The organism is Flavobacterium sp. Sd200 (assembly GCF_009826935.1).
Classification (GTDB): domain Bacteria; phylum Bacteroidota; class Bacteroidia; order Flavobacteriales; family Flavobacteriaceae; genus Flavobacterium.
On sequence record NZ_WUMN01000005.1, the window covers coordinates 1 to 57,671 of the forward strand.

Annotated in this window: 30 protein-coding genes and 1 tRNA gene (1 of these 31 running past the window's edge); 18 read left to right on the forward strand and 13 right to left on the reverse strand. The window is 37.1% G+C overall.

What is annotated here, in order from left to right:
- Together GR160_RS13800 and GR160_RS13805 are read left to right on the forward strand one after the other, a co-directional pair.
- The coding region (locus tag GR160_RS13800; protein WP_160750475.1) for a T9SS sorting signal type C domain-containing protein at nt 1–571 on the forward strand (571 nt) is incomplete at its 5' end.
- Between the two features lie 321 nt (nt 572–892).
- Nucleotides 893–1,834 carry a T9SS type A sorting domain-containing protein gene (locus GR160_RS13805; RefSeq protein WP_160750476.1) on the forward strand — a complete coding sequence of 314 codons (942 nt, stop codon included), beginning with the start codon at nt 893–895 and terminating at the stop codon, nt 1,832–1,834.
- Between the two features lie 68 nt (nt 1,835–1,902).
- Here the strand turns inward: GR160_RS13805 and GR160_RS13810 are convergent, their stop codons facing one another.
- The gene (locus GR160_RS13810; RefSeq protein WP_160750477.1) at nt 1,903–5,172 is read right to left on the reverse strand and encodes a S41 family peptidase; all 3,270 of its coding nucleotides are present in this window, start codon (nt 5,170–5,172) and stop codon (nt 1,903–1,905) included.
- Between the two features lie 143 nt (nt 5,173–5,315).
- Between GR160_RS13810 and GR160_RS13815 the strand changes: the two genes are divergently transcribed.
- Nucleotides 5,316–6,152 (forward strand): GIN domain-containing protein, encoded by an 837-nt coding sequence (locus GR160_RS13815; RefSeq protein ID WP_160750478.1) that lies wholly within the window; start codon nt 5,316–5,318, stop codon nt 6,150–6,152.
- 77 nt (nt 6,153–6,229) lie between these two features.
- On the opposite strand, the gene trxB is transcribed toward GR160_RS13815, so the two are convergent.
- The gene (gene trxB, locus GR160_RS13820) at nt 6,230–7,183 is read right to left on the reverse strand and encodes a thioredoxin-disulfide reductase (RefSeq protein ID WP_160750479.1); all 954 of its coding nucleotides are present in this window, start codon (nt 7,181–7,183) and stop codon (nt 6,230–6,232) included.
- Nucleotides 7,184–7,342: 159 nt separating this feature from the next.
- On the opposite strand from trxB, the gene GR160_RS13825 reads away from it, so the two are divergent.
- Nucleotides 7,343–7,420, forward strand: a tRNA-Pro gene (locus tag GR160_RS13825).
- A 567-nt stretch (nt 7,421–7,987) separates the two neighbouring features.
- Here GR160_RS13825 and GR160_RS13835 read toward each other — a convergent pair.
- Together GR160_RS13835 and GR160_RS19590 are read right to left on the reverse strand one after the other, a co-directional pair.
- On the reverse strand, nt 7,988–8,905 hold the full coding sequence (locus GR160_RS13835) for a bestrophin family protein (RefSeq protein ID WP_160750480.1): 918 nt from the start codon (nt 8,903–8,905) through the stop codon (nt 7,988–7,990).
- A gap of 270 nt (nt 8,906–9,175) precedes the next feature.
- Complete coding sequence (locus GR160_RS19590; protein WP_370519226.1) at nt 9,176–9,382, reverse strand: DUF5712 family protein; 207 nt, start codon at nt 9,380–9,382, stop codon at nt 9,176–9,178.
- A 460-nt stretch (nt 9,383–9,842) separates the two neighbouring features.
- Between GR160_RS19590 and GR160_RS13840 the strand changes: the two genes are divergently transcribed.
- The 13 genes from GR160_RS13840 (at nt 9,843) to GR160_RS13900 (ending at nt 40,487) form a co-directional block, all read left to right on the forward strand.
- Nucleotides 9,843–11,195 carry a toll/interleukin-1 receptor domain-containing protein gene (locus GR160_RS13840; RefSeq protein ID WP_160750481.1) on the forward strand — a complete coding sequence of 451 codons (1,353 nt, stop codon included), beginning with the start codon at nt 9,843–9,845 and terminating at the stop codon, nt 11,193–11,195.
- Between the two features lie 11 nt (nt 11,196–11,206).
- On the forward strand, nt 11,207–12,904 hold the full coding sequence (locus tag GR160_RS13845) for a hypothetical protein (protein WP_160750482.1): 1,698 nt from the start codon (nt 11,207–11,209) through the stop codon (nt 12,902–12,904).
- A complete protein-coding gene (locus tag GR160_RS13850; protein ID WP_160750483.1) occupies nt 12,877–16,080 on the forward strand; it encodes a lipopolysaccharide assembly protein LapB in 3,204 nt (1,067 codons plus the stop codon). Before GR160_RS13845 ends, GR160_RS13850 begins: the two co-directional genes overlap by 28 nt.
- 25 nt (nt 16,081–16,105) lie before the next feature.
- Nucleotides 16,106–17,269, forward strand: a complete 1,164-nt coding sequence (locus tag GR160_RS13855) for a patatin-like phospholipase family protein (protein WP_160750484.1) — start codon at nt 16,106–16,108, stop codon at nt 17,267–17,269.
- On the forward strand, nt 17,259–17,810 hold the full coding sequence (locus GR160_RS13860) for a hypothetical protein (RefSeq protein WP_160750485.1): 552 nt from the start codon (nt 17,259–17,261) through the stop codon (nt 17,808–17,810). The genes GR160_RS13855 and GR160_RS13860 overlap by 11 nt, the downstream gene beginning before the upstream one ends.
- Before the next feature lie 186 nt (nt 17,811–17,996).
- The gene (locus tag GR160_RS13865) at nt 17,997–18,644 is read left to right on the forward strand and encodes a response regulator (RefSeq protein ID WP_160750486.1); all 648 of its coding nucleotides are present in this window, start codon (nt 17,997–17,999) and stop codon (nt 18,642–18,644) included.
- Between the two features lie 136 nt (nt 18,645–18,780).
- Nucleotides 18,781–20,904 (forward strand): hypothetical protein, encoded by a 2,124-nt coding sequence (locus GR160_RS13870; RefSeq protein ID WP_160750487.1) that lies wholly within the window; start codon nt 18,781–18,783, stop codon nt 20,902–20,904.
- Nucleotides 20,904–24,224, forward strand: coding sequence for a hypothetical protein (locus GR160_RS13875; protein ID WP_160750488.1), 3,321 nt, complete (start codon nt 20,904–20,906; stop codon nt 24,222–24,224). The genes GR160_RS13870 and GR160_RS13875 overlap by 1 nt, the downstream gene beginning before the upstream one ends.
- Nucleotides 24,225–24,231: 7 nt before the next feature.
- Entirely contained in the window at nt 24,232–24,696 is a 465-nt protein-coding gene (locus tag GR160_RS13880; protein WP_160750489.1) for a hypothetical protein, read from the forward strand.
- Nucleotides 24,697–24,705: 9 nt separating this feature from the next.
- The gene (locus tag GR160_RS13885; protein WP_160750490.1) at nt 24,706–33,228 is read left to right on the forward strand and encodes a hypothetical protein; all 8,523 of its coding nucleotides are present in this window, start codon (nt 24,706–24,708) and stop codon (nt 33,226–33,228) included.
- Between the two features lie 17 nt (nt 33,229–33,245).
- A complete protein-coding gene (locus GR160_RS13890) occupies nt 33,246–39,137 on the forward strand; it encodes a hypothetical protein (RefSeq protein WP_160750491.1) in 5,892 nt (1,963 codons plus the stop codon).
- A 26-nt stretch (nt 39,138–39,163) separates the two neighbouring features.
- Complete coding sequence (locus tag GR160_RS13895) at nt 39,164–39,886, forward strand: hypothetical protein (RefSeq protein ID WP_160750492.1); 723 nt, start codon at nt 39,164–39,166, stop codon at nt 39,884–39,886.
- A 4-nt stretch (nt 39,887–39,890) separates the two neighbouring features.
- Entirely contained in the window at nt 39,891–40,487 is a 597-nt protein-coding gene (locus GR160_RS13900; RefSeq protein ID WP_160750493.1) for an N-acetylmuramoyl-L-alanine amidase, read from the forward strand.
- A gap of 511 nt (nt 40,488–40,998) precedes the next feature.
- Here GR160_RS13900 and GR160_RS13905 read toward each other — a convergent pair.
- The 3 genes from GR160_RS13905 to GR160_RS13915 form a co-directional block, all read right to left on the reverse strand.
- Nucleotides 40,999–44,157 carry a T9SS type B sorting domain-containing protein gene (locus GR160_RS13905; RefSeq protein ID WP_160750494.1) on the reverse strand — a complete coding sequence of 1,053 codons (3,159 nt, stop codon included), beginning with the start codon at nt 44,155–44,157 and terminating at the stop codon, nt 40,999–41,001.
- Complete coding sequence (locus tag GR160_RS13910; protein WP_160750495.1) at nt 44,157–47,057, reverse strand: gliding motility-associated C-terminal domain-containing protein; 2,901 nt, start codon at nt 47,055–47,057, stop codon at nt 44,157–44,159. The genes GR160_RS13905 and GR160_RS13910 overlap by 1 nt, the downstream gene beginning before the upstream one ends.
- A gap of 73 nt (nt 47,058–47,130) precedes the next feature.
- Nucleotides 47,131–49,086 (reverse strand): GEVED domain-containing protein, encoded by a 1,956-nt coding sequence (locus GR160_RS13915; RefSeq protein WP_160750496.1) that lies wholly within the window; start codon nt 49,084–49,086, stop codon nt 47,131–47,133.
- Nucleotides 49,087–49,281: 195 nt separating this feature from the next.
- Here GR160_RS13915 and GR160_RS13920 point away from each other — a divergent pair, with 195 nt between their 5' ends.
- Entirely contained in the window at nt 49,282–50,265 is a 984-nt protein-coding gene (locus tag GR160_RS13920) for an AraC family transcriptional regulator (protein ID WP_160750497.1), read from the forward strand.
- Between the two features lie 524 nt (nt 50,266–50,789).
- On the opposite strand, the gene GR160_RS13925 is transcribed toward GR160_RS13920, so the two are convergent.
- The 6 genes from GR160_RS13925 to GR160_RS13950 form a co-directional block, all read right to left on the reverse strand.
- On the reverse strand, nt 50,790–51,776 hold the full coding sequence (locus tag GR160_RS13925) for a pectinesterase family protein (protein ID WP_160750498.1): 987 nt from the start codon (nt 51,774–51,776) through the stop codon (nt 50,790–50,792).
- A gap of 39 nt (nt 51,777–51,815) precedes the next feature.
- A complete protein-coding gene (locus tag GR160_RS13930; RefSeq protein WP_160750499.1) occupies nt 51,816–52,829 on the reverse strand; it encodes a pectinesterase family protein in 1,014 nt (337 codons plus the stop codon).
- Between the two features lie 17 nt (nt 52,830–52,846).
- A complete protein-coding gene (locus GR160_RS13935) occupies nt 52,847–53,752 on the reverse strand; it encodes an alpha/beta hydrolase (RefSeq protein WP_160750500.1) in 906 nt (301 codons plus the stop codon).
- Nucleotide 53,753: 1 nt separating this feature from the next.
- Nucleotides 53,754–55,445 (reverse strand): glycoside hydrolase family 28 protein, encoded by a 1,692-nt coding sequence (locus GR160_RS13940; RefSeq protein ID WP_160750501.1) that lies wholly within the window; start codon nt 55,443–55,445, stop codon nt 53,754–53,756.
- 2 nt (nt 55,446–55,447) lie between these two features.
- A complete protein-coding gene (locus GR160_RS13945; protein ID WP_160750502.1) occupies nt 55,448–57,082 on the reverse strand; it encodes a glycoside hydrolase 43 family protein in 1,635 nt (544 codons plus the stop codon).
- Nucleotides 57,083–57,180: 98 nt separating this feature from the next.
- Nucleotides 57,181–57,671, reverse strand: partial view of a glycoside hydrolase family 105 protein gene (locus tag GR160_RS13950; RefSeq protein WP_160750503.1) — the 3' portion only. Its footprint extends 754 nt past the window's final position; only the last 491 of its 1,245 coding nucleotides appear in the window; its start codon lies beyond the right edge, outside the window; it ends in the stop codon at nt 57,181–57,183.

Here is a 57,671-nt window from a genome sequence, read left to right on the forward strand (position 1 = left end):
CTATGATGGTAAGATGCTGAACGATGGCGGCAGGGTAGCCTTATACTCTGTAGCTGAAGCTACCAACCTTAGCATACAGGCAAGGAGTGCATTTGTAGCAACCGATGTTGTTCCTATGGGCTTTACAGCCTTGGCAGCAGGGCAGTACACTATTGTCATAGACCGCAAAGACGGCCTGTTTGACGAAGGCCAGGAAATCTACCTAAAAGACAACCTTCTGGGTACGGTAACCAGCCTTGAAGAGGCTTACACCTTTACCAGCGAAGCCGGTACGTTTAACGGCAGGTTTGAGGTGGTATATGCAGCCAGCCCATCATTGGGAGACGACGACCATAGCTTAAATGTCAACAGTGTTATGGTATTCAAGCAAGGCAATGGCATAGCCATCAACACAGGCTCAGCTTCAATGAACAGCGTAACGATCTACGACATACGCGGGCGTCAGCTATATACCAAATCAGGCATCAATGCAACAGAGACTGTTGTAAGCGGCCTACAGGTAGAACAGCAGGTACTTATTGTAGAGGTTGACACTGTAAAAGGAAAAGTCAGCAAACGCATAATTTTCTAATCCCCCGGTTGCTTTAAACAAGCACTTAAATTAAGGAGGCTGTCCAAAATAATTTTTGGACAGCCTTTTTATTAAAATAGAAATATGATATTTATTTAAAAAACACATAAAAACTTGACTACCAATAAAATTACGTTACACGAAGAGGCTTTTTCATTATGAAAAAAAATACTATGAATTAGATCTGTGTTAATAAAATCACATACAAATCTTATTTTTTCTTACACATAATGTAACAAATAACACAAACTACCGTCTTATTTAAAAGCATTATAACATAATTAATAACTTAATATTTATATTTTTGCAAAAAAATAAACCATGAAAAAAACTTTACTTTCTGTTGCACTTATAGTAGGTGCTTATTTTAGTGCCAATGCACAACAAAACATTTCATTTGAAACAGCTGAAGGCTATAACACCGGAGCACTATTTGGACAAAATGCGTGGGTAGTTATGGATGATGAAGAAGGCGGGCCGGGCGAAACTGCTGTGGTAGTATCTAATGAAAGGTACACTGAAGGTGCACAATCTTTAAAATTTGTTGCCGACGAAGAAGATAACTTCCTGTATTATGATGTATTAAAATCTTTTGATGCAGAAGGTACAACATTTTCAATAAGCCAGGATATATATGTTGACGGCATTGATACTGAATGGGGCTCTGACCTTGATCTTATTACAGGTTATATAGATAGCGAGAGTGCTACTTTAACTTCTCTTGTATATTTTTCTTATGATGGTACAATTAACATCCACACAGGATATGATGAAGAAGGATATCCGGTAGTTGAGGAGTTCTTTACCTTTTCAGAAAATGGATGGTTTAATATTAAAGTAAGTTTTGACACAACTGCAGGTACAGTTACTTATTATGTAAATAACGAACAGGTGCATACCACAAATTTAACACCGGGCTTTGCTGTAAATACTTTGGGCTATACATTTGGTTCTTACACTACATCTTATTATGCCGATAATTTAACGATAACAAGCGGAACTACCGGAGTAAAACAGCAATTAGCTTCTAAATTCTCTGTATCGCCTAACCCGGCTACAAATAGTATTAGCATTGCCAACACTGCAAGCGCTTTAATTAACAATGCTACTTTAACCGACGTTAACGGACGTACCGTTAAAACTGCTAAGTTTGCAGGTGTTAGTACAGCACAAATGAACATAGCCGATCTTGCCTCGGGTGTTTATATGCTTAACATATCTTCAGATAGAGGAACTGCTACCAAAAAGATCGTTAAAAACTAAAAATATCTTTATATAAAAATAGATCAGGCCGCTTTTCAGCGGCCTGATTGTTTTATAAAAACTTCTTTTTACTTCTTTAAAAGCTCTTTTACAGCAGTTTCGAGTTGTTGATCCTGTCCGGTATTTGTTTTGCCCGGTTCGTTTTTAACCTTAACATCCGGCTCCAACTGAAAGTTTTCCATCAGCCTGTCTTCTTTAACTGTACGCATACCTATTTGCGGTATCCCGAAAATTGTTTTACCGTCTATCATTTTCTCCCACCATACAGCAGTACCCGTACCCGGAACCGGCATACCTATAAGCTTACCTATGCCAAGGGCTTTATATGTATAAGGAAACATGTGTGCATCGCTGTAATTGCCCTCGCTTATTAACACCGTCGAGGGCTTTTGCCATTTAAACAACGGCTCGCTACCCATTTTTTGGCCTCTCGGCTCAAACGTCATGTAAGGTTTGCCGCTTAAAAAAGTAGCAAGATCATCATGCAGCCATCCGCCTCCATTAAAGCGTGTATCTACAATAAGTGCCTGTGCGTCGTTATACTTGCCAAGGGCTTTTTCAAAAACTTCTCTAAAACTCTCAGAATTCATACCTCTAACATGCACGTAGCCGAGTTTACCTCCCGATAAACGCTCAACATCTTTCTCTCTGTTCTTAACCCAACGATCGTAAGCAAGGTTACTCTCCTGTGTAAGCGTAATAGGCTCAATAATTTCGTTCCAGCGTTTGTTAGTAGCAGGATCATAAAAACCAACAAGTACTTTTTTATTAGCTTTACGATTAAGCAATGCATAATAATTTTCGGTTGGGGTAATTTTTGTGCCATCTATTGCTTCAACAATAAAACCCGGTTTAATTTTTTGCTTGGCTTTAAACAGCGGACTGCGTTCCAGTACTTCAACAATCCTTACGCCATTTCCTGTATAAGCATTATCTGTAAAAATGCCTAAAGATGCAGTTGCATCGTCGCCCGGATTAAGCTCAGGACGATAGCGACCTCCCGTATGCGATGCATTAGCCTCGCCAAGCATTTCACCAAGCAAATCAGCAAAATCTGCCGAGTTGTTTATGTAAGGCAAAAACTTAGCATACTCATTTTTATAAAAATCCCAGTCTACACCATGCAGGTCCTGCAGATAGAATTTCTTTTTAAATTGCCTCCATGCATGCTCAAACATATAAGCACGCTCGGCAGTCTCGTTCAGGTTCATTTCGGCCGAGAAGTTTACCGGCTCTTTTTTCCCTTCTTTAGTGCTTATTTTTACTATCTTTCCTCCTTTGTCTATAAGATACAGGTATTCATCTTTTTTATCTAAAACCAACCTGCTGTCTTCGGCATTTAGATTAGTAAAAAGCTTGGTCTCTTTTTCCCTGAATTTTGTACGCCAAAGGTTGGTCCCTTCTTCAAAACGGGTAAGATAATACAGGTTTTCGGCATCTTTATCTATCACAAAATCAGACAGCCTCGACGAATGTATAGTAAGCTTTTGCTTGCGGTCCTGCAATCCTTCAAAATCTATTATTAAAGGTTTAACAGCTTCTTTTTCATCTGCCTTATCCTTTGCCTTCTTATCTTTCTTGTCTTTGTTTCCTTCTTTTTCTTTATCCTTTTTAGCATCTTCAAGCTCTTTCCATAAAGCATATTCGGGCTTGCTCAGTTCAAATTTTTTCTGTGCATTTTCGGTAAGGAAAATAGCATACACATCGCTTTCAGAACCCCAGCTTCCGTGAGAACGGTAACCTTCTTTGTCGGATGCCCAATACACCATTTCGCCCCCCATTCCAAACTTTGGCTGTCCGTTGTTATAGCCGCTTTGACTAAGATTTATTGGCATTTTACCGTCGTTAACGTTCAAGAGGCCAATATCAGTATTCCAGCGGCTGTAAGCCATATACGTTACAAGCATCCATTTGCTGTCCGGGCTCCAGGTATAATACTGGTCGCCATCGCTATAAGAATAATTATATTTTCCGTCAAGAACCGTGCGCACAGCACCGGTGGCTTTATTTTTTATCCTTATGGTGGTACGCTCTTCTAAAAAAGCAATCTCCTTGCCATCTGGCGAATATTGTGGCTGGAACGATTCTTTACCAGAATTTACCACAGCCGTTTCTTTAAACTGAGAAGCATCAAAAAAATACTTTTCGTCTTTATTTACAAGGCTGGTTTCATAAATATTCCAGCAACCGCCACGCTCCCCGGCATATAACAGGTTTCGGCCATCGGGACTGAATTCTATATTACGCTCCTGCTCCGGAGTATCTGTAATGCGCTTTGTAATACCAAACTCTGTACTCACTACAAATACTTCGCCATGGCTAATAAAAGCAGCCTCTTTACCATTTGGGGATATAGCAAATTCATCAGCACTACCTTTAATATTCTCAATCACTTTTTCGTTGTAGCGTTCATCACTCTGTAGCTGTATGGATACTTTTTTTGGTTGTCCACCATCAGTTTGCGTATAAATCTCACCATCCCAAGTGTAGCATAGCACCCCATTGTTAGAACGGCTAAGAAAACGCACCGGGTGTTTTGTAAAGTTAGTTACCTGCTGGGCACCATTTTCTTTATTAGCATTGAGCGAGGCTTTCCATACATTGAAAGTCCCTCCCCTTTCGCTTAAAAAAAAGTAATTATTCCCGTCTGCAAATACGGGGTTGCGTTCTTCGGTATTGGTTTCGGTAACCGGAAAATAAGCATTCGCCTTAACATCATATATCCATAAGTCGCGGGTAACAGATGATGTCTGGTGTTTTCTCCACGGGTCTTCATATCCCTTACGGTCATGGTAGAATATACGATTGCCATCGGCACTAAAAACGGCATTCTCCGCCGGGGTTGCTATAATGCGTTTCTCCTGGCCTCCGGCAGTTTTAACTTCATATAATTCTGGCAAATGTGGCGATGGAAATATAGATGAAGTTGCATCATCGAGCCTTGACGTGGTAAAAATGATTCTGTCTCCTGTAGGGTTGAAAGCCGTAGGAATATCATCTGCCGAATGGTAAGTAAGCCTCTTAGCCACTCCCCCATTTGCCGGTATTACAAAAACATCTTTATTACCATAACGAGCCGACGAAAAAGCTATCTGGCTGCCGTCCTGGCTCCAAACAGGGTCGGCATCATAAGCTTCATGGAGTGTTAGCCTTACTGCCTGACCTCCGGTAGTAGCAACTTTAAAAATATCGCCCTGATAAGAAAACGCAATTTCCTGTCCGTTTGGCGAAATTGCTGCATTGCGCAGCCATTTTGGTGTAGAATTTGGCGCGGGAGCAACCTGCGCAAACAGCCCCATGCCTACAAGCATGAATGCATAATTAAAGTATCTCTTCATTTTTTGATTGATTAGTAATAACAAATATATTGTTTTCGTTTTATACAGCAATCTGTGCGCAATTTATACATAGCATTATTGCAGACGGGCTCATGTGTTTTTTATATATTTGCTTGAATCAATAATTGCCTTTACTAAAAAAAATGAAGAAATTTAGCCTTATGCTGCTTGCACTGCTTTTTACTACAGTTGCATTTGCCCAAAAAAGAGAAAAAATAAAAGGGTCTAAAAATGTTACTATTACCCAAAAGGAACTCCCTGTTTTTGAAACCGTTGAAATTGAAGATAATATTGAAGTTTACTTTATAAAAGGCTCGTCTCAACGTCTTGAAATCGAAGCCGACGACAACCTGCACGATGCCATTAAGACCGAAGTTACAGCCACAACCCTACGCATATATTGCAGCAAAGAAATTAGTGGTGCAAAAAAAATGGTAATACGCATTACATATATTGACAGCCTTAAAAACATTACTGCAAAACATGAAGCTACTATATATGCAGTAAATGAATTGGAACTGGATAGCATTACGGTAAAAAATCTTGATTTTTCCAAATCATTCCTTAATGTACGATCAAAAAATTTTGGGCTTATTATGAATGACAAAACTAAAGCCGAAGTTAACATTAAGGCCGACAATACCACTATTGAGCTTAGTAAAAATGCTGACCTGAAAGCACTTATTGCTAGTCCTTCGGTTAAATGCGATATGTATCAAAAAACTACGGCTGCCATTGAGGGCGATGCAGAAAATGTTCAGTTAAGAATTGATAACAATGCCGTCTTTACAGGTAAAAAGTTTACAGCTAAAAATATGGAACTTACTGCCGAAAGTTATACAAAATGCAGTATTTTAATTACTGACATATTAACCCTTTCTGCATCGGGTAAAACCGAAGTTGGCCTGTATGGGACACCAGCTACAGTTACCATGAAAAAATTTGCAAATAACGCAGTAATAGCTAAAAAAGAAGATTAGAATATCTACCCACAATTAATAAAAATGAGCACTATATGGTGCTCATTTTTATATTATCAAATAATCCGTTAAATGAATTAATGGCTTCCCAGTTCGCCAAGGTAACGCTCCGCATCAAGTGCTGCCATACAGCCGCTACCCGCAGCGGTAATAGCCTGACGGTAGTCTTTATCCTGAACATCGCCCGCAGCAAATACACCCGGAAGATTTGTTTTTGTAGTTTTTGGCTGAGTTATAAGATAACCCGTTTCATCCATCTCTAACTGGTCTTTAAAAATATCTGTATTAGGTTTATGCCCTATGGCAACAAATAAACCTGTAACTGCTATTTCCTGTTTATCTCCTGTTTGGTTATTAACTACACGCAGTCCTTCCACTACCTGATCACCTAATACCTCATCAACTTCTGTGTTGTAAAGTACTGTAAGGTTTGGTGTATTTTGTACACGGTGTTGCATGGCTTTACTTGCACGCATATGATCTTTACGTACCAGCATGGTTACATTTTTACAAATATTAGCAAGGTATGTAGCTTCCTCAGCGGCTGTATCGCCAGCACCAACAATGGCTACATCCTGACCGCGGTAAAAGAACCCATCGCACACAGCACATGCCGAAACACCACCACCTCTAAGACGCTGCTCGCTAGGCAAACCAAGATATTTGGCCGTTGCTCCGGTAGAGATTATTATTGTATGAGCTAAAACTTCTTTACTGCCATCGATAGTTACTTTATGCCATCCGCCAACTTCTTTACTAAAGTCTACTGCCGTTGCCATACCAATGCGCACCTGAGTACCAAAACGCTCAGCCTGTTTTTGCAGTTGCATCATCATAGTAGGACCGTCTACCCCATCAGGATAGCCAGGAAAGTTATCCACTTCAGTAGTTGTAGTTAGTTGCCCTCCCGGTTCAAGGCCGGTATATAAAACAGGGTTCATATCTGCCCTTGCAGCATAAATAGCAGCTGTGTAGCCCGCAGGACCTGAACCAATAATAAGGCATTTAATTTTTTCTATAGTATCAGACATGATATTTATTTGCTATTGATTTTTGTAGCACAAAGGTAAGTTTTTAATAAAGATTTTGGCAAGCAATAGCATTAGTTTTAGCTATACGAAAATAAAATTTAGCTATATTCTTTGTCATAATAAATATTGTAGTATATTTGCACCCTCTTACAAGAGAAACGGGGTGTAGCGTAGCCCGGTCATCGCGCCTGGTTTGGGACCAGGAGGTCGCAGGTTCGAATCCTGCCACCCCGACCAGTACAGAACTAAAATGTACTAAAAGTCGTAAATATCAAGTATTTACGACTTTTTTATTTTGTGTTACATACCAAAATAATCCATATCAAATAAATATAAATGTGAGTCATTAGGTGAGTACTTTTTGGTTTTCAAAAAACCATTCACAAAAACGGGTTTAAAAATCTGTAATACAATATATTACAACTATTTTTTAACATTTGCAGCCAAACTGTGCCTTATTGTGCCACTTTTTAATGACCATCTGAATTCTTGCAGTACTTAATGTCTAATTTTAAAACATTTGGTATGAAAAGCAAGAACACATTTGGTATCCAGTTCGTTATCAGGATGCCTAAACAGCAAAAAAATAAAAAAAACGACCGTGTATGCCCGCATAACGGTAAATGGAAGAAGGTCTGAAATCTCCCTTAAGCAAAAAGTATAGCCTAAAGATTGGGATGATGTAAAGGGGCGTGAAAAGGTAATCGTGGAGTTTCATAAGTATAGCTGTTTATTAAAGCTGATAAAATACTGAAAATTAATATTATGGTAAATATTAAACTGGCATGTTAAGCTTTAAAAGATTTACGTAACATAATAATTATTTGCAGTTTTATGCTGTGATAGTTTCTTCCCATCAAGCTCCAACAGGGTTTCCTCTATGGTTCTTGCCATTGTATCCAATGCAAGGTCATTGGGTTGCGTACCAAAAGGATCTTCGAGTTCATCAGCGATGGCTTCAAGGGCCAGGAACGTATAAGCTACAAACACTATGATGAATGGCGTAAGCCAGCCCAAAATATCAACAAAACCAAACGGCAACATAAAACAATAAATGTACACCGTACGATGCAGCAATACTGAATAGGAAAACGGTATGGGCGTATTGGCAATACGTTCACAGCCGCCAATGATGTCCGACAGCTTGTTCAGGTTTTCTTCAAAAGCCAGTTGGGATAGCGGCGCTATGTTTCCCTGTTGTTTGTTGACTTGTACCCAGTCACCCAAGGATTTCAGAAGTAGTACTGGCTTAAAACGAATGGGGTCAAGTTCCTTTACCAATGCTTCCGGCAGTAGCCTTTTCATATCTTCATTCGGACTGGTATGTCGCAATTGGTGCTTAAGGGCATAGACCAATGCGATGAGTTGGTTCACGAAGTACGAGATTTCCTCTTTAGATTCTTTATTTTCAGAAAGGTTGTGAGCTTGGCGCACTAACGAGCGTGTATCGTTTAGCAAAGCACCCCACAATTTACGCCCCTCCCAAAAACGGTCATAACTTACATTGTTGCGGAAACCTAAAAAGATGGCCAGGGCGATGCCAAAAAGGGTAAAAATGGCTGGGTTAATGTGCAGATGGTGCACTATTAAAACATCCTGGAAATATACTAAAACACTTGAGTAGACAAAAATCAGCAGCAGCCTGGGTAAGAGTTGGGATAGCACCGAACCTTGCCATTCAAATAGCATCTTAAACCAGTGCGTTTTTTTCTTGATAATCATTCTGCTGTGAAAAGTAAATACTACATCAAAGCTATGGATAAATATTTAGAGGGACATCAGAAAACCGAATTAAACTTGTGCAGAGGTCGTCATTAAATCACTTGTTAACTCGTTAAAATTCGAAGTCAGGATAATCTCCGTACTCAATTTGTGATATTTCGCAATTGACAAGTCCTAAAATTAACGATACAGGATTAATAATAGTAAAAAATACATTTTTTAAGACAGAAGTAACTTTGTGGTTGCTTCAGTATTTTGTTTTATAAGTTTTCATTTTGATACTGTTTTGCTGATGCATGAGATTTGGATGTATATCTGTTCCCCGCCCTTGTGCTCGCCACGCTGCCGCTGGCCTTGTTTTACTTCGGGGTTGTTATGCCCATAGTAACGGAAGTTTTCCAGCTTGCCGTACCCAAGCAGACTATTGTTATCTTCAATGCTTGTACAGAAATCAATAGATAGCCAAAGGAATTTCACTGCACACCACAAAGATAGCTTTGCTCCTGAATATAACTGTGGATCGGCTTGTAAAAACCTAAAAAATGAGATAAATGATTTTTTAGAATGAATTATTTTAAGCGTACGTAATGCTTTCGAAGCATGGCGTACACCAATTTATTTTCCAGTATACTCAATTTCAAAAGTAAATTCTTAAAATAGTGATCAGGATAGATGTGATATTTGTAAAACATATAGCGCATTCGCGAATACAGTGTATTATTCTCACAACTAATAGGAATTTATATGGTTTATAAAAAACAATAAAAATACCTATTAATGGGTATTTTTTCAACGGACAGCATTTCTTAAATTAGTGTTAAATACAACTGTATATCATTGATTATAAATAAGTTTTAAATACTAAAATAAACATTCAGTATTCAATGATATCCTATCTTTTACTAACTCTATATTTTATTTAATTATAATTTTCATAATGAGAGACCAACTATCAAATATTATAGACGACATTAAACATGAAAAATGTATTTTAATTATTGGTCCGGATATTCATGATTTTGGGGAGAAATCCTTTTTTGAAAAGATGTGTGATGATCTTTTTAGCAATGAACATCATGATTCTTTTTTTGACAGTACTCCTAACTATGTTTTTCCAAATGAGGAACTACTCCAGTTAAAGCCAGGTATTAAAAAAAGAAGGGTTATAAAAATGATGGAAAGCTTTTATAAAAAACAAATTTTGTTTGATGCTCCACTAAATAAAATTGCACAAATACCTTTTCATCTTATAATATCTTTTTTGCCTGATTCCCGACTAAAAACCATATTTACAAATAAAGGGTTAGATTATAGCTATAACTACTATCCAGCGGAAGAGGTGCCTGTTCAAATTTCTGAAGATAGCTACCCCTCTAAAAAGAAACCGCTTATATATAACTTAACGGGTGACTTTGAAAAAAATGAAGCTATAGTAACTTTTGATGACCTTTTTTGTTTTTTATCTGGCATTATGGGAGCAAGACCTTTACCTAAAAAGATACAGGAAAGCTTAAAATATGCAGATAGCTTTATATTTTTTGGAGTGCACTTTGAGAGATGGCATGTACAGCTTTTGTTAAAACAAATAACTTTAAACGGAGGTATAAATTACAGTGTTTTAAAAAATGGGAGTGCCAGCAGTAATGATGTTTGTCTTTTTGTGCGTCGTAGGTTAGAGGTAGACTTTTTAATGGATGACCCTTTGGATTTTCTAGATAATTTATATGATGGATGCCATGAAGAAAATATGTTAAAAAATGGTTCGCCAATAGCCAAAGTATTTATTTCTTACAGCCATAAAGATAAATTAGGGATGGAAATTTATAATCTATTAAAAAGTAAAAGAATAGAGGTTATGATAGATGAGGTCAGTATGCCTGGGGGCCAAAAGATTACTGATTTTGTTAACATAATACGTGAAGTTGATTTTTGCATTCCTGTCCTATCAAAAAACAGTCTGAGGTCTCCGTGGGTAATGAAAGAAATACAGGAATGCTTACAATACGGCAAACCCCTAATCCCTGTTTGTATAGATAATGAACTGTCGATAATAACATCTAAACAGGCTGAAATTGTTGCAAATGACAGAATTACAGAGATAAATCTAAAAATTATTGAGAGCGGAATGGCGGGTATTGACAATTTACTTGTTGAAAGGGAGCGTTGGTTAGAATATAACAGAAGTTTTAGTAAAATACTAAGCGAATTAAAGTCTATGAAATATTATAAAATAGATAATGATAATCCTAATGACTTTATAAATGGGGTGGTAAAAGATATAACGGGTTAAATAAAGAAATCATGACAAATATATCATCTCCTACACTAAAAAACAGATATCCCGGAGTGCGTCCGTTTTCTGAACATGAGAACAACCTTTTTTTTGGAAGATTAAAGGATATTGAACAGCTTAAAAGTTTAATATTTATTAATCAAACAATTGTTTTGCATGGCAAAAGCGGCTATGGTAAAAGTTCTATTATTAATGCCGGAATTATCCCACAATTGCGTAAGACCGAATCCTGGAATTATTTCCACATTAGATTTAATAATTATTCTGAAAAAAAAGAGGAGGAAACTTTAACCCCTTTTCAAACAGTAAAGCAACGGTTGCTGGAAAACATCGATATTTTAGACAATAATGAATTTAATAATGTTTTTGCTGATACTAATTCTTTTTGGCACTGCATAAAACAAAATCAGTTAAATAATAAGTCGGCTAAATATATTATTTTTTTTGATCAGTTTGAAGAATTGTTTACTTATCCTAAAAAACAAGTTTCCGAATTTTCCGAGCAATTATCTCAGTTACTGTATTCAACAATACCATCGCGTATAAAAAATATTATAGACGAGATGGATGAACAGGATTTGATTCCTGATGAGGTTCATGATATCTTATATCAAAAACCTGAAATTAAGGTTGTTTTTTCAATACGGTCAGACAGGTTATCATTAATAAGCATGTTAACAGACTGGCATCCTAATATTTTAAAAAACTGTTATGAGCTTGATGCATTGACATATTATGATGCTATAAATGCAATAACTGAACCTGCAAAATTAGAAGGCTCACATTTTAAAGCAGCAGCTTTTACTTACACTGATAGCGCTGTTGAAAAAATACTATTAAATATTGCAAATACCAGTGACAAAAAAATTGAAGCATCAACCCTTCAAATTGTTTGTAGATATATTGAAGAAACACTTGTAGTAAGTCAAAAGCACAGTGTTATTACAGATGACCTGCTTGGAAATATTGCAGATATTTTTCAGCAATATTATGAAGCAATACTAACGAAACTGAATACAGAAAACAAGCTTAAAGTTCAGAGGCTAATTGAAGACGAGCTAATTGATGATGGTAAACGCCACCCTCTGTCTAAAGACTATATTATAAACAGGTTTAAGTTACCGCAGGATTTATTATTTGAACTTGAGCAAAGTTCTTTATTAAGCAAGGAAAGAGATGCATCCGGGAGAATGTTGTATGAAATTAGCCATGACTCATTGGTAATTCCTATCAGCAAAGTGGCACTAAAAAGACGGGAACAAGAAGAGCGTGAAAAAAGGAAGCAAATTGAGTTTAAAGAAAGTGAAAAAAAGAAAAGACTGGAAAAACAGCTTGAAATAGAAAGTAAAAAATCGAGTGAATTATTAATACTGAATAAACGCCTAAAAAGAACAAATGCAATTACTAAATTATTTGCAGCCGCTTTTGCAATTGTATTGGTTTTTGCCTGCTATACCTGGAAAAAAGCTACTGAGGAAGAATACAGCGCAAAACAAGCAAAGAAAGAGTCAGATATATTACAGGCTAATTCACATAAAACTAAAGCTGATGATTTTTTTGCTGCCGAGGTTGAAGACCATGAGAATTTTCAGGATGCCATAAAAGAATATAATGTTGCTTTGAAATATGTGGATGAAAACGATTCTCTATACAAAACAATTAAAAATAAAATAGAAAAATGCAAAGAAAAATTACCCCAGCGCTGATTTTGCTTTTATTTGTCGGCATTTTTGCTAATGCCCAATCAGGTAATCAATCAAAATATCAGAACAGGCTTGCTATAGCCGAAAAAAAAATGAAGGCGTCTGATTTTAAAGGTGCGCATCAGGAATATACGTATGCAAAAACAATTGCAAGAGGTGCCGGTATGAATACTGACAGAGCTGAAAAGGGTATAAAGACAGCTTTGGATTCGCTCACTAAAACAAAACCTAAGCCTTATCGCTCATCTATCAATATTGCTGTTAAAAGAAAGATTACGAAAAAAGTTTCAAATAACGAGATTTTTCTACCTCCTTTGAATGATGATACAATAGATAATCCTCTACCAAGAATATCTGTATCGACTTCCGGTAAAACCATAGATTTATCGGGCCGGTTTGTAACTTATTCTCCTATTCTTGATAAAGTATTAGACGATATCAACTACCTGTTAATTAATGAGAGTCTTAAAAACAAAAAACAACTATCGGGCGATGATATACTTGTCAAAAATACTGAAGAACGGATTTTTAATTCTGATTATGAAAATGAAGCAATGCGACTATATGACTCAATCTGCAGCATTGCTCCGCTAAGTATAAGTGCTGAAAAAGACATATACATATATTTAACAGTGGCAAGCCACTACGGTAGAAATTTGTTAAATGTAAAGACTCAATTTAATAAGGCCGATTCTGTAGCCACGATAATTAACAAAGCTTTAAAAATAGCAGAACAGAAAGATTTTAATTCGGCTAAGAATAAATTTAGCGATGCAGCACTCGAAGATTTAATTTCAGGTTATTATTTCGAAATAAAAGATACTGCAAGTATGTATTCTCATGCTGTAAAAGCTGCAGATATGGCAAGACAGGCTTTAGCGCTTAGCCCTGCAAACACATATTATATAAAAGGATTAGTATATTACTTAAGAAAAATAAATAAAGTACCCGGAGCACGATTAAAAAATGATGAAAAGAAAAAAGTGCTTGATGTGATATCTTCTTTGATTAATTATTCAGATATATTTTTGGGTAATGATGCTTATATAGTTAATTTAAAGTTAGATGGTTTAAGCGGCAAGAGTAACAGCAGTAATAATTTTATTAATAAAATTAAAGACAATAAAAACCCAAATTATAAAAATATCCTGTTAACAAAACTATACAACAAAATAAATTCCGGCAAAAAACAGAACACAGACAAAGCATTGGAATACTTTATTAAAAGTTTTCAGGAAGAAATAAAGTCACAGGTTTTTTTAGAGGAGCTGCAAAATCAATATAATTCTCTTGTAAGCAATATGGGAAGTTATGACGTAAAAGAAAAATTTATTGCATATAGTACTATTGTTAAGGCCATAGAGGAAAGCGATAAAGATTTTATTAACCTGCATAATATTTCATATATATATGTTAACGCAAAATCAGCGTTGGCTAATTTACATTCATCAAAAAAAACTGAAACTGATGAGCTTACAGCAATAGCTCATTTAAAAGATGCTATAGAGGTTTTAGAAAGCACAGGGCTTTTAAACTATTATACCAGTTATTCTGATCATTACATTCAGTATTGCAAAATGTATTATAATTTACTAGAAATGAGTGTAAAAGCAAAGAAATATGTCGATGCAAAAAAATATTATGATGGAATGACAAAACAGTTCATTCCTTTACTTGAAGAATTTAAATTCGATTTCTATTTGCGGCAAACAATAGCTAAAGCTTCTGTTAGATATGGCGATTTTGCCTTTAACAAGAATTTGTACAGGGAAAGCCTTGGAGCATTAGAATTTGCCTCATTTGAAGGAAGTAAAAAAAGTACCGAATATTTGATAAGGGTTTATCAAAACAATGAGGATGGCTTGAGGGATACAATGAAATTAAAAGATTATTATCAAAGAATAGTATATCAATCTGATATTATAAAAAGATCTACAGTAAAAGCGGAATTTAACAATCGTATTGATGAAATAAATGTATATCTGATTTCACGCCATCCCGGTTACCTTTATAAGGGCATCGATGATCAGGTTGAGTGGCTAAGGGTTACTAAAGGCGGAATAGTAGATAAAGAAGACGTTGACTATTTTAATGAAATGCAGGTAACAGCCTGGGAAAATGAAATCTCTTTGCAACAGGTACTTGATGAAAACGAATCTGTACCTAAAAACCAGGAAATTACAACATCAAAATATAAAAAAGAATACGATAAAATTCAGGACAAAGTTAACAAAAAAGATTACGGCACTGCCTTTAACAGCTATAAAAGCCTTAATGATACATTTAAAAAAGACCTGAAAAATGCGATTAACAATACTCCTGCAATAGAAGATTACATTGTTTTCTTAACCAAGTATGGGGAATTTCTTAACTCTGACGAATTTAAAGGACAAAATGCAAAAAAGAGAGCAGCGGTTGAAATATATGGAAGTTTATTGACAATTGATCCAACCAATCAACAGGCTTTAATAAAAAAGACATCAATAAATTATGAATTAAACAAAGAAAAGCCAGAAAATTTAACAAAATACAACAAAAACATTTATGAGCTATTTTCTTACTTAGATTTATATCTGAGTGATGCTGATTTTAAAAATGCAAAAAAAATTAGAGAAAGGTTATTAACGGTTGAAAATACTCCATACACTAAATACCGCCTGGCACAGCATTATACCAAATATGGTAAATTAGATTTTAAAGAACTTTTAAAGACACGGAAACAGGCATTAGAATACAGAGAATATATTGTTATGCAATATATTCCTGACAACATAAAAAGCAGAAAAAATTTTTACGAACAGTTAGTATCGGTTGACGAATTACTTACTGACAAAGAAAAAACTAAAGAGGCAAAAAAAGAATTTTCAAAAGACTATTCTCAATTAGCTTGGTATTGTATGCTGAACGACAGCAACAACAAGACTTTAGAATATATTAATAAAAGCATAGAACTTGATCCGGAAAATAAAGATGCCCTTGCTTACAGACCCCATGCCTTGCTATTAATGGGTGAATTTGATAAAGCAAAAGATACCTATTTATATTATAAAGATATGCCATTTAATAAAAAAGGATTAACCACATTCAGGCAGGTGTTTTTATCCAATTTCAAAGAATTTGAAAAAGCGCATATCTTTAATAGCGACATTAAGAGTATAAAAGAGTTCCTCAACCAATAGTAATTTGCTTATAAAATCATATATCATGTCAATTTGGGGTCCGTTAGAAAATCGTTATTCCAGTACAAAACAACGTAAAATATTGTCTTTAGACGGTGGAGGTATACGTGGGGTTATTTCTTTGGAAATTTTACTGGAACTGGAAAAACAGTTAAAAAAAGAATTAAAGCAGGATGACAACTTTACACTTAGTAGCTACTATGATTATATTGGAGGTACAAGTACAGGGGCAATTATAGCCGCAGGCCTCTCATTGGGATTGAGTGTACAAAAATTACTGGATTTTTATATTCAAAATGGTAAGGCTATGTTTGATAAAGCCTTTTTTTTAAATAAAATAAACTTTCTCTATAATGAGCAACCACTTCTAAAAAAACTAAAGGAAACATTTGGAGAAGAAGAGATAGACTTAAGGTGCGGGAAGTTTAAAACATTATTAATGGTTGTTATTATGAACCGCACCACAGATTCGCCGTGGCCTATAAGCAATAACCCATTAGCAAAATATGCAGATACAGACAGGCCGGATTCTAATTTAAAAATACCGCTTTACCGTCTTGTACGTGCAAGTACTGCTGCTCCCGCTTATTTTAAATCAGAGACAGTAGAATGGGAACGCAATAACCCTCAAAAGAAATTCGGATTTGTTGATGGTGGGGTTACCCCATATAATAATCCTGCATTTCTTTTGTACAGAATGGCAACACAGGAAGCTTATAAATTAAATTGGAAAACCGGAGAGCGGACCCTTTTAATAACATCAATAGGCACAGGATCTGCATCCAGCCCCGGTGTGTACAATAATATCTTTAAAACATTGTTTAAACTCCCCGGCAATTTGATGCATGCTATGCAAGTGGATCAGGATATTAGCTGCAGAACGGTGGGAAGATGTATATATGGCAGCCCAATAGATAAAGAATTAGGTGATATGCTACCGCTGGATGAAGAAGGCAAACCATTAAACATGGATAGTGATGCCAACCGACATTTTAGTTATGTACGGTATAATGCTGACTTGAGCCCTTTAGGGCTACAGCACTTAAATCTTAGCCATATAAGCAGTAAAGAAATCTGTAAAATGGATTCTGTAAAAAACATACAACTATTACAACAGGTTGGGATAGCCGCAAGCAAACAGGTAAATGTAAAACAACATTTTAACCATTTTATTGATAATGGAGTTTAAAATACTGTTTACAGGGCATATGATTGATAAACAGGAAAGGGAGGTGCCCCGCTTTCCTCCTGATAAAGAAATCAGTGCGCGCAAAAAAATGCTAAAATGTTTAAAAAAAATAATCAAGGATAATCCCTCCAATTCCTATATAGGCATTGCCGGAGGTGCAAATGGGGGAGATATATTGTTTCATGAACTGTGTGATGAGTTAGGTATTAAAACTAAAATTTATATTGCCATGCCTGTAGAACAGTTTAAAGAAAACTCTGTAGTATTTGCAGGTAAGAATTGGGAGGAACGTTTTGATAAATTAATAGGTACCCGCCCCCCAATAATAAATTTAATTGATGAAAAAGACCTGATAAACCCATGGGAGCAAATCAATATAGTGATGCTGAATTCAGCACTTAAAGGAGGGCCAAAGAATGCTGCGATAATAGCATTATGGGATAAGAAAAAAGGAGACGGACGTGGAGGTACATACCATATTGTAAATAACAAAATAACTGAGGAAGTAAAAAAATATATTATTGATATAACAAAAATTTAATTATAAACGTTACTATATAATAGTGATTTAATTTAAATAAAACACTATTCCACACATCTCAAATAAATTACCTCCTAATAAATAACGAACAAAAATCCTTTTTTACAAAATTAGGCAACAGTGATAATGACTTTATAAAAATAAATCACTTGAACAATACACAAATACCCTTACACACCACACACTATGAATATTTTAATTGTCGATGACCATCCGGTAATGATTGAAGTGTACGAATATATCTTAAGTACATCAACCAAAATAAACTATAACTTAACCTGTGTTAGTAGCTGCGAAGAAGCTCATGATACACTCACCGAAAAAAAACTCACCAATACTTTTTCATTAGCAATTCTAGACTATAAACTTCCGGAATACAGCCACATGAACATTACCAATGGATGCGATATAGCAAGGCTTGTTAGAGCATACAATCCAAAATGTAAAATTGTGATGGTAACAGGCCAGAATAAAATTTTATTTATCTATGACCTTTTGCATAAAATATATCCTGAGGCATTAATCCTGAAAAATGACCTTGTAATAAATCATCTTCCTCAAATTATTGAAAGTGTATTAGATGGTAATCACTACTATAGTGCTACTGTTAAAAGTTATACCGCTAAAATGTGGAATGAAAACCTGACCTTAGACGAAGATGACCGAACAATCATTTTTAATCTTCAAAAAGGACATAAAGTTAAAGACCTTCCTAAAATTATTAATCTATCGGCAAGTACAATTCAAAGAAGAATTTTTAATATAAAAAAGATTTTCAAAGTTGATGACGATAGCAGCCTTATACTTGAACTGACATCGAGGGGTTTTTTGTAAGTATAATTACTTAATATTTTAACAAGAATGAGCATAAAACACCCATTCTTGTTAAATATCAATATACTAACACTTTACACATACTAATTGTGGGTATTTTTTTGTTATTTTATGAAAACCAATCCCACTTTTAATTATGGAAAATTTCGATTCAGTTTCGCATTTTTTCACCAATCCAAATCAAATAAGCCAAAGCTCGGCATCAGCACAGGGTTTTGGTCCTGTCTCTGCAACCCAGTATCGCATCAGCACCGTTTTTACAGCTACAAATACAGCTAAGGCTTATGCTATTTGTAAGGGCGTTGTTTTGATACAGTCAAATTCAAATTCTCCCAATAAAGTTAACCTTATATTAAAACCCTACAAGCAACCCATTAGCGGAGTTAATATTAAATATTTTATTTATCGCGGATTACAAAAAAGTGATTTTTTCACAGGTAATCTGGTTAATGAAAATGATACGGGAAGCTCTGATTTTATAGATAAAATACGTACAGATTTTAGTGAATTTCATGCTACCGAGCCAAACCCTAACCCTCCATTCCTCGCTAAGTATATAGGTTTTGATACGACATTTCCTGGTGAACGTTTAATAGACGATTTTTTCTTTAAACAATCCCAATATGTAGAGAGCAATGGTGAGTTTATTGAAGATGACGAGGGCTTTGGGGCATTCGAGTTACCTATCATAAACCAGGGAGCATCCTTAGGATATTTTACACCAGGCGACTGCGCTGTAGATGTAGTATTAGACTATGGTGATTACAAACCTTTAGGCGAAGTAGGCGAATTTAAATTTGACCTGGCCTACGCCCGTGCAAATGTTGCTGTAATAGAACTTCCCGGGACAAGTACTTATACAGATAAGGTTGTTAAAGAACAAATATTTCAGTTTCTGGATGTAGCAGCCTATTTTGGCTCTCATGCCCCAAATGGTAAAGTAATTATAGACAATAACGGCACAAAACAAAATCTAACCGGAGCCGATATTTACACCAATGTTCTTAATAATTTCATTACAAAAAACAACTTATACCTCTATATCCAAAGCGACAGGACACGGTCTTATAACTTTTATAACAACTACAATATAGGCCAAACAACCAACTCACTGAAATATGGGCTTACAGCAAGTTCACTCACAGATAGAAGTTACAGCACACAGGGCTGGCCTATAATTATAGAATCTCCATCATCAGCAAGTATATTTTTACAGTTTATAACAGACAATAATGTAAACACTGTACTTTATGGGCAAAAAGGAACTGTTGTAAATGCTGCAAAAAATAACTTTAGTAATGCTGATGATTTATTACTCCCTCCTGACGAAAATGGAAATTTAAGTGTACTGACCAAAGTTTTAGAACTTACAAATCCGGTTTCGGCAACTAATGCACCTATAATAAGTACGTTTAATATAATTATTTACCAGGGTATTGCATACAGCTATGTTGCTGACGAAACAGTTGATGAAAATAACAATCCGGTTACAGTATATGCACAACCCAATTTTTTTGATGATGTTTTTGACCTGATTAATGCTGAACCGATTTTTCAAAGTGATGGCACAGACTATTCTGTAATAAATTCGAAAAAACTTAAACTGATTAATGAGTATTACAACAATAAACAACAGGGTATCTCTGCTGTGCAAACACTCGTAGTGAAAGACAGTATAGCAACAGGCGATGAGGCAAGCCCTTATTTAAAGCGTGTAGCTTATATTACGGAAACGGTAGAGATGCTTAATAACCCAATATCATTATCCGTTAAAGTGGCATCAAATATAAATTCAACAACTGCTACAAACAAACATACGAATCCACAATCCAATTATATATTTCAAAGTCCTTATTATACAAGTGTTCAACTATTTACAGATAATTCTGTTATTGTAGGGTTGCAATTAAATATCATTGATGAAGGAACTCCTTCCAAAATTGCTTTAGGTATAACGCAAGCGGAAAATATTCCACTAAAAGCAATTATTAATACATTAAATCTTCAAAATCCAAAACTGTTCTTACAAGATTTACACAAATTAAAAAAAGATTTTATATCTCCGGAGGGAATTAAATTTCGAAAATATAAATTGGTGATTGTTGGTGATAACATTAATAGCGTAGGCAAAATTTATTTTCCCGATAATGATATTTATATATACTCATTAGACAGAAGATTTTATTTTTCTGCTGCATATAGCCAATATGTGACTGTTGATGAATATGATTTTAATAAATTAATCTTAAGCGTGGAATAATGGAACAAGTTGTTATTTTACATACCGGAGGAACACCTGTAAAACTAAATAATAAGTTTACAGGATTAATATTTGACGTTGATGGATGGCTTAATGAATTTAAATATAATAATGTTTCATATAAATTTTATAGTCATGAAAGTTTCAGACGTGCAGACCAAAACCGAAAAGGTTTATCAAATTACTTTAATGTTTCAAAATATCTATTATATATACAATATATAGGAAATGAAATACCTACAGCATATGACCTTGTAAATTTAGAAACATTTGACTTTAAACCTTTCATCGCAAGTGTTGGAGATAATGTGAGCGTCAATATAGTTAATTTTGAATATCCTTACAATTACTACTATAAAAATAAAAAATATTCTTTCAATGTTGAGATAGATCCTGTAACTAATAATGTACGGAGATATATTGACCTTGAAACGCAAAAATTAAATTTTCCTGCTAATGCAACAGCGGTGGATAATTACATTAACTTGAACATAGGACCCACGGGTTATTTTTTTAAAAAAAATGGTGGTGATCAAATAGAAATATGGCAAATAGACGATTTTAAAAAAGCTACGTTCTGCCGAATCTTAACTTTATCTGCATTTGTAATTTCTTATATAAACAAGGATATATTTAGTAAAATCATAGATTCTACTACCGAATTAGTACTTGATGCTGCGGCTAATAGTAGCACTCCTGATATTATTGGCCTAACAGATATTGAAATAATGATATTCTTACTTAAAAAGAGTTGGGGCTATTATTATATCCCTGGTAGCAACTTACCTCATCGAGAAGATTTTGATGCCGTATTATCCAATACACCAAATGAAGAAGAATATCTAACCTATCTAAATTCACTGGACAACTTTTACAATCAGGCGTATGTTTTGCAAGACTTGTTAGCTGCACAACCTGCAGAAAAAAAATTCAAACCTTTAATGGCACTATTACCCGTTCCTGCTTTAATATTAGTGCCATTGAGATTAAGAATAGAGGTGTTGAAGGATTTAATGAAAAATCCAATTAATCAACAGATAGAGCTTTTTGTTCTAAGAATTATTCACTCAATTAGTAATGATGATGCTAATATTTTTTTAGATTTCTTATTAAAAAAAGAAGATGGTCTTACAACTGTTTTTCAGGTTTTATATGAAAAAATGGATGATGAGCGGCTCACAAGACTGCCATTTCTTTCACTTGTAGTATATGAATTGCCTAATAGAATGCACTTTGTAACTGCATTGTTTAATTTATGGAAGGTCTCAAAATATAACTTTTATCGCCCTGACGGTTTTATAAATCAACAATGTTATTTTTTTACAGATGAGGGTAGACCATATGTAAAATACAGTAATGGTAAACTAAAAGAAATAATTTTAGAATATGGTCAAAGTGAGTTGGACATTTTTCCTGAATCAGATATTCCAACATTAAAACTTTTCGTTGCAACTTCAGTAAATTATAAATGTCTTAAAGCTTTAGAAGGAATATTTGTTACGATTGAAAAAGATGTAAATTACATAAGATATTATGAAACTCAAGGTGGTGGTCATATTACAGGAACTTCTGTACCCTCAAAAAAAACAGAAACACAATATCATCTTTATCAGCCTCTAACTATTACAGGGCATAAAACACAGGGAGTAGTAATACCTAATGAGACAAGTATACCCGCTTTTCTTTTTTATTATACTCAAGATTATGAAAAGCTTAAACAAATTGATGCAGCAATATCTTTGGCAATAGAAATTGGAATCGAAGCAATTGCATTTTTTTATTTAACCGGAGGGCTAACAACATTAAAGCATCTTGGTCATTTACGTGAATTACTAAATATTCAGGCAGCAATAGAGGGTGGAATAGCAGCAAATGAGACTGTCTTAATTTGGACAGGTTTAGAAGCAGGTACAGAAGTTTTTAGTGTCACAGCAAGTGTAATTTCTTCTTTATCTAATTACAACGCCACAATTCTACCGGAAGGACCTGAAAGAGATCAGCAAATTGAGGTTAGCAAAACCTTTATGTGGCTATCTATTATTTCTGCCGGAGGTGCAGCATTATTTAGATACAAAGCCGTAAAATCAGCAGAACAGGTTTTAAATTCAATTGCTGATGGCATAAACACTAATATCCCTTCGAATGTATTAGAGGTTTTAACACATTTAAAAGGACAGAAAACCGTTGCATTGGCACAATTTCAGGGTAGTTTAGCTAGTTATAATAATATAACAGCCAAATTGAATAGCTATACCGATGAATTAAAAGCAGCTTTTTGGACCGATTTCAATAGTGTACAAGATAGTACATTTTGGAATAGATTAAACTCAAATCAACAATATATTGATAATTGGAGAGACCTTTATTTAATGGGAGCTCCTGAACGAATGTCTATTAATTTTGTATCTGACACCCCATTAGTAAACGGAATGGTAACATATTATCAAGTATCAGGATTAAAAGAAATATTAATACCATTAGCATATAATGAAAAAGTTAACTTTTTTAGAAAGTATTCACAGCTTGATAACACCACTTTTCAAAAAATAACAAATCAACCTAATAGGTTAGAGTTAATTATAGAATATGAAAGAGGTTTTAAAACGGGGCCGGATAAATTCGATGATAATGATATAATGGATATTATAGCATCAGATTTAGAAGAATCACATATAAATTTGTTAAGAATTAAAAATACTACAATACTTAGAGAGGCATTACAGGAATATATTGATAGAATTAATAATCAAACAATTCCTGTAGATAGAATTATACAAATTCATGATGGAGAGCCATTTACATTTTTTAGCACACCGCCAAATCCAAATAGAAGGGCAGCGAGAATAAAAAGAACTAATACATTACTAGTAGAAATTCAAAAATATTCCGATGGTATTCCAAGTGGAGATATTATTAAAGAAAACTATTTGAGTGGTGACCAAATTTCAATACAAAAAATTCTAAATGAAGTCCCTCAAAGCCAATTAGATTCATCTTTTTTTAGAGATATAACAAATCATGATGAATTTAATATATTTAAAAGAAAAGCATTTGATTTAGGAGATAAAAATCCTGGCGGAATATCAAGGTCACGTGTTGATGATAGTGAGGTTAAATTTATATATAATTTTTTAAATGATCATTGGAATACAGCTGACCGTTTCGATATTGTATTTGAATCGAAATTGTACACCTGCCAAAGTTGTCAGGGATATTATACCTATTTATTAAAGATGGGAGATGAATTCGGAAAAACTTTAAACATTACTGTTAAGTCTAATCCAAAAATCGGTACAGCTAGTGATATAATAATAAATTAAAATTGATATGGAAATAAATTATTTACAAATGTTAAGGGATAATCCCACTAAATGGGGAACAGATAATATGACTATTCAGCCCTTATCAGAATCTGCTATTTCATCGTTGGAATATATTTATAATGGAGGACAACCTTTTCCAATAGCACTAAAAGAATTGCTGTTTCTTGCAGGTAATTATTGTTATGTGCTTGACTATGGAATTGAAGAAACACGAGAGGAACTTCAGGAATATATAAGGGAAAGCTTAGAAGAAAACAATAAACAAATGTTACATCCATTTTTTGCTATTGATGCATACAATGGTAACGATCAATTTTTATTTGTCTACTTAAATCAGGGTGAAGACCCAGCGGTTTATGAAGCTTTATTTTATAAAGATACAAATTGGTTTTATATGATATCCCCCAAGCTTTCTACATATATATCAAGCCTTATAGAAAGAACAAAACAAGGAAGAAACCCTTTTTGATAATTAATTATGCCAGCAATCACACCCACTATAGCAAGAAGATACTATCCCCGTCTGTCGGAGATAGTATCTGTAGAAGAACTGCCGGAATTCCTTTCTTTTCTACAGGAAGCCTCCAATGCCATTTTTAGCAAAATACATTATAAAAACCTGCAGTACTCTAAAAGCTATAGGGGCGATAGTGCATTTTACAGCCTCGATATAGTTACCAAAGAGCCTTTAGCCCTGCCTTTACCGGGAGGTTTAGAGCTGGTTTTAAACCCCGATGCTTCTAACACAAGCATATCATCGTTTCCGGTAGCTCTCGAATATCAGTGGGAGATACTGGCCTACCTGCACTCATTCAGCCTTGAAAATTTTTCTTTCTCGCTCGAAGCATTTTATACTATTGGCCTTCAGGTTTTCCGTTTAGATGAAAATCAGGTATTTGCGCAGGGGCTCAACTTTTTTACCAGTCCGGCATCAGATAACACCACAAAGTATGAGCAATTAGTTACCGATATTAATAACCGATATACAAATGCAGGCTTTCAATTGCCACAGGAACCAACAGTTGATTCTATTGTACAGGCAATAAGGGCAAACGAGTTTTTGTCGACCCCAAACGAGGTATTATTTAACATCTATATAGTAAACTCTGATACCAATTTAGCGGCAAAAAACTTGCAAAGGTTTTTCAATATTATGGTGCCTCAGGGCATTGAAGCTTACATAAAAAATATAATCACCCCAAAGGCAAAGGCCTCCCTTGGCCTTAGTGCAGGACTAACATTTCCTCGCGAGTATTTACAGCCTGTATATGGGCCTTTAGGTGAGAACCCATTTGGAGATCCGCAGCCGGAACATCCACTTGAAATTATTCCGGCAGAAGATGCCGAAGGCACCCCAAAAGTAACCCTAAAATTTGCCGAGGCCACTTTTTATGCAGATACACAACAGGGGTTAGGCTACGCACTCGACCTGAGTATAGATACAAATACATATGCACAAATAGGTAATACAGGGATTATTATATATATTAATAACTTAAAAATAGATCTCAGTAAAACAACCAATATTCCTGAGGCTGATGCCGATGGCCGCCCTGCAGATTTTACAGGTGTATATGCGCAGCAGCTGGATGTTTACCTCCCAAAAAAGTGGTTTAAAAGTATTCAGGAAGATACTACATTAGCCATTAAAGGCAAAACTATTTTAGTGGGCACTGGCGGGTTTTCGGGCACAATTGCACTGGAAACTTTTGACGGCGGCAACCCTCCCGGAGAAACTGATTATTTATGGTTTAACATAGGTAACGAAAACGGTTTTAAGATAGGCTTCAATGCCTTCGATATTACTTTTAAGCAAAGCAAAGTCATATCCTCCCGTATTAGAGCCGCTTTAGAAGTAAAAAAATTCAAATATCCTTCCACCCACCCTACCCTGGCAGGCCAACCTGTGGAAATTCTTGTTGAGGGCCAGATATTCGACGATGGCGATTTCAGGCTAACAGGTACTGTACAGGACTACCCTATTGTATTTCCGGAAGTATTTAGCTATAATTTAAAAACCGCCGAGCTTGGCCGTGAAGGTGACGATTTTTACCTGGGCACATCGGGTACTTTACAGTTTGAAGGATTTTTAAAAGACAACCTTAATCTTGGCCCTATAGAAATTCAGCGCCTACGCATATACAGCGATGGCTCTATGGAGTTTGCCGGAGGAAGCATCAGCCTGCTTAAGCCTGTTGTATTAGAGCTTGGTCCTGTAGACATAACAGTATCTGCAATACACTATGGTTCGCATCAAAAAGAAGTAAACGGCCACATGCGCAAGTTTAATTATTTTGGCTTTGATGGCGGCCTTAAAGTAGACCCACTTGGCGTCGAAATAAGGGGAGACGGCGTTAAGTTTTATTATTGCACAGATGATGTAGAAGGACAGCCCAAACCCAATTCATATCTGCACATACAAACCCTCTATCTTGACCTTACAATACCTGTAAGCTCTCCGGTAGCAGTAATCAACGGATGGCTTTCTATACCAGACCCCGGAGTATCTAAAGAATATGCAGGCGGGCTCAAATTGCAGTTGCCAAAGGTTGGCATTACCGGCAGTGTCAACATGAAACTAATGCCGAGATATCCAGCTTTTATTCTGGATGCCGAAATAGAATTTCCTGCCCCTATTCCGTTAGGAACTTTTGCAATATACGGTTTCCGTGGACTACTGGGTTACAGGTATGTGGCAGAGAAAGAGGCTATAGGGTTAGTTTCGGGTGTAGACACCTGGTATGACTATTACAAAAAACCGCCACGTGGCATACACGTGCTAAAATTTAGCGGCCCCAACCAAACCTCAAGATATAAAGACCCATTCTCTATTGGGGCGGGAGCTTCTTTGGGAACATCATTCGACAACGGCACCGTAATCAACCTTAAAGTAATGATATTGCTTTCCGTGCCATCATTATTTATGCTTGACGGCAGGGCATCCATACTTTCTGCAAGACTGGGGCTGGAAGATACTAAAGATCCTCCATTCTTTGCCATGGCAGCCATTGGAGACCACTCGCTCGAATTTGGTTTTGGCGCCGACTTTAAAATGCCAACAAGCAGTGGTGCAATACTGGAGCTGTATGCAGATTTGCAGGCCGCTTTCTTCTTTAACGATTCTTCTAAATGGTTTGTGAATCTTGGTACTAAAGAAAAACCTACTGTCGCCAGGATATTGAGCCTTATTACCCTGAAAAGTTACCTTATGCTCTCAGCAAAGGGTATTGAGGCAGGTACAAGAGGTGAATTTGATTTCCAAAGAAATTATGCAGGTATTATAAGGGTACATGCATGGGCTTACATTGAAATAGGCGGTAAAATTAGCTTTGAGAAGCCACAATTTGGCGCTTATCTTGATGCCGGTGTAGGCGCAGATATCAACGTTAAGATTGTACGTTTGTATGCATCAGTACAAATACTATTTTCTGTTGAAGCTGCGAGGCCGTTCCTTATCTATGGCAAATTTATGCTTGCCATAAGGATCAAATTCTTATTCTTTAAATTCAGGTTTAACCATGAGGTAGAGGTACTGTGGGAGAAAAGCAAACATGTTGACAGGGAGCCTATCAGCCCAATGATCAATGCATCAGGACAGGCAAATATTTCCCAGCTTGTAAAAGGAGTTAATATGCTCAGCAACGAGACATTTGAACTTGCCTACCTTGGAGCTGGAATACCAACAGGATTTGATGATAATATTACTAAAAAAATTATCCCGCTTGACACCTATATAGATATAAAAACAGAGAAAGGCTTTTTGCCAGCAGCTGTAGGCAACTTAATAGGAGGTGTTAACAACGCACCATCCCGTTACACAGATTTGGTGCCACCAGATAAAGTAGTGCGGGGCAAAGAATTGCGCCAGGTAAAACACCAATATGCCATAGAATCAATAACAATAAGATCGTGGAAACCGGCTCAAAACGGAAATGCCGGAGAGTGGGTTGATTATCATCCTTACAAGGCAATATATCCTAACCCAAATCCTTCAGATCCTGAACAGACAGCAGCCTATAATAATTTAAAAATCGGTCAGTTTCAAAAATCTGATGGACAATATAATACCATACGTATTTTAGCCACTACCCCTTTTTCTTATACAGAACAGGGAGCTCCCGGATGGTATATACCGGAACAGTACGGGCTTACTTCAGCCTCCCTTTTCTGTGAGACAGACAGATTGTTGCCCATATGTGCAGACTTTTTAAACAAAGATCTTGCACAAATGTATTTTTGTGATGATGCCAACAGTATGTTCTACTCGAACGAAGCAGCCTTTTTGCTTATAGATAAGAACGACGGTGATTTTGCAGAGGTTACAAACCATCCTAACATATTTAATTTTGCACAGTCGCTTGCGTTTAAAAACCAGAATAAGCTTCAGGTAATTGTGCCGCAGCCTTCGGTATACATAAAATTAAGATTGACAAGTGATAGTCAGGGAGTAAGGATAAAATATTATGCACCAATTATAAATGATTCTGCATTAGAAGTACAGCACGGCAATCCCGACCCATTTGCCGCAAACCCAAATGAGCCGTTTACAATAATAGTTGGTGCAAATGCCCTTAATGAACCTGTAATTTACGACCATCCTTCCTGGAATGCTGTAAGCAAGATAATCATTGAGCCTTTATACCCTAACCAGGGTTTAACCGATACTATTACTGAGCAAATAGCGGCTATATATAACCATAATGACCTGGTAAACTCCGGCCTGCTGAATGGGGAGCAGCAATCTGCAACTACGTTGGAAAATCAACTGCAACAAATAATTAATCAGGAGGGCTCTATACAGGTTAATAATTATTTGTATAACAGTACCACTAACCTTTATACCCCGGCTACAGACCCTCAGGATTGGCAAACGTCATGGGATACTGTAACAGGTCACATGCCGGAAGGAAATACAGTGGGCTTTTATTCAGTTGGCAATACCATTTACATAGAGAGCAATCACCAGATTATAGATGTAAACCTTTTACCGGATATTGGAGAAGATTATACGGTTATTAATAATGGCACTTCAGTTATAATTCACGTAGATAATATAAATAATTATTTGAATGCTTTGGGTGAACTGGAATTTGAAATAACACTTTTTGAGGATTGCAAAATAGATACGGCACTATGCGATTTATATGAATCTTTATTACAAATTAGCGAAGAATTTGCAGACCCATCAACAATCACAGCTCCTTTTGGAGATCAACAGCAACTGATGGAGCTGTTTCAAAATACTTTAGGTGAATTCAATAAAGATAATCCGGATTATTCTATAACTAAGGAATTTGGAAAAGAACTAAGCACTATAGATATTTTTGTAACAGTACCTGACAATGAAAGCTATATTGAGGCATATAGTGCTGCAATATCTATACTTTCGGGTATTTCTGCTCAAGGTAATTGTAACTGTAAAGCAACATGTTCAAAAGACAGTGCCATTTGTAATTTGCATAAAACACTTTTGAGCCAATTTGAAAGTTGTATGGCTGCGCCATTACTTATACAAAATAATGATGAATTAAAAGATATCAGAATTTGCGCCGAACAATTGATAGATATGCTAATAAATTTTGATACAGTATATCCTTCTTATAATCTGATTAAAATTTTTGAAAAACAAATATTTATTGTAAAATTATTTATAGAAAAAACAGATATAGTATCCTACGAGTCTGCCCATCCTGCATTGGATTCTCTTATAACACAGTTAGGTATTAAAGGCAATTGCAGCTGTAACGATTGTGACAAAGATGAGTACTTGTGCAGCTTACACGATTCTATAAAAATAATATTTGACAACTGTTTTATAAAACCAAATGAAATAAAAGATAATGTTGCTGACACGATTCCATGTGCAATAGAAATTGCACAAATTATAGACGATTTCATAAAAAAATATCCGCAATATGGCATCAATATAAAATATCCGGAGCTTAATCCAATTATAAAAGACTTCATAAATAACCCAACACTAAAATCTTATACTAGTATTTACAATACTCTTAGCAGCTTAGTTAACTCTCTTATGGAAGAAGGAAAATGTAATTGCGGTGATAGTGATTGTGAAAAAGACGAAACACTTTGCGCCCTTAATGATTATATTTTGCAGGAATTAAAAGACTGCATTACAGATCCTAAAGAAACAGACAAAGATAATTTACCTAAAATAGTTACGTGTACTAAAAACCTTGTTCAACAATTATTTATTTTTAATGAAAAGAACCCCGATTACAAAATATGGGAAAATCTTAGCAAAGAAATAGATGCAATTATCTTATTTAATGATAAACTTTCTGAAGAAACTTATGCAGATGCATATGCTGCTATAAATACTATCGTTGCCTATATTACAGCTGAAGGCCACTGCGATTGTAATGGTGATTGCAAAAAAGACGAAACGCTTTGCGGCCTGAAGGATACATTTGATGAATTACTGGAAAATTGCATTAAAGACCCTAAAGTTGTAAATGAGGGAGATCTTCCGTCAATACGAACCTGTGTAGATAAGCTCTTATCTGAAATAAAATTATTCCAAGAAAAATATCCTCAATATGAAATATATGAAACTTATTATGAAAGAATAAAGGATATAGAATATTTTATTGATAATTTAAAGATTGAGTACTATGTAACTGCATATAATGCAATACTAACTATTGTAGCTGGAATTACAACCCAAGGTGATTGTGATTGTAGTTCCGGCTGTAATTGTGGAGAACATTGCGAAAAAGATGATGAGCTATGCGACTTGCATAATCAGATAATCATGATCGTTAACAACCATATAAAAAATCCTGAAATAATTAAAAAAGAAGACTTTGACGATATTAAGTCTTTCATTTGGCAATTAAAAGAACTAATAGTGCTGTTCGACAAAAATAATCCGGAATACGATATAGCCGAAAGTTTTGAGTTGCAGATGCAAATTATAGCCTATTTTACTTCTTACCCGGAAATAAAGTCTTATGCGGAAGCATATCAAGCAATTCAATATATTTTGGCAGACTTAAGTTTACGTGGTAACTGTACCTGTGGCAATGAAAACAACCAGGACCTTCAGGACCTTTATAGTAATATTTCAGAAATATTAAGCCATTTGCCAACAGGCAGTACTATCACCGATTTTAGCGAACAGGTTAGTTATGTAAACACCATCATAACCCTGATAAACGAATTTAATCAGTCGAATCCGGGGTTTAGTATTACTGAATATATAGAGTGGTATCTTAGTGTGCTTACAGGATTTATAAATAACCCAAGTCAGGAAACTTATAACAATGCCGTAAGCGTTATACAGTACATTTTGGCTTATATTAATCAATTAGGAAATTATCAGTTTGATGTCCTTGAAAATAAAACAATGCTTCATTCTGTATGCTGGCTGTCATTAGAATCTTATGAATTTAATGCCAATATACCCGGGATTGATGCCATTAGAGAAGATACGCAGGCTACAATAGATGGAATTACAAATTATGTACAGCCTGTATGGAGGCCGGATACATCTTACATTATTAACTTTGTACTTACTGATACGGTCGATAACGGCACTATCCATCAGTTCTCTTTCACTTATGGTTTTACAACAGCAGGGCCTGTGGGTTATTTCCACACAAACCCGGCAGCTACTTATAGCGACAAGTCTGTAAAAGCTGGCGAAGCCATATTGATAGAGGGTGATAATGGCCCTGAAAATTACACCGTTACTGAAAATTCTATACTCAATGACGCAGCAGGAAAACTGCGGTATGCAGATGACGGAACCCTTTATCCTGATGAAATAAATAATGCAATAATAGCACATCCTGACAATTATGTACTGACATCTCTGAAACAATATATTGACTATGAAAGGTCTTACCCTAATGCCGACGGGAACCTTCTTATGGCCAAACCTTTGTTTTACAACGATGATACTACCCAGATATACCTGTTTTTTGATAAGGTGTATGCTACTCATTTCTTTAAGACCTGGGAAGCTTATAATGGTAAGCCAGCTATAAACGGCAGGTTAAAGGTGGTTATTAAAGACCCCGTGGAAGGAACTGAAATAATAAACCCACCCTATCTGGATTATAATGAAAACGACATTACAACGGTTCATATTCCGCAAACCATTGAAGAATGGGAAACAGATGAAAACCCGCAAATGCCTTTTGAATTAAACCAATGGATAAGCCTGTACAACTCAAATAACTGTATTATTGTAGGCGGAGACAGGATAATACCTGCTTCAGAATATATCAGTATAGCGTTAAAGCACCTAAAACCTTCTAAACTTTATGGGGCTATTGTAAATAACCTTTACAGTACCGTTGATAACCAGTTTGAAGAACTCTCAGAAACACGCGAAGTACATAGGTTTGTTTTCCGTACATCGAGGTATGCAAACTTTACAGAACAGGTAAACAGCTACTTACTGACAGAGGGGGAAGGCGATGAAACAGTTACCAAAAAAGCGGTCTTTACCATTAGTAAAGAGTTTACGCCACAGCAAATAGACATGGCCTATAAAACCATGACCGGGCAAAGCTACGATGCCGATGCATGGATTACCAACTACCAGCATGCCTACGACAGGATATTTGAAGGTATATTAGGCATAGAGCCCCTTGATGAAGCCATCTCTACCGAGTTTAATATTATTAGGAATTCTGCCGATAATGATAAAGTAATTGCCATTATTGTGCGAAACCCAGAGCCATTTAACAACCCAAGGATGCCGTTAAACAGTGTTGCAGATACATTGCTGGTAATGGCTGAGCAAGTACCAAATAATAGCTATAAAGTTGTTTTTTCTAAAGATTACTCGCAGGCTATAATCATGCATCAGGATTATGTTATCACAGCACCTGAACTTGACTTTAAGTTTACATTTAAAATTTGGGACGGTAACAGGTATGTAATACCTAACATTAACCCTGTTACAAACCAGATTATTGACCCAACCAAGAGGACGGGGATTGTGATGATTACTGATTTAAGTATTTAATTTTAAAAGAAGAAAGAATGTATTTTGCAAAACAGTATAGTGGAGGAGTAAATGGCAATTCAAAAAGAATTAAAGATTTTATTTATAGTGGTTCCTATGAAAGTTATAATAGTGGAATCTCTTATATTGTCATAACGAAACTCACATTAAATGGGGACGTTATATGGCAAAAAAAATATGAACTTGATATTGGGCGGTTAGAATTTCATGGATTTTTTGAGTACGACAATGATGATGTTTTGGTTAAAGCAGTATATGTTAGAGGAGGCTGGCATGCGGGATTATTTTTCATGAGGATAGATGGATCAGGTAATATCCTTTGGAAGAATTTTTTTAAGGCCCTTTGGTATTCTGCTGGTGATTTTAGGAGGGTAGAAGCTGAAACATATGTCATGTGTGGAATTCACATGCAAAGTGGACATGAAGATATTGATTACCCAAGTCAAATGTGTATATTTACTCTCTATGGATCAGGCAATTATACATGTAATGCCGTGGATGCTTTTAATGGCCTTTTTCTTGGCGAGATATTTCCGTTTAATAGTGGCTTTCTTATTTATGGTGTTTCACATTTAGTAGAGTTAGACAGTAATTTTACGGTTGTAAATAAAATTTCTTTCAATGATTGTCATATAACATATGTTGAATATATTGACGGTAAGATTTTTATATATGGACAAACTACAACTGAACCTTTTATTTTCAAATTCGACCAACAGACATACCCAAATTATCCGGTAAATTACCAAATTACAGCAAGAAATATTTTACTAGACAATTTTTGGCAAATCTCCTTTTTTTCCAATCCTTCAGTTAATAGTACTGGAATCATATTTCAGGGACCAGATGAACTATATGCAAAAACTCATATTATAAAATTTGATCATAATCTAAACTTTGTTTGGCATAAAATTTTTGATCTGACTACTTACATGACAATTGATTTGTTAGATGAAGAAGTTATTATAGATAGTAACAATGGTTTAGTATGCAGGCTTGATTTAGATTTTAATAGTTGTAGGACAATTCCTGGAGATTTAACTTTACCTTTAACTGACCTTGCTATAACATTAGACTCAGATTTTGAATTTTCTATTCAGGAACAGATAATCTTTGACGTTTTTAATTATCCTGTGTCTGTTACAGATTTAAATGTAACGGTTACAGAAATTTGTACTTTCGGCTTACCATTACAATTGGGTATAAGTTCAATGCTCCAATCCCCTCACCTCTACCTCCAGGCTGCGGGTTCAACAGGAGTAGACAGTACGAATGGTATCCATTTGAGATGGTTATTTAAAAACGGGCTATCAACCCATTTACCAAAGGCAAATTATGCCACAACTACTGCAAACTTTAATAAGCCAGACGATTATGTAACCATTTATCGCGCGCCCTATACTGAACGTAAAACTACATTGAACCTTGGTGTTACCCCCGCAATTATTAATGAAGCGGCACAGTCATGGCAATATACAGTAGATGGTAAACTGTTTTATGTAAATTTTAAAACTACGGCAGCTTACACACAGGTAAGTGCTTCGGTAAACCCTTACAGTAACCCACAATTATTCATACAAAATTATACTGCCCTAAACGGCGTGCTGGAAATAGAAAATAAAAATCAGCTTAGCCTGGCAGTAACGCCGCGTTTTTCATCAGTGACATCTACTTCGGTTAAAATAGAACTGCTTTCAGTAGAAGAAAATAAAATAACAGCCCCTAAAAGGGTAACCTACAGGAAGGCGTTAAATAACTCTTCTGACACCAAACTTTTTAGCGAAAATATAAGGAGCATCAGGATGCAATGCTCTAATACCTACCCGATATCTATAGATTTTGAATTGTATACCGACCTTATAGCTGGTGTAAATAATACCACGGGGTGGGTACTGCTTGGGGAGCATGCCCTGACATTAGATACACCTGAAGCTTTTGAAAGGCTGGAACCACAACCCGGCATGGTGCATGGCACCTGGAAAAGGTATAATGACGGTTCGTTTGTAAATACGGCTAACTATCAAAGCAAATGGAACGGCCTTGACGAAGAAGCTGAAGACAGCATACGGCTTGCAGTAGAAAAATATATCGCGCTTAGCGACAATGCTGATAATCCTGAAGCAATAGAAACCTATAGCTATGATGCGGTAGAGGGCACTGACCCACAACAGGAGGAGGCATCAGAATTTCAGGTGTCGAATTTGTCATTGTTAAACATTACTTCGCTGGATTATCATATAGCCCGTATGCTTGGCCTTGGTGTGCTGGATACTGAAAGCGATATAATGGGCGGCCGGCATGTGTATGTGGCAAAGTACACCACTTTTGGCGACCTTGATGATGGACTTGGCGCACGCGAAGTAGAACACCTTTACTGCTCTTTGCCTACCTCACGTCAGGACGAAAGGCTGCCCTTACCGGTAGACCTTAAGGTGCCCGTTCCGGGTATATTTACCAGTAATTTTATAGAATCATCAGCAAGTATTACAGACGCCGAAGGTTATTCTCCCGATGGTAAAACACGCTTTATTACCCTGTTTAATGAAAGTCTGCCTGATGAGTCAGATAATATTACCTTCTTTGCGAGTACAAGAGAATTTTCACTCGCATTAAATACCATGCCGGTATATGCCGGTATAGAATACAGAAAGATGTCAGATACAGAATGGAGGAAGCCCGAACTTTCCTATGATTATGTTTATGAGAATATTGATGCTACAGTTACTGACGGTTTTAAAAAGAAAGAAACATTATCAATAGTTATTCCTGAGCCGGGCAACCCATTATTTGTACACCGTGAAAAACAAACAGGATGGCATACTTACAGCTCTTATGGTATAAACTGGTTTAGCAGGGCCGTATCGAGTGCCACAACCCATAACATTGAAACCATTATAAAACCAAGTAATGAATTACTGCCGCCAAGCGGTTTAAATGTTGCGCTGATACAGGAGGAAGGGCCGTTGCTGCTTACCAGCGCTTCGGAACAGGGAATGCTAAGTGAACTAAATGAGAATGAAAACATTACCGACAAGACACTCGTACGGATTACATTTGAATACAACCATGCACAGGAATTAATTAGCTATCATAAAAAGATAGGTAACGAATATAATCCAGGCTTTGTAGAATTACCAAATGAAGATGAGCCCTTTGCCACAGAACTGCAAATATTTTTCAGGGACAGGGTTCCGGGGACTGTTTCCGGAATGACAGGAACAATAAGCTACAACAGTAACCCACTTTTAATAAATGTAGATACGCAGCCTTATATTTTAAACAGCACTGCAGACCCATACAATCCGGCAGAGCCTGCACAGTCGGTTATCCCTGTTATCCCTGCAGGTGCTGAGATAAATTATACAGGAAGTGTAATGCTTGTAGAGGGCAATGAATATATTATACATTCAATAGATAATACTTTAGCATATCCAAGGTTTACTGTGTTTAAAAGAACCAATGCAGGTACGGTAAATACTGAGGATGACAGTATATTGCCGGACAGCCCCCTTGTTCCTGAAGAGGGAAGCCTGTTTTTAATTGTAGAAAACATGCAATCGCTTAGCTCCTGGAACGGCACGGCAAACAATAAGCCTTTAGCCTTAAAGGTGGATATTGAGCATACTTTAATTCATAATGAAGATGTAATCATTACAAACATGGAAGGTGTACAGGAAACACACCTGCAAAAATTTAGGGGGGTGTACAGCCAGGCTGTAATAAATAAAGTTTTTGAAAATGTAGAAATTTATCCCACAGATAGTAATGAGCCTGTTATTGAGAGTAGGCATTTAGGGCTTTATGAAGTAACGTTCACTGATTTTTCAATGCCGCAACATGACCAGTACAGTGGTGCCATAGGAGATGATTCGGTAGAGTTTTACAATGGTGTGGTACGCATACATACCTACAGTAATCCGGAAGGGATAAGAAAAGAGTTTAAGGTAGTTAATACTGAGAATATCGGTTCGGAGACTTTAGACCTTAAACTTTATATTTCAGACCTAACCTTTAGTGAAAGTTCTGACTATAATGGCAGGCTTATGCCTGAAGAAATAAACAGTATAAGCCAGGAAATTAATTATTACCCCGGCTATAAGGTCTATTTACATTCAGATGCTTCGCATAACCTTACCGAACCCTATATTTTACCAGGCGAGGATGAAGACATGCACTATTCAGTCTTTAGTTTAAGGAGCCATAATAGTGATATTACTCCGTCTCATTTTTCGCAATTATCTATGCCTGCCCTAATGTTCGCCAGAAAATTTGAAGAGCCATTAGCCCCTCAAAAGCCACTTGGTGGGCTATATGCCACACGCCCTGATTTTTTTGGGAAGTCAACTTATACCTTCACAACAGATTACGACCATAAGCCATACTCTGTACAATTTAACAGGACCAGTGATGTACAAATCTTAATGTCTATCTATAACCATAACATAACAGGCGAAAATACCCTGTCTACGCTTGATACTGTTATGGACATCATTTTCATGAAAGGCGAAAGCCCTAATTATATGGAACGCTGGCAGGATTTTTTAAGTTTTGATTATCAGGATGATGTTTTTGCCGATTTTGACGGTATAAGCCTCCCTATGCCTGATAACCCTAAATTTTACAGGGCAATAAATGAGTTTATAGCAGACCATAACCGTTACTATAACAACCTGCCGCAGCCGGTACCGCTTCTTAATGAAAACCAACCAGTTAGCAATTTAGGGATTATTGTTATTCCACAAATTAATCTACCTGATGGAACTGTAAGGAATGGTGAACTTACTATAAAAGATTTTATTAAAGAAACTGTTTATAACACTTTTGTGCCGCTTACAGAGGTACCCATTATATACAACCATATTAAAGGCATTTCCTATATACCTGTACCAAAAAAACAGGTAGTGCGGGACAGAAATGGCAACCTTTTAAAACCGGAGCATGCAGACTTTGACATGGCGCCTATGATGAAAAGGTTGTCTGCAGCTGCTTATGAAACTCAGTTTACTGATTTTGCACTGGACGGGGCATCTAATTCAAAATATTTTTATGCTGCAAGGGAAATTAACCTGCAAATGAAAACCAGCCCCTATAGTGCAATACTTGGGCCGATAAGTCTTGTCAATACTAATCCCCCGCCATCGCCTGAAATTATTAAGGTTTTATCGGTTTTAGAAAACAGGGTATTAGGAATCAACCCTGCCATACAGTTTGAAATCAATGCATACCCTGAAGTACAGAATATACGCAAGATTACTATTTACAGGACAAAAAGCAAAGCAGATTCGTTATCAATTCGCAGTATGGAAGCTGTAAAGGTTATTGACCTTGAAACAGAGGGGATGCCTGCTTTAAATACCTGGGTATTTACAGATGATTTTGCCGACCTGCCTTTGGTGCCGTATGGTGATATACTGTATTACAGAGTAACGGTTTCAAGGATTACAAAATATAATGACAGTAGTGGGCAGTTGATTGTAGATTATGTGCCTTCAGAGGCTTCAAATGCTGTTATAACAAATATTGTAAACAATTACCTCCCTGAATCGCCTGTGGTTTCCTACTATTCTGAGCCTTTAAGCCAGCAGGAACTTAGGTTTGTTACTCTTTCATGGCCGCAAACTGTTTATAATGGTAAATACCATATTTACAGGATGAACAATCAGGGTAATTGGGAAAAAATATCAGAGATAGTTTCAAATCTCCCTTTACTTTATTACCCTTTAGGAAATTTAGCTGTTGTCGACAGTTTAGGAACGCCTATATATTATCATTATAAAGTACTTGCCGAAAATTTTTCGGGTATGTTAAGCACTAAAGAAAACATACTCTCAATTTATGATGAAGCCACTTGGCAGGATATAGGGGGCATTGGCACTATGATAATCGGGGGCACATTTACAATCAGATAAAAGATTTAAGGTTAATACATATAATCATGGAAAATAGAGAAACATTAAAAGGATATTTTAATACAGGCGACAGGCCAGGAGAACAGGAATTTGCAGACCTGATAGAAAAAACTGTAAACATTATCGACGATAAAGCAACAGTTTTAGAGGCAGAAGAAGGTACTAATGATATTAAATTTGTTACACCGTTAGGTGTAAAAGAGTCCATATTGCATAATGTGCCTTCAGCATCACAAACGGTAAAAGGGCTTATAGAAATCGCCACGATTGCCGAAATAGAAATCGGCACAGATACACTAAGGGCAGTCACATCGGCTGGTGCTAAAGCTTCAGTTATAAAATGGGCTCCGGTAAAAACTGTAAATGGGGTTATTCCTAATACAACTACAGGAGATGTTGCATTAGGTCTTGAAGATACCGGTTGGCAAACAATAAGTACTTTCTCAAATTCAACTTCGGCTCTTGACGCTGTTAACTCTGTGAGATACAGGAGAAAAAATGGAGTGGTTTTTTTAGATGGCAAAATAAAGGGTGGAACTGCTCAGGACGGCACAACCACAGGGCTTGCCTTATTTACACTGCCCTCGGGGTATAGGCCGGCACGCAAAACCTCATTTACAGTTATTAAAGCAGATAGCTCATCAATATTCAATGTAGGGCGTATTGACATTGACAGCACAGGCACTGTTTATGGCGTTTTGTATAGTACCGTATGGAACAATCTTTCAGACATTTCATTTTTAATTTAATATTATGATAGTTCTATTAGATAACGGTCATGGTGGATTAATTAATGGTACCTACCAAACTCCAGGTAAAAGAAGCCCTATATGGCAGGATGGAACCCAGTTATTTGAGGGTGAGTTTAACAGGGCTATAGTAAATGGTATCATAGAACAGCTAACCGCCCTTAAAATACCTTATGTAAATATAGCCCCTGAATATACAGATGTAACGTTGGAAGAACGTGTAAAGCGCGCAAATGCGTATGCAAACATGCCATCTGTTTATATCAGTATCCACTCAAATGCCGGGGGCGGTAAAGGCAGCGAAATTTTTACTACTAAAGGGCAAACAAAAAGCGACTTGGTGGCAACCATATTTGCACGGGTTTATAAAGAAGTTTTTCCGGACAGGGTATTCCGGGCAGACAACTCAGACGGAGATCCGGATAAAGAAAGTAATTTTTATGTACTGAAAAACACATCGATGCCAGCTGTATTAACAGAGAATTTTTTTATGGATAATGAGGAGGAATGCAAAAACCTGCTGATGACCAATATTGGCCGGAAACGCATTATAGACTATCATGTCAAAAGTATTATTGCTATAAAGGAAGAGCTATTTTAGATACTAATTTTATTGTAAAACAACTAAGTATTAAGTCTGTTAAAATAAAGATTATGATTGGAAAGTTTTTTATAAAAGTCCCACCTAGAGCTAAGTACCGTTTGTGTATTATATGATTACCTAAAAAAGTACATTTGTACCATACAAGTAAATTGACTGAAGCGGATTTTAGCGAAAAATACATATAGTCAAAAAGGTTTCATAAAAATGAGATCTTTTTGGCTACCTATTTTGCAATACGCATTTGTAACACATAGTTGATAAACGGTATAATGAAGTAGTGAATAATCCTGTCTACTTGGATAAAATCTCTCAACATCAATCAAAAACCCGCAAATAATTACTATTTGCGGGTTTTTTGTTTTTATTTCATGTCACTAAATACCAAAGAATATCAATCTGAATATGAGCAATTGCGTGAGCCCTTTTTGATTGCCAAAAAAACATTCACAAAAACAGGTTTAAAAATAGTTATAGTTTACACCCTAAATCAAGGTTGATCAGTACTTGGCTACCTTAACAATGAAAAATGCGACCTAAATTCGTGCTGAAGATCATTTTGGGTGTAAAGCAGCATAAACCAATAATCTGTAGCGGGGAGTTCATGCCCGTTGTATGTACCATCCCAGCCTTTTTCATAAGGCTTTACCGAGGTAATTAATTTACCATACCTGTCAAAAATATAAATTAACGCTGTCCTGTCTTTTCGCAGGTCATAAATATTCCAGTAGTCATTTATACCATCTTCATTAGGGGTAAAAAACTTAGGATAGTCAAATGGTAATGGCAGGGGCAGTACTTCAACCAAAATTTCGGTCAGGCTGCTTTCGCAGCCATTAATGGTTTGAGACACATAATATGCCACTTTGCCCACAGCATTGGTTTTAGGCACCGGGGTTAATGCTAAAACTACATTATTACTGCTGTACCATGTTAAACTGCTGCCCATAGCCGTTAAAGGCTGTGCTTCATCTCCCTGATTATAAACAACAGGCGAAACTACACCTGGTGGGGCTGGCTGGCCTGTAACGCTTACCTGTATGGCCGCCCTAATGCTTTCGCAACCATTAATGGTTTGGCTTACATAAAATGTTTTCATGCCCGGGAGAGTAATTTGCGGTATGGGCGCCACTGACGATGGTGTACCCCCTGTTTGCACTTCATACCATAACAAATTACTGCCCGTTGCTGTAAGGGGCAAAGTAGTGCTATACTGGCAGTAAGATAATCGCGACACTACTGTGGGTGCAGGTGGCATTGGACTAATGGTAATCTCTACAGGAATACGTTGGCTCTCGCATCCATTAATGGTTTGACTTACATAAAATACGGTTTCGCCTAAAACAGATGTATCGGGAACAGGCGCGACTGCACTGCCCGTGCCACCGGTTTGCATTGTATACCATAGCAGATTATCCCCAACTGCGGTTAAAGGTAAAGCAAAGGCGTTTTCACAGTAGCTTAAGGGTGATACCAAAGGCGGCGACGTAATTGTTGCTGCGTTTATTACAACTTCAACAACTTCAGATTCGCAACCTAAATTATTTTTTGTACTGACAAGGTACGTGCCTGGCAAAAGGTTATCTTTAAAACTTTGGGTGCTCCAGGTTGTGCCGCCGTCAAAACTATATAAAGCCGAGACAGTGGTTACAGTAATTATCCCAAAACGCACATTACACCCTGGTTGTAAAACATTTAGCTGAGGAATTTGTGGCATTCCGGGCGCAGTGTTTATCGTTACAACAGCATCTGGAGACTGGCAACCTGCCGCGTTTTTTATTTTTACCCTATAAATTCCCGGCGGTAGTGGCCCAGATGTATTGCCTGCCCCCCAGGTTAGTCCATTATCAAAGCTATACTGGGCTGCCGGGGTGACCATTGTTATAATGCCCGTTTGAGACAGGCAGGAAGAAGGCTGCTGCACCGATGCTATCGGTGCATTGGGTAATGTTTCGGCAGGGGCGATAAATTCAAATGATGGGTAGGAGGTGCATCCATTGGTATCTTTAACTACCATTTCATAATAACCTATTCCAAGATTTTCTAAGGTGGGGCTGTCCTGCCAGGTCCTGCCACCATCAAAACTGTACTGGGTTGCATGGGTTATTATGGTAAGGCTGCCATCGGTGGTGCAATTGGGCTGTACTGCTCTGTAATCGGGTGCCGGACTGAAAAAATTGTTTATATGCACAAAAACAGGAAGCGATATACAGCCATCCTGATTTTTTATCCTTAGATTAAAATAGCCTCCGGTAATTCCTGACAACATGGGGCCATCCTGCCAGGTAAACCCATTATCAAAGCTATATTGCTGTGCGGTAGTGGTAATTGTAATACTTCCTCCATTAGCACAATCCTGTGGCTGCCGAACCGCAAACGCAGGTGCCGCCAATGTAAATTCTGTAACTTCTACATAAGCCGGATATGAAACACAACCCTCTGCATTTTTTATCCTTACACTGTAAAATCCGGGCAGGAGATTATGCGCTGTATGGTTATCTGTCCATGTAATACCGTTGTCAAAACTGTAAAAGGGTGCGGGTGTATTTACTGTAATAGCCCCTGTGCCCGGAACACATACAGGAACTGTAAAGGCTTGGGGAGCATTTATATCAGAATTTATTTCGGCATAGGCAATATAACAACCAGCCCCATCTGTTATCCTTAGTGCATAAGTACCATAAGCACTGCTTCCCTGCCCTACCCTATAAGTATTTTGTGTAGCTCCAATAATGGCTACGCCGTTTTTATACCATTGGTATTGTGCTGTGCTGCTCAGGGGCTGAGATGGCTGCGCAAGCAACTCAAGGTCATTGCTGCATAGCGAGCCTGCCTTCACTATATCTAAGCCAAACTCCAGGTTTGAATTCAGTATAAGGTTGTCAAAGAAAAAATAAGGGTAGCAGCTTACCATGTCATCGGGATGCCAAACAGGGTAACCGTCAGGCAAAACTTCGGGGGCACCCAATATAATGGCCCCAATATCGGTTTCAGGCGTAAAGGTTAGGGTAACAAGCCCCCATTGCGATGCCGGGGTGTACAAAGCACTGCCGAGAACTTTCCAGTTTGGGTCGTCTGTAGGGGCATCAGTAGTATTTTGTGCCGGAAGAGCGTTGCAGTTTACGGTACCAAAAAGCGTTAAGGCCAAAGGCTGATAAATACTTACATCAGAATCACAGCCCGGAGGGCCAACTTTTACAGATGCCACATTAAACGTAAGCCTGTACTGTGTACCAGCGCGCAATGCCTCAGGCAGGCAGGTGCCAAAATATTCTTTATAGCCGTTTTCTACAATAATTCCCGCTATACCATTACCAGCGGGGAAAGGTACCACAGATGCCGATGCGCCTAAATACCCGCAGGTATTAAAATAATCTGTGGTGGCAGATGATGTGTTGCCTACAGTAGCCTGTACCCATGGAGCCGCAAGATGCATCTGGCTCAGGTAGTCCGGGCAGGCTGTGTATCCTTCAAAAGAATGGTTGGGCAGTAAAGAGGCCACCTGTGGCTGGTTGCAAATACAGTCAGGATCATTAAGGTCGGTGTAGCCATCGCCGTCGTCATCTATACCGTTGGTGCATATTTCGGCAGTGCTGCCTGCCTGTGCATAAACCTGCCCTGCAGGCAAACACAAAATGAATATGCCCCACAGCAAACAAAGTTTTTTCATTATTCCTGCCTGTTTATATAAACCCAGCCTGTTTTGGGGTTAGTTTCTTTAAAGTAAATTACATAATAGTAAGTGCCTGTTGGAAGCTCTTTGCCGCTGCTGTCCCGCCCGTCCCATTCTTTAACGTAGTTCGCCCTATCATAAACCTTCAGTCCGTAACGGTTAAAAATTTCTAATTTGTTAATGGCAGGCTGCCTGCTAAGATCAAAAAAGTTGTTGAATGCGTCGCCGTTTGGCGATATGCCTTTGGGTATTTTATCAAACAGGCATGTAGGGCAAATAACATCGGTATCGGTAGACTGGTTGTTTGCAGTTTCTGCATCGCTCGTAGCACTGCTTACGGTTGCTGTATTAACCAGGCTACTTTCGGAGCTTGCAGGGATGCTTACCATTACAGTATATGTTATGCTCTGCCCATTACGCAACAAGGGTATAATGTCATCTAATTCACCTAAAACCTCCGGCTCGTTGCCAATGGTCCAGCTCATAGTGGTTATTCCCTGCGGCATTAAATCCTGCACCTGCACCCGGCTTGCGTCAGATGGGCCATTGTTGGTAACTGTAATGGTGTACGTTGTTGTGCTGCCAGGGATGTATGTATCCTGATTATTGGTCTTGGTAATGCTAAGGTCGGCCCGGGAAACTATAGGTGTAACAGTCCTATCGTTAACTGCAGGTGTAGAAGGATCATCTGAATTTGCCCTTACAAATATCTGGTTATAGCTCTCGCCAATAACCGTAGCCTGGTTAACCACCCTACCTGCCGCAACATCTGCTGCCGTTATGGTGTGGGCAGCCGTTGCAGTTACACTTTGCCCTGGCAAGAGGCTTGCAACCTGAGAAGGAGATATACTGCCCGGATTTGCATTGCTGTCGGCAATAACTATATTGTAAACGGGTACATTGCCTGTATTGGTAAGGGTGAGGTTGTATTGTATTATGTCGCCCTCATTATAATAAACAGCGTTTTGTGCCAATTTGCTTAAATAAAGTTTGGCATTTGGCGTGACGGATGAGGTGTTATTGGTTAAATCCGTATCATTATTAGCTCCGGTAATTGTAGCGGTATTAGTATGGTTGCCCGTTGGGTTAACCACGGCCGTTATTTCTAAAGTTACAGGGGTGTTAACAGCAAGGCTGCCAATGTTCCATATACCTGTAGCTGAACTATAACTACCTGTTTGGGCAGTTGCAGATGTATAGGTGTAGCCCGATGGCAGAAGGTCGGTCACAGTGGCCTGCGCATCAGTATAAGGGCCAAGGTTTGTGGCTGTAATCCTAAAGGTTATCTGTCCGTTCGTAACCCCTGTAATTTCTTTAACCACCTGGAGGTTGCTGCACACGGTTACGGCAACCCGGGCAGAAGGGCTGGTAATGCCGCAGGGCAAAGTAGTTGTAACCGAATAATTTCCGCTGACTGCAGGTGTGTATTGTTGGGCGGTGGCACCCACTATGGCCACACCGTCTAAATACCATTGATAAGGTTCCAACCCCGGTGTGGCATTTATTACTGTATCGCAGCCTGCTGTATTTGTAATAACGGGCAATGGCGGAGGTAAATTAAAATGGGTAAATAAATTTATCATTGAATGGGATGCCCCGCTTTCTATAATTGCCGCATTGATTTTTGCATTAGATGTAAAAACATAGTCGGCCGCGTTATTCAGTATAGTTGTACTAAAGCGTATAAGATAGTAGCCCGTGTTGCCTATGCGCACCCTAAAGGCCGCTGTAGTAGTTTCTATATCGGTGCCATTAATTAAAACAGGTTCTGTAGGACTTTCTGTAATTATATAGCCAAAAGCTTCAAGTCCTGCATTATTATAATCAGTAAAACGATGAAGTGTAAACGAATTCGCACCTGTGCAATCTCCTACAGGTAAAGCCACATAAGTGTCTACTTCGCAACCGCTTGCAACCCCGGCATACACAATTACCGGCTTGTTAGAAATTATATGCGATGTTGAGTATTGCGTTGCATCGTCTCCGTTTTGAAAAGTAATATAATCGCCGCTGTTGGCAAGTGTGTGTGTGGTGGTACCCATAACCGTGCCATCGGCATTATTGTGCGTAAGCAGCACTGTTGTTCCTGCCTGCGATGCTATAATGGTACTTTGCTCTGGGCCGTTAGCAGCAGTGCCACCACCACCTGTACCCCTAACAATTATATATTGTTTCCCTAAGCTTTGCACAGGCAGTATTTGCGTGCCAACCCCATCTGAACACACTACCGGGCTGTCTGCATAAGCACCTGCATTTGCCACTATTGGGTTATTGGCCGTAAGGCTGCTGCCCATGGGCGCATTAAAAAGGTAGCTTTGCCCTGCATTAAGTGTAATCAGGGCAACGTTGTTTAACTGCACCTGTGTATTATTTTGTGTTGCCATAACACTGTACAGCGGCGCACCGCCTGATAATCCTCTAAAATCTGATCGGTAATACCCTAAAAAAAATGCTGTACCTAAGCCTTCATTACCATAGCTAAGCATGGCAGCGTTGCCTTTTATAAAGTCGCCACTATCGTTGCCGGTAGCACTATTGGCATCTGAGGCTACATTGCGCATGCTAACCGATACGCGTGCCGTAGCACTTACAATAAGCCCCCTGTCGTTATAAAGCGTGTTGGGCCAGTTTTTGGGCACTATGCCTGCAATTCCGCTAAACCTGTACACCGCAGGCTGTGTAGCCGTTAGGCTAAGTGTTGTAATCTCCGCGCCGTTGCTTTTGTACAAAACAGCCGTTACCGTACCCTGTTCCTGTGTTGTAACCACAATTTCGTTCGCATCGCTCCAGTACTGCCACGGAGAGGGTGCAATATGGTGCTGTACAGCATACTGTGCGTGTGTATTGATACAGCATAAAGTTACCAATACAACACATAATAGTTTTATAATTTTCATGGCAGGATAGATAGCGTTTGCATAAAGGAAAATGCCCTGATGTATCAAGGCACTTTCCGAATAGTAGAATATGTTATTTTTTAATTATTTTAAAGCTTTGCGTCTCTCCTGTGTTTAGGTGTACTTTTAAAATATAAATGCCGTTTTGCAACTGAGACAGGTTGAGCTGCTGTGTGGTTGTTTTTAAAACAGGCTGCCCAAGGGAGTTATATACTTCGGCAAATTTTATTTGTTGGCCTGAGTGTTGTAGGGTTATCAGGCCCTCGGTAGGGTTAGGGTAAATTGTAATGCCTGTATTTTTAAATCCGCCCACCGAAGCTATTTCACTGTTTACATTTATGCTGTAGTCTTCTGCCTGGCCGTAGCCCACGGTATTGCATGAAGGTGCCTCGGTATTAAACTTCTTAAGTATTCTTATTTTGGTAAGCCCAAGTGGGGCATCCTGTGGAACGGTTATGTTTCCGGCAACGGTTATTTCATCTTCTCCTGTAGAATCTTCAATTGTACCAATTGTGTATTGCTCGCCTTCGTCTTCAAAATTGTTGTTCCTATTCCAGTCTACATAGGCCGTAACGTGATGCACAAAATTGCCGTTTGTGTTTCCCTTTACGGTAATAGGATATTGCTGCCCCAAAGCCACCTGTGCAGTAATATTGTCGAAATTTTCATACTGCGGCGTTTCATCGCCAATTGTTGCAGCGGAGGCATTGTCTATACCTGCAAACTGTACAAGGGTTATAGGCTCTGCGCTGCCCGGAAAGCTTACATCGCATGGTCGTTGGTTTGTAATAGATATTGTAATTTCATCATACAGCTCACTATCGTCTGCGGCTATTGCCCTTACGGTTACTGTACCATTTGCAAAGGCCGAAAGCACGCCGTTTTGGCTCAGGGTGGCAAATTCTGCCCCCGAAACTATTTGCCATACCGTTGCCTGGCTTACGTATGCCGGAAGTATAGACGATGTTAACTGTAGCGCACCTTGATTTTCAGTAATTTCGGCAGCCGCATTGTTAGAGGTAGCCACATCAATTGCAGTTACAGCGTTAGGTACGTTGTAGAAAATTTTAATATTAGGGCGGTTTTTATAACTTGCGTGGCTCAGCACCAGGTTTTCGCTCATTGGCACCGTCAGGATAGGCCATGAACCTATTATATAATCACTATAACCGGATGTGTACTGCCATATTACATGCGTGTTAAACATTCTTTGGGCATTTTGATACATGGCTGTAGCCAGTTCCAAACCCTGGCCTGTATATTCAAACGGCTCATCAAAAGCAAAATCGATCCATCCAATGGTTGCAGGCAGATCATAAGCCGGGTTATCCATAACTTCTGTATGGCTTTCCAAAATATTTGCAAAAGTAGTCTGGGTGCTAAGTGGTGCCGTAGTTTCAGAGTTCCTTGCAAACATCCTTAACCTTAAGTCGGGAAATTCATCGCCTCCGTAGGCCGCATTGATTTTTTCGAAGGCAACACTTGTAATTACCGCCCCGGCAGGAATGTTTATTCCCTGCATTTCGGCAGCAGTAAACAAAATATTAGAAACGGAACCGCTCCTTTCGGCAATCCCTGCATACATTATAGGCGAATAGCAGGCATCAAACCAAATATTGGCACTGGCGCCCACTCCTATCTGTCCTTCACGGCTGGAAACAAGTGGTAATGTAGTTATGTTTTGCACAACCCAACCGCTATATAGCGTTTCAGAGCATAGTGCCCTTATTTCAACGTCATATTCTGTCTCGGGCTGTAGTTGTGTAACAAGCAATATTGCATTTGCTGCAGTACCGGTTTGCAGTACTTCCTGGCTGCCGGCAAGTTTAATTTGCCATTCGTAACCATTCGCAGGCAACCCTTCAGCATCCTGCCAAAGAATTTCGGCGTGGCTAACCCCAAGATTCGCTGTGGTTAGGTTTTGAGGGGCAGCACAATCCTGTGCGCTCACTTTTAAACCAATTGCAAAGAAGAGTCCAACGCACCATGTTTTTGCAATAATTCTTCTTTTTGTGTAATTTTTTTTCATCATAACCTATTTTAAAACATTAACTAACACTCCGGTATAATTTTGTTATTAAACCCTGGAAAATATTTTTATAACAATTATTAATAATTAGTCTAAATAACAATTAATTAGATTTGCGCAAATTTCTGTGACTAAAAACACTTAAAGTAGTGCCAAACGGATTTTAATATTATGCTAAACGGATTATTTTAATTTATGGAAATGTTCTACCTTTCAGAAGAAATAGTATGCCGTACCAATATTGATAACGATACTGAAAACACTGCCACCGTAAAGCAAAAGGAAATATTGTTTTCTTATGATTTTGGGGAGACGGCATTTAAAAAAATAAGCTTTAGCGGCGTAAGGCTGCTGTATGGAAAACTGCGATTTAAAAAGCCCATACCTGTTAAAATGCAAAGCAGCAACCCTTATATTGAAATGTATTTTTCGTTTAAAGGCAGCCGGCAGATGTTTTTTTCCCAAAGCAACAGGAGGTTTTGTATTCCGCACGGGCATCAAAACTTATTTTATATACCTGACCCTGAATTTTATATTGAGCCCGAGGCCAATGATGAGGAAAATATAAGCCTGCAAATACAGTTTAACGAAGGATATTTTAAACGGCTCATACCCATAAATGCACCTTTGTTCCACAATTTTGCAACCAACCTCAACAATCGGCGCTTTGCGGCTTTAAACCCCACACCTGCTGCTACAACACCAAAAATGCTTGGCATCCTTAATGACATTGTACATTGTGAAAGGACCGGCATTATAAAACAACTGCACCTTGAAGCAAATATTTTAAAGCTATTGCAGTATCAGTTTGAACAATATGAAGAATCTGTAGAAAGAAAGGAATATTCTTTTGTAAAGGATTATGATATAGACAAGCTTTTTCAGGCAAAAAAAATTATTGAACAAAATATCACACATCCCTACCCGCTATTAGAACTTGCCCATAAAACCGGGCTAAATGATTATAAGCTAAAAAAAGGGTTTAAAGAACTTTTTGGAAATACAGTATTTGGCTACCTGCACGAACTGCGCATGCAAAAAGCACGCGAAATGCTTTTTGACTCCCAAATGAGCATTGCAGAAATTGCCGAATATTGTGGTTATGCCTACATACCTTCATTTATTAAAGCCTACAAGCAAAAATATGGGTTAACCCCTAAAAAAATGAGGGAAAATTAGTAACTGTATAATAAGGAATTCATTTGTAAGTAACCGTGCAAAGAGTTTCATAAAAAATGAGATCCTTTCGGCTACCCTTTTGAAAAAACAAATCTGTAACAAACAGTTATTCAGTAATATAAAAAATAGATTGATAATCCTGCTACCCCCGATTAAAAGCCTTTATCTTTTACGTCATGAAGCAAGAAGCCACAAAGAAAGGCAACTTACGTAAACAATTAATTACTGAACTATCTAAAAAGCTGATTGTCCATTTAAGAAAAAGGCTTTTCGCAACGTAACCTTTAAAAAAAGAGGGAGCTTTTATTTGTAAAAATCAATTCCGCAGACAGTGTCTGCGGAATTCGAAAACGTTGATATAATCCATAATAGCTTTCAATTAAGCTGGTCACATTACTTACAGCTGATGCGGATTGATGATATTTTAACCACTCTCAGTTTATCAACTGTTAGAAACATAAGATTATAGATTAGTATTTTATACTTTGCCTACAAAAAGGGAAACATAGAACAAAATGATAAAATTACAAATCATACCATTCTTTTTTTATTGACTTTGAATTACTTCCTAAAATATTTTTAAGTGTGTACTTTTCAATCTCGGATGTTTTTAATTGATGTGTCCATGATGCCCTTTCTTTCGGCTTAAAACCCTCTCCATTACATTCGTATTCAGCAAAAAAAGTTGTTTTTTCATTTTCAGCATTGCCCCAGTTATCCCACGCTTCGGGAGCAATTTGTTTTGGAAGTTCACATTTTATAAATACTGATTTTGCCCATGCCCGCCACGGTCTTCCTAAATACATTTTATCAACTTCAGAAGTGACAAAAACTTTGCAATCAAGAAAAACAAATCCAAAATCTTTGTCTTTTGGAGTATTAGGGGCTGTTATATATGAATTGGCTTTACATAGAATCACACAGTTTTTAAATACTGCTGTAGCGGGCCCAAAAATAAAATCAGTAGTTCCCTCTATATAGCAATCTGTAAAAAGCTGCCTTGAATTTTCTCCGCCACAATAAACTGTATCCTGATTTCCTAAAAATTTGCAGTTCTTAAAAACAGCCTTATCTGCATCAACATATAATGCAACAGCCTGACCTACCCTACCCGCAGAATTTTCGAAAGTAATATTCTCTGCTCTGAATCTATTTCCTGAAATTCTTGCTGTAAAAGAATCAAAGGTTCCCATTTTTCCTCTGCCGGAATAATCATTATAGGTTATAATGGTCTTGTCTGCACTTTCTCCAATAAAAATAACATCGGTATTATTGGCAGATAATTCTATCTTTTCGTTATAAACCCCATTCTTAATATATAAACTAATAGGCTGCAACGGAAAAACACGCATGGCATTTATAGCATCCTGAATATATTTAAAATCGCCTGTACCGTCTTTGGCTACAACAAAATTATATTTGTATTTTTCTGGGTTAGATGTTTGGGCAATAAAGTTTTGCGTAAACAAAAACAGTATTAGAAGATATTGTAAAACAGTGAATTTTCTCATTTGGATATTTATTTTTTACGATTGAACGGTATATATCTTTTACAATACCGGAGTCCAGTCTTTAAAAATGGCTTTAAGCGTATAGTCTTTTGTAAATTGTTCCTGGGTAAGCTGACGCGACCAACTTACACGAGAGTCGGTATTTCTCCCCATACCTTCAGACAAATATTCAGCATAAAATGTAGTTGACTCGGCTTCCCGTTTATCCCAGTTGTGCCAGCCTTCTGGTTTTATATGTGCACCTATGTTGCATTTTATAAAAACTGTCTTGGCATAATTCCTCCAAGGCCTGCCTAAGTAATAGGAATTAGCAGCCGAATCAGTTGTTAGTTTACAGTTCAGAAACACAAACCCGTACTGATTTTTTTCCGGGGTACTGGCCGCAGTTAGATAACCTCCATCGGCTTTTGCAAAAATTTCACATTGGTCAAAAACGGCCGTTGATGCCCCAAAAATAAAATCGACAGTTCCTTCTATATAGCAATTTTTATAATATTGCCTGCTTGTAGCCTCGCGAGGATACAATGTATCCTGAAAACCTAAAAACCTGCAATTGTCAAAAACTACCTTATCGCCATCAATTCTTACCGCTACTGCCTGACCAACCGGGCCTGATGCGTTTTCGAACGTAATGCTTTTTGCAGTAAAATTATTTGCAGTAACAATAAAACTTGCCGACCCTGAAGTTCCTATATTTTGTCCTTCACTATTTTTTTTTGAAGCATAATCATCATAAGTCAGGATAACCTTTTCTGTATTTTCTCCTATTAAAGTAACATTATTTTTATCCTTCGGTATCTCTAATTTTTCTTTGTAAGTTCCACCTTTAATAAAAATTTTGGTCTCGGTCATTTTCAAAGAGGGTACTGAATTTACAGCTTCCTGAACGGTTTTGTAATTACCTGTTCCATCTTTTGCTACAACAATATCATACAATTTGGCTTCAGTATTTTGATTTTTAACTGATTTATCAGTAACAGAACAATTTGTTAAAAAAACGAAAACCGATAAAATCGCTACCTTAAGCAGTACTTTACTCAATATTTTATTCATCACTTCAGTGTATATATCTATTTTACTATTTCAATCTCTTTTAACCATTTCGTACAGATAATTTTCCACTCGTCTGTTAAAGAAGATTCATTATAAATACCAATACTATGCATCCCTTTAGGAAAAATATGCAGAGAACCTTTTACGCCATGCTTTATCATTTGCTCATAAAACAGTACACTATTCATAGGGCTTACAACTACATCATTTTGGGCATGAAACAAAATGGTTTGTGGTGTTTTATCGGTAACCTGAAATTCATTCGAATATTCTTTAATTTTATCAGGACTGGCATGGTTTCCCAGAAAATTCTCCAGACTTCCTTTGTGTGCGTATTCACCAAAACTAATTACAGGAGAAACCAAAACCATAAAATTGGGCAGGAACCAATTGGCATCAACAGTATCATTGATCTTTGACAGATCATTATTATGTGTTCCTATTACTGACGCCAAATGGCCACCGGCAGAAGAGCCAAATACTCCGACTTTATTACCATCTAAATTCCACTCAGCGGCATTGCTTCTAATTAATTTTAAAGCGCGTTGGGCATCCTGAATTGGGCCATTTTCACTAATTAACAAATCAGGAGAATTAGGCAGCCTGTAAATTAAAACAAATGCAGTTATACCCTGAGTATTAAACCATTTTGCCAGCTGAATTCCACCTAAATTGTAGGTTAATTTTTGATATCCCCCTCCGGGGATAATCAAAATACTACTGCCATTTTGTTCTTCCTTTGCAGGAAAAAAAGCAAGCATCCTGGGTGCTGAAACCTGGGTAATACGTTCGCGTTCTTCAATGTCAACAAGTTTCAGGCCTTTTGAATTTGGCATTTTCCCTTTTGGCCATAAAGGAATGCTGTTTTGAGCTGAAACAATAACCGAAATAAACAGGAGTAGTAGTGTTACTGTTTTTTTCATTTTACTTAATTTTTACAGAATTCTTTTCAACTTTTTTACTAATCAGAATATCATTTGCATTTGGGAAATCTCTCTTATTAAATTGAATATCTACACTTTTTGAGCCTAAAATTCTTATTGCAGATTTACTTTCATTAAACATTAAATCATTTGTTTTTACTTTTTTAGTATTGTAAAGAGTTAAAGCATAATCGTCTGAGGCAATTATTTTTACGTTTGATAAAGCAAGCCCTTCTGAATCTATTGTCGTAATACCCTTTTTTGTTTGAAAAACTGAGTTTTCAAGAGATACATTTTTTAAATTCATCTCAGGCAATCCCATAAAAAATGCTGCTATCCCTGACTCGCAGACCATAATATTTTTCATGAAAATATTTCTAAAAGAAGGGGTTTCTTCTGTAATAGCTACTAATGGTTCTTCCTGGTTATTAGTTTCATAAGTTCCTGAGTCATAAAAGGCGGGCCTTTTACTAAAATAATACATATTAAAGCTGATAGCATCTGCCGCAATTTGAATCATATCAATATTAGAAATATAAATATTTTCTACGATCCCTCCTCTACCTCTGGTGCTTTTAAACCGAAGGCCTATATCGGTACCTATAAACGTACAATTAGAAACATGAACATTATTAATACCTCCGGACATTTCACTTCCGATGACAAAACCTCCATGCCCTCGATAAACAACATTATTTTTTACAATAACATTTTTAGTTGGAATGCCACGATCTCTACCGTCTTTATCTTTACCCGATTTAATACAAATCGCGTCATCGCCAACATCAAATGTATTATTATATACTAAAGCATTGTTACAGGATTCTAAATCTAATCCGTCACCGTTTTGAGAATAGTACGTATTTCTAATCTTACAGTTCCTTATTATAACATCTTCACACATTAAAGGGTGAAGATTCCAGGCAGGGGAGTTTTGAAAAGTTGGACCATCTAAAAGTACTCGTTTGCTATTTACAATACTTACCATAACCGGACGTAAAAAATCCTTTATCGAATTCAATTCAGAATCATTAATCGTGGTTGTTGTAGTGTAATTTATTTTCTTCTCAAAACCTTTTTTAGCTTTTTCAGATGGAAGCCATGTCTTTCCATCTTCCGAAAGAACACCACCCTGACTTACCAGCTTTTCCCAATGGGCAGAGGTAATCTGATTTCTATTTATTGGACGCCATGCATCTCCACCTCCGTCAATTATACCATTACCTGTTATGCCTACATTTTCTACACCGTTAGCATTAATAGGCGAAATACATCTGTAAGCATTTAGTCCTTCATAACTCGTCTTTATAATTTTATAATCATCAAAATCTTTACTAAAAACAATTAGCGAACCTTCTTCTAAATGTAAATTTATATTGCTTTTTAATGTAATAGGTCCGGTAAGCCAGATACCTCTTGGTACAATAACTTTTCCACCTCCTTTAGAAGCCACAAAATTGATAGCTTTAGTAAAGGCATCCGTATTTTTAATTACACCTCCTTTTACAGCTCCAAAATCTGAAATACTTACTTCATAATCTAAAAAATTTGTTGTCTTTACTTTTGGCATACTGAATTCTATACCCTCATATATATTAGATTCGTTAAAAGCATCTGTTTTTTGAGCTATTGAATTGGTTGTCAAAAAACAAAGTAAAAGAGCTAAGCCTGATTTCAATAATAAATATTTCATATTTACTTTGTAATTTTAAAATAATCGACATCAGCATATCCGCCACGTTTAGATTCCTGGGTGCTCACACTAAACAAACCTACCTTTGCCCCTATCCACTTTCCAACTTCGGACTTAAATGATTTACCTATTTTTTTAAATTTTTTCCCATCTTCAGAGTATAGAAATTGGCACATTGCATCCGGACCAGTTACTTCTACTTTTAAATAGGCGGTATTTGTAGTCAAACGTTCCTCTGCATTAATTTTTTCTTTAGCGCCATCCATTGCCTTTATTGCTTCCGTTTGCTTTATAAAAAATCCTTTTTCATCATTAGCAATACTTAAAGTAGCATAATCCATACCCATAATAATAATTCCTGCGCTTTTACCACTTTTGGCTTCACCGGGATGTAATGTAATTTTTGTTGAAGCTGTAAAATCAGGTGCTGGAAATTTTTGAAGTAATAGATTTGGAACCATCCAGAGATTTTCCGAGTCTTTAACAGATTTAATAGAAAATAACCTTAAATAATCATTACCCGGTAATTTCGCATACCAAACTACATTTGAATTAGCATTCCATTGCCATTGCAGTCCTAAATTAAAACCTTCAAAATTATCGGTTTCAGCAGGCGTTTCAATCGGATAAGTTTTACCCACATTAGGTTTTTTATACGACATTACCGGTTCACCAATTCCATTTTTATCAAAATCCTGTCCTATTACCGGCCAGTCATTTTTCCAAAACATCGGCTGTAAGTGAATTATACGTCCGTAAGCATCAACATCCTGAAAATGGTAGAACCAGTGTTCATCACCTTTAGGATTATCTACCCATGCACCTTGGTGCGGGCCATTAATTTTTGTGCTTCCCTGCTCTAAAACAACTTTTCTTTCATAAGGCCCATAGATGTTTTTAGATCTTAAAACCACCTGCCAGCCTGTAGCAACACCACCTGCCGGTGCAAATATGTAATAATAACCATTGCGTTTATAGAGCTTAGGCCCTTCAATGGTATCGTCTTTATCATGTCCGTCATAGACATGTATTCCCTGGTCTGTTACTTTGGTACCTTCGGGATTCATTTTATTTACAGACAATAAGCTTTTTACTCCGGCACGACTTCCCGCATAGCCGTGAACTAAATAAGCATCACCGTTATCATCCCAAAACGGACAGGCATCAATAAGCCCTTTGCCTTCCATGATAAGTACAGGCATATCCCATTTAGAATAAGGATCTTTAGTTTTTACCATATAAACCCCAAAATCAGGATCTCCCCAATAAATATAAAATTCATTATTATGATAACGAATACTTGGTGCCCAAACACCATTTCCATGTTGAGGAATATTATATACCTCTAATGGGACTTGTTGTAACAAAGCGTAATTAATTATTTTCCAGTTTACCATATCGTTTGAATGTAAAATAGGTAAACCTGGCGCAGAATTAAAGCTGGAAGCCGTCATATAATAATCGTTACCAACTCTTATAACATCAGGATCTGAATAGTCTGAATATAAAATAGGATTTTTGTAAGTTCCGTTGCCATTATCTGCAACCCAAACTTCAGATACATAAGGTTTATTAGTTTGAGAAAAGACAAGGTTAGCAGTAAATAACAGGATAAATAAAGATGGATATAATTTCATATCTATATATTTTTTAGGATCGTTATAAGTTTATTACAACATTCCTTTTATTATTATTCTTTAAACTTGGTGGTAAATAGGTTGGTGTATTCTTTTGCTTATTTATTTAGTTCTAAACCTGCCATTATAAAAGCGCCTGTACCCTTAGGATCATTCGACCTAATCATTTCATTGACGTAATATTCGTAAGAACCATCTCTATAAGGATTACCTCCCAAACCGGCTACGGCACAACACTTATTTAAGCTTACCACCCCGTTTTCTTCGATAGTAATTAAATTATCAACCAAACCGTCAAATGCGGTGTTTGCATTACTTAAATATTTAGCGGGTAAATAGCCTTTATTAACTCCTTTAGCTAATGTATAGGCAAACATGGCTGTGCCTGTAGCTTCTAAATAATTTCCTTTTCTGTTTCCCTGATCTAAAACCTGCCACCATAAACCCGATGTATCCTGAACCTTAACAATAGCTTCGGCATACTGATTTAAGTATTGAATAAGTCTTTCTTTTCCCGGATGGTTTTTAGGTAAAAAATCCAGAACATCTACTAAAGCCATGCCGTACCATCCCATTCCTCTGGACCAAA

What these genes read in the sequence shown, in the direction of transcription:
- GR160_RS13905 (WP_160750494.1), bottom strand. Translation starts at nt 44,157, where the DNA reads ATGAAAAAACTTTGTTTGCTGTGGGGCATATTCATTTTGTGTTTGCCT.
- trxB (WP_160750479.1), bottom strand. Translation starts at nt 7,183, where the DNA reads ATGTCTGATACTATAGAAAAAATTAAATGCCTTATTATTGGTTCAGGT.
- GR160_RS13945 (WP_160750502.1), bottom strand. Translation starts at nt 57,082, where the DNA reads ATGAAATTATATCCATCTTTATTTATCCTGTTATTTACTGCTAACCTT.
- GR160_RS13855 (WP_160750484.1), top strand. Translation starts at nt 16,106, where the DNA reads ATGTCAATTTGGGGTCCGTTAGAAAATCGTTATTCCAGTACAAAACAA.
- GR160_RS13885 (WP_160750490.1), top strand. Translation starts at nt 24,706, where the DNA reads ATGCCAGCAATCACACCCACTATAGCAAGAAGATACTATCCCCGTCTG.
- GR160_RS13895 (WP_160750492.1), top strand. Translation starts at nt 39,164, where the DNA reads ATGGAAAATAGAGAAACATTAAAAGGATATTTTAATACAGGCGACAGG.
- GR160_RS13845 (WP_160750482.1), top strand. Translation starts at nt 11,207, where the DNA reads ATGACAAATATATCATCTCCTACACTAAAAAACAGATATCCCGGAGTG.
- GR160_RS13925 (WP_160750498.1), bottom strand. Translation starts at nt 51,776, where the DNA reads ATGAGAAAATTCACTGTTTTACAATATCTTCTAATACTGTTTTTGTTT.
- GR160_RS13920 (WP_160750497.1), top strand. Translation starts at nt 49,282, where the DNA reads ATGGAAATGTTCTACCTTTCAGAAGAAATAGTATGCCGTACCAATATT.
- GR160_RS13815 (WP_160750478.1), top strand. Translation starts at nt 5,316, where the DNA reads ATGAAGAAATTTAGCCTTATGCTGCTTGCACTGCTTTTTACTACAGTT.
- GR160_RS13890 (WP_160750491.1), top strand. Translation starts at nt 33,246, where the DNA reads ATGTATTTTGCAAAACAGTATAGTGGAGGAGTAAATGGCAATTCAAAA.
- GR160_RS13870 (WP_160750487.1), top strand. Translation starts at nt 18,781, where the DNA reads ATGGAAAATTTCGATTCAGTTTCGCATTTTTTCACCAATCCAAATCAA.
- GR160_RS13850 (WP_160750483.1), top strand. Translation starts at nt 12,877, where the DNA reads ATGCAAAGAAAAATTACCCCAGCGCTGATTTTGCTTTTATTTGTCGGC.
- GR160_RS13935 (WP_160750500.1), bottom strand. Translation starts at nt 53,752, where the DNA reads ATGAAAAAAACAGTAACACTACTACTCCTGTTTATTTCGGTTATTGTT.
- GR160_RS13915 (WP_160750496.1), bottom strand. Translation starts at nt 49,086, where the DNA reads ATGAAAAAAAATTACACAAAAAGAAGAATTATTGCAAAAACATGGTGC.
- GR160_RS13835 (WP_160750480.1), bottom strand. Translation starts at nt 8,905, where the DNA reads ATGATTATCAAGAAAAAAACGCACTGGTTTAAGATGCTATTTGAATGG.
- GR160_RS13930 (WP_160750499.1), bottom strand. Translation starts at nt 52,829, where the DNA reads ATGAATAAAATATTGAGTAAAGTACTGCTTAAGGTAGCGATTTTATCG.
- GR160_RS13900 (WP_160750493.1), top strand. Translation starts at nt 39,891, where the DNA reads ATGATAGTTCTATTAGATAACGGTCATGGTGGATTAATTAATGGTACC.
- GR160_RS13910 (WP_160750495.1), bottom strand. Translation starts at nt 47,057, where the DNA reads ATGAAAATTATAAAACTATTATGTGTTGTATTGGTAACTTTATGCTGT.
- GR160_RS13865 (WP_160750486.1), top strand. Translation starts at nt 17,997, where the DNA reads ATGAATATTTTAATTGTCGATGACCATCCGGTAATGATTGAAGTGTAC.
- GR160_RS13875 (WP_160750488.1), top strand. Translation starts at nt 20,904, where the DNA reads ATGGAACAAGTTGTTATTTTACATACCGGAGGAACACCTGTAAAACTA.
- GR160_RS13860 (WP_160750485.1), top strand. Translation starts at nt 17,259, where the DNA reads ATGGAGTTTAAAATACTGTTTACAGGGCATATGATTGATAAACAGGAA.
- GR160_RS13940 (WP_160750501.1), bottom strand. Translation starts at nt 55,445, where the DNA reads ATGAAATATTTATTATTGAAATCAGGCTTAGCTCTTTTACTTTGTTTT.
- GR160_RS13880 (WP_160750489.1), top strand. Translation starts at nt 24,232, where the DNA reads ATGGAAATAAATTATTTACAAATGTTAAGGGATAATCCCACTAAATGG.
- GR160_RS13810 (WP_160750477.1), bottom strand. Translation starts at nt 5,172, where the DNA reads ATGAAGAGATACTTTAATTATGCATTCATGCTTGTAGGCATGGGGCTG.
- GR160_RS13805 (WP_160750476.1), top strand. Translation starts at nt 893, where the DNA reads ATGAAAAAAACTTTACTTTCTGTTGCACTTATAGTAGGTGCTTATTTT.
- GR160_RS13840 (WP_160750481.1), top strand. Translation starts at nt 9,843, where the DNA reads ATGAGAGACCAACTATCAAATATTATAGACGACATTAAACATGAAAAA.